The organism is Streptomyces triticisoli (assembly GCF_003270085.1).
GTDB classification, from domain to species: Bacteria; Actinomycetota; Actinomycetes; order Streptomycetales; family Streptomycetaceae; genus Streptomyces; species Streptomyces triticisoli.
In genome coordinates, this window is sequence record NZ_QFDQ01000023.1 from 1 (window position 1) to 41,110 (window position 41,110).

Consider the following 41,110-nt stretch of genomic DNA (forward strand, 5'->3'; position numbering starts at 1 on the left):
CTCACAAGCTCGTTGACATCACGCACACCAGAACAACGACGGCCGTCACCCTTCGTCACCACCGATTACGGGACAGAGCCGTTGACCGTACAGACCCGGGGGTAGCTCCTATGGCCGGACGACGACTACCCCGAGCGCATCGGCATCGACGTTCTTGGGACTGCTGACCTGCTGCAATGCTGGCTGCGACTGCCGGGCGCCAGGAAGCGCGGTTCTGGCCCGCAGCCAGTGGGCAAGCGGGAGGCGTCAAGCCCGCTGGGTCCTATGGGACAAACCGCGTCAGAAGGGTTCCGTCATCTCCTCCATGAGTTCCGGCAGTCTGCGCAGCTTGGACAGCGTCTGGTTGAGTAGGCGCACGGTCGCATCGGCCCGCTGTCGGCTGATGGGGTGGTCGACGGACGCCGCGCGGCTCTGTTCCGCGAGGTGTCCGAGGAGTTCGCCGATCTCGGCGGAGGCCGCATGCAGGCCACGGATCTGTTCCTCGACTCGGGCCATCAGAGCCTCGAGGGTGAGAGGTTCCTCGGGGGAGGGGGCTGAACTGTCGGCCTCGTCGGGCTCATCGGTGGCTGGCACCTTGGACTGGACCGGGACCGCAGGGGTGAGCGCCGGCGCGGGAGGACGTGCGGGCGTTGATGTCACGAGTGAGGGCGTTGGTGGCATGGGTGAGAGCGCAGGTAGCGTAGGCGAAGGAAGGGGGGCGGATACCGCCACTGTCGTGGGCAACGCTGGTGCAGAGGCCACGGTCTTGCGGGGCCGGGTCCCTGTGTCCTTCGGGAATGCGCTGTCGAACCAGAGCGGTGTCATCTCCCGTCCCGGCATCTCCTTGCCGGAGCCGCTAACGCGCCAAGGCCGCCGATCCCCGTCGTCCATGGCCGCGGCCAGCGACTTCAGTACGCCGACTGCCATCATCCGGCTCTTCTCGTACCGCAGAGCCTGCAGGCAGTTCATGACGGTCCTGCGGGATCGGCGAACCCGTTCCCCCGCGTCGCCGATTGCTTCCTGGCCGTCGAGCGAGCCCCGATCTGCCTCGATGATGCAGAAGGAGGCGAGCCAGTGCGCCGCCCGATAGGACACCAGTTCGTCGAAGGCGTCGTCATCGGTGTCCGCGGCGGCGAGCAAGTCAGGCAGCCTGCGCCCGGAAAGGACGATGCCTTCCCGGGCCCGGGTGGAGAAGACCTGGCCCACGCGCGGGTTCCACGGTGCCGGGTAGCTCTCGGAGGTTAGCGCGGACCACGTGCGCGCCCGCTGGTTGATCTCCCCCGACTTGAGCTGGGACGGTGGGTTCTCGCTGAGCGCGCGCCGCAGTAGGTGACGCTTGCGTGGATCCACCGGAAACAGTTCCTGCAACAGTCGCATGGAGCGCAGGTCGCGCAATTCTGAGACCGTCATGTCCGCCGACGCATCCGGGAGTTCACGGATCGGCGCGAGCCCGGAAAGGACCTCCGCTGTCTTCTCGTCCATGACTTGTTGTGCCACGTACATCCCGAGAACGCTCCGCCCCAGCGCGCGTGAGCGGTCGAGGGCGTCGAACTCCAGCGGCGGGTGGACGTGATCGCGCCGGTTGTTCATCTGCACGATGCGGTAGAGCCGCTGCGGAGTGGGGGTTCCGATCACCAGATGCGCGTCCACCACAGCGATGGCGGCGGCGCGTCGCGCTCGTGAGCCGCTCGTGGGGTCCAGTTCACCGTCGCCCGCCTCCGCGAACTCCCTGTTGAGTACGGCAGAGAATTCAGGGAGCCAGTCACGGGGGTCACAGATGATCTCGTCCCCCTCTCGCTCTAGTTTCTCTGCCGGGACACCGGACAGCACTTCACTGGAGGTCAAACGAAAGATCGATTGCCGTTTTTGGGTTCGATTATTTCCTCGAACTGCCATCCAACCCCAATAGGCGTCCGGATAAAGGGGATTGCCGTCAGAGTCCCTCTCCGAGTTCTCCTCGATCCTCACTTGCTGGGCAACGTACATTCCGGGGTCCTGTTGCCCGTTGAGGACGAGGTCTTCCTCAAGATCGTATGGGCGGACACGGTCCCGCCTCTTCAGCTCGTCCGCCGCGTCCTCAGCGTTCATGATCAACGTGTGTCGGTTCGTCACGACGCTTTCTAGCGCGGCGAAACACGTCTCGCGTCCATCGTCGTCGACGCTCATCCACGGCCGGACCGAGGTCAGGGTGCGCTCGGTCCCCCGGCCGACCGTCGGGTCCGCGACGGAGCGCCAGATCGAGCTGATCCGCTCGTTATGTCCCCACAGCACACCACCGACGCCGTGCATTCGGACAACGGCAACGACCATGTCACCAGCGTCTGTGCGGATGCGCCGGACCGCGCTCGCCTTGAGCGTGCGTACGCCGTGTGCATCGGGCTCGCTCAGAGTTTCATCGGGATCAACGATGAAGGGGGCGATGTTCTCCACCGCGCCACGGGGTAGATTCACCCCCTCGGTCGCCAGCACGGCCTCGATCCACGCCTCTTGATCCTCCCGGGAAACCGGAATCGGAAACGGCCCATTGACGTTGCCCTCGCTCATGCCCTACCTCACATCATTCGGATTCCCGGAGATGTTCCATAACCCACTCGATTCCCCTGTCTGCCCACCGGTAGACCGGATTGCCCGTCACCAGTGCGACCAGCGCGAAGACGATCCGCAGGATCATTAGCCGGTCCGCCATCCACTCACGGCGCGCCAACTTGACCTCGGTTTCAGCCAGCTCCCGCTCCTTGCGCCGGATCTTCTCGGCAGATTCGTCGAAAGGATGGTCGTCATCTGGAGATGAAGGCATGGCTGAGACCCTTCGGGAAGGAGCGGCCGTACGTCGACCCGTCGGCCAACATTCGCCCCGCATGGGTGCGTTAGGAACAAGAAGGATACTGGCATCGGAAAGCAGAGGATCACCATGCTTATGCGATCGGTTCACCATATTGAGTGGAGGATCGAACTTCTGTACCTATCAGAGAGGAAGGGCTCGTGCTCCAATCTCGAGGTTAGTAAAAATAAGTCAACGGATGGCGTCCCCGCGTAGGGGTGTCGACCTTGCGCGTGAGGAAGGTTTCGAACGACTGACGGGATTGACGAATCGACGAACTAGTGGTAGGTCCCCCGGTTGTTGTAAACAATTCAGATGGGTCGCCGCCGGGCGGGATTCCACACCGTGCACGTGCGGGTATGGCGCCAGAGCGGCGTCGTTCAGGCGATGTGTCCGTTTGATCGCGTGATGCCGAGGGTGGCGAGCGGGCGGGTGCTGCCACTCGTACGAGCCATTGCGGACCGGTGGGGTGCGGTGTGGGCTGGGGCCCATGCATCGGTGGTCCCCTTTGAACGAGCGGCAGCAGGCACTCCTCGGTCGTCTCGCGGCCGGCGAGGCGCTCGATACGCACGGCGCGGGTGCGTGGCGTTCGGTATACGCATTGCGGGACCGCGGGTTGGTGACGGTCAAGCGTGGAGGCGGTGTCGTCGAGGTACAGGTCACGCAGGCCGGGAGCTTCTATCTTGAACACGGCCGCCATCCGGATCACCCGGTGCAGGCCGATGGTGCAGCGGAGGGTGCTCCGGGCTCGGGAGAGCCGGGCGCTGCCTCACCAGGTGGTGACGGGATCCGGCCTGCGGCCCGCAGACGGAGTTCCGTGCCGTATAGCGAGAGACCCGTGGCTCGGGCACGGCGTGCCAAGGCGACTGATCTCGTTGAGCGGCTCATCGCTGAGGGGAGTGTCATTGTCCTCGATCCCGACGAGGCAGAGGTGACGGAGTGGCGGCGCGCCATCAACTACGCGAAACGGCATGGCCTTGAGCCTCCCGGTAAGCGCATCGAGAAGCGGAGTCACGGCAGTCGTGGACTGGAGTTGTACTTGGCGACGGGCCCGCACCCGAACTCGCGGGGGCAGGCACCGGACGAGGCGCCGCGCGTCAGGGTTCCCGCGCAACTGCGCTCGGCGCACCCGGTCGTGGCGGCGCTGAAGGACGACGAGAGACGGCTGATGATGCCGACGGCGCTCCGTCGCCGGGCGCTCCTACTGTTTCAGGGCCTGGCCGCCGAAGCGGTACGGCGGGGATACGAGGTACGGGACCGGCCAGGCTGCTCGTGGCGCGTCGGCGAGGCCGACGTGGTCGTCGACGGTTACGCCTGTGCGGTCACGATTCAGCAGGAGTTCCCCCAGTCCACTGATCCGGAACGGTCTCGGAAACTCGTCATCGAACTCGGCTATCCGCGCTCGGCCCGGCAGAGCAGGTGGGGCGATCGCAAGCGGTGGGTGCTGGAGGACGTCCTGGGCGCGGTGTTGAAGGAGATCGAAACCCGGGCTGTGGAGGAGGTCCGGCGAAAGGAGACTGAGGCGCGGGCCAGGATGGACCGAGAGGTCCGCTGGCGAGCGGCCATGGAGAAGGCGAAGGAGCAGGCAGTACAGGCCCAGTTCGCTGAGACACTCCTCGAACAGACCGGCAGATGGCAGGAGGCAACAGCGCTGCGCGCGTACTGCGATGCCTTGGAACGCCGAATCGCGGAGGAGGCCGGCGGGGAGGAGCCCCAAGTCGCCTCAGCGCGCCGATGGCTGGCCTGGGCGCGCCGGTACGCGCAGTCCGTGGACCCGTTGCATCAACTGCCCACCATGCCGACGCCGAGGGAGCCGCAACCGGAGGACCTCAAGCCGTATCTGAAGGGCTGGAGTCCGTACGGAGCCGAAGAGAAACGCTATGGGTGGGGCGGCGTGCGTTGACGCCGTGCGCGCCGAACCCTCGGCTGAGGGCGGTATTCGGTCAAATCTCCACTCATCCAGATCGGTTGAGCGCATTGTCGTGTTTGCGGTCTGGTGGTTCCGAGATTTCACCGTGAGGATGCCCGCCGTGTCGGCGAACGGGGGCGGGAATGGGGTTCGGTCGGGGGCTGCGGGTACGAGATGGGCGCGCCCTGGAAGGAATGGTCGACGGGCCCGCGGTGCCGGTTCAAACCGGGCCTGTCGCCTCTGACAGAGGTCGCCCCCGTGAGGTGGACCCGACCTCGTCGGAGGTGACCAGGCTGCTGTGCCAGGCTGTCTACACCCGTCCCGATCGGGTCAAAGCCGTCAAGGTGTGGTGGCGCAAGATCCGGGGCAAGGAGCAGAAACCGAACAAGCCCCGGCGCAGCACTCGCAGACGCATCTACCTGGAGGGCAGTGACGACTGCCCACCCCTGGGTGAGCACATGGCCCAGTGGGTGCGGGATCACGTCCTCCACGGACCGCCGCTGCCTGTCCCGTCGTACGGATTCGACCTTGTGCCCGTCATCGCGCACAGTCTGCGTGCACGGCGACGCCGATGGCTGCGGCGAGCGCTTGTACTGCTTCTGGCCGCCGCTGTCGCGTACGCGGTCCCACGGGCCGCCCTCGTGTGGGGCGGGGCTGTCCTGCTGGCTTGCCTCATGTGGTGGGCCGGGCTACGGGCAGCCCGTAAGGGCAAGAAGTCGAGGCTGGCGCCCTCGCCCCGTCTGGCGTATCTCGTTCTGTGCGTGCCCTGGATACTCGCGGTGGTGCCCTACGAGCCGATACGCGGCGAGGCAGTCGCCCTGCGGACCGGGTTGCTCCTGCTGCCGTTCGTCCTGCTGGCCGGAGCCGTGCTCGTCTGTGTGGGAGATCGCCTCATGACGCGGGCGGCGTTGTCCGGGATCGTCCGGGACGGCATCGCGTCCGACCGTCTGCCGTGGGCATCGGCGAAGGCTACGCGCCGGATGGCTCTCATCAGCAACGAACAGACGCGGCCCGAACTGCCCTACGATCACCCGGAAACCTTCGTCGGAGCCGGACGCTATGTATGGGGCGTGGCTGACATCGGCATCCCGCTCAAGCCCAAGGACCCGGAGGTATCGGTCAAGCCCTTCGGCGAGCGTGAACTGCTGCGGAGGATGGGCGACGCCCTCAGGGAACTGGGCCGTGGCGCACGGGAGATCACCGATCCCTTGCCCGGCTGCTCCGTCACGGAGGTCCTCGGGCTCCCGTCCGATCTGTGGCTGCGACGGACCCGCGCCGCGAAGCTGGAACTGCCGGACCTGCGCGGCCTGGGCCGCCGGTCGCCATCCAGCGTGCCGGATCGGCTGTATCTGCGGGCACAGTGCGTCAGTTGGGACGGCCAGGTTGTAGTCAGCGTGTTCACGCACGCCGCGCTGGAGGCCGGCGAACTACGGCTGACCTTGCGCCCCCACGTGATGACGCCCCTCTACAACGAACTGAGTGTGGCGGACGCACTCGTGGCCAAGCGGGGGATGAGGTTGTGCGGCTGGCTGGCGGTGCAGGCTCTCTTGGATGCCTTCGACGGGCCGCTCGCACTGTGGCGGCTGGTGACCCGGCTTGGGCTCGGGGTGCAGTCGGAGGACGGCCGGGCTGAGGAAAAGGATCCGGTCAGTCTCCGTGACCGGTATTCCACCGAAGAAGTCACCGACATGCACCAGGCCGACGACGCCAAACGACACGTCGTCCTCATGCAGACCTGCATCTTCCGCACGGTCTCCGAATACCTCGAAGAGCTGGGCGTCGACACCGCTCCGTACGAGCGCCAGGTGGCCGCGGTCATCACCAACATCCAGGTCTACGGCGACAACAACGCGCCCATCCAGAACGTGGCCGGCAGCGGCATCAGCAATGTCGGCCAGGACAACAAGGCTCAAAGAGGAGGAAGTTGATGGTCGTGGGACGACGCCGTTCCGAACCGGAACAGGGACACGGCTCGGGCATCAGCATCGGCGGCAACAACACCGCTCCGCTCCAGAACGTGGTGGGGCAGAACATCTCGAACGTCCACCAGTCCGCGTCCGTCGAGGGTGCCACCGTCGACGTGGAAACCGTGCGCGATCTCCTTGCCACGTTCCGCACCGAGGTGGATCGGAACGGAGCGGCCTTGCCGAACGCACAGGTGCTCCGCGCCATGGTGGACTCCATCGACACCTCGCTGGCGGCACCGGACGCGCAGGCAGTGGGGGCACTGCGCGGGGCCGTGCAGGCGTTGCCGGCCCTGGTGGCGGGGACCGTGGTGCAGCAAGGAGGTGAGGCGCTCGCTCATGCGATTGCCGGGTGGCTGGGCTGAGGCGTCGACCTTTGTCCCCTCGACTGGCCCCGCGACACGGGTACAACGGCTCAGCGTAGCGCTGCCCTGGAGAGACAGGTGGGCATTCCTGCCCTTGGCGCCTCTCGCGGACGGACGCTTACGTCACGAGAGGGCGCCGTGGAAGGACCCCACCTGGCGATGACGTGTTTTGTGCAGGTCGGCACCTATCGCCGGTCACTCGTCCTTGGGCGATCTCAACCATGTTTCGAAGTCGCTCAGAAACTCGCCCATGGCGCCGAGGGACATCGGCGACGACTCGTACTGCGCTGAGAGGTTGACCTCGTACAGCTTGTAGGCGGGTTCGGTCTCTCGTGCTGCCGCGCACGCTTCCGCCAGCGCCCGGGCCGCGAGTCCCCGATCGCCGGCTTCCACCGCCTCCACGAGGTCGGGCCACAGCGTGTCACCGATGTACTCGACGAGCTTCCTGATATGAGCCCCTGCCTGGTGGGCGCGGTCCTTGATCGCTTCCCGCTCGGCTTCGGCACGGTCCTCGGCCCGTTGGGAGTCCCGTTCGTCGGGGTCCGCCCAGGCATGGTCGCCCCAAATCTCTTCCCAGCGCTGATCCGCCTGTGCCAGGTCGGCCTCGAACTCGCGGTCCAGATCCTCCTGCGAGAGGCGAGGATGTTCCCAGGAGTCGTCATTCTCGAACGACGACAGCGGCAGAGTGAGATCAGGTACGGGTTCGTCATCGCGCAGTGCGGTAAGCAGCAGTACGGCGTCGATCGCGGGAAGGACCTCCTCCATGTCCACCAGTCCTCGCAGGGATGCGACGGACTGCTCGACGGCCGTGTAGTCGTACTCGGCGGTCTGGTTGTCGAGATCGCCATGAAGATCGAGGACGGCGCTGCCGATCGTCTCGATCTCCTCCATGCGCGCGGCTATTTCCGTGTCGAGACGCTCCACGATCTTCCGCAGCTCGCGGACGTCCTCGACCTCTTCCTCAAGTTCGGCCACTGCTTTGGCCAGATCACCCATCTGTGTCCCCCTGTCTCGGCAGTCGCCACATTCCTCCGGAGGCAGAGTAATGGCGAAGGCTGCCCGGTCCGCTGCCATCTGGCCATGGAGACGGGCTGCCTCTGGATTGCGTCGTCAGCCATTGTCATGGGCCGGTGACCAGGGGTCCGCGGTTCGACTGATAACCCTGCTTATCAAGCGCTCGCAGACAAGGGGATCCAGATCGTCGTATCGTTCTGTGGCGCCGGGTGAGGGACCGCAGAAGGCGGAGCCGTGACCTGCGGCAAAGTCCGGCCTACGGTCGGATCGGCTGATGCGACGAGAGGTGGGCGGGGAGGGGTGCATATCGTGGTCATTGGCTCGCCGGACACGACACTACGCGCCCAGGCACCCCTCCTGGTATCGATGTCCGAGATCGCCGCTTTCGCCCGGGTGAAGCGTCCCGTCGTGTCCACTTGGCGTCGCCGTCACCCGGACTTCCCTGCAGCCATGTCCGAGAGCTCGGGAAGGCCGCTGTTCGACGGTGCCCAGGTGGCCGAGTGGTTGATCGCGTCCGGCCTGGGCAACGCCGCCCCGACGGAGCTCCGCTCCGAGCTAGCCCTCTTCGGCATCATCGCGCTGCGGGACCGGTTCACGCCGTGGCAGCTGGTCGAGACATTGGGAAGCCTCCTGTGCCTGCGCCGGCTCGACGGCCGGCCGCTGACCGAGGGCACGGACGGTTCCCTGAGCGACGCCGAAGCGGACGAAATCCTGTGGTCCGCCGTGCTGCGCCGCGCTGAACGGATCGACGAGGAGGACGATTTCGTCCTCCGGGAGCTGCGTTCCCTCGACGCCGCCGCGGCCCCGCTCGTCCGCCTCGCCGAGGACCTGGTCGAGGCCGCCTACGACGAGCGCGGCGCGTACGAGTGGCTGCTCGCCGCCCGCTCCCGGCTTGGCCTGGGCTCCCTCGCCGCCGACTCCGTCGCCCCCGAGCTGAGCCGCTTGCTCACCCAGCTCACCGACCTCCGCATCCGGCTGGAGCACGGCGAGTCCCTCGTCCTCGCCGACCCGCACGCTCGTGCCGGCGACCTGCTCGCCGCGCTCCTCGACGACACGGACGACCGCGAGCGCGTCACCGTCCTCGCCGCCGACCCCGATGACCGGCTGGCCCGCATCACGCGCCGCCGCCTTCTCCTCGCGGGCGTCAGCGAACTTGACCTCGACGTCCAGACCGGCCCCGATCTGGAGGAGCACCTCGCGGACCCGGACCTCGTCGTCACCCAGCTCCCCTACCGCCCCGGCGAGAACCGTTCCGTACTCACCGCCCTGGCGGAGGTCGAGTACGTCGCCGACCTCCTGCGCCCCGGCTGTACGGCTCTCGTCCTGGGTCCGGCCGACGCGCTCGTGGACGAACTCAAGGACACCGAGGCGTCCCAGCTCCGCTCAGCCCTCCTGCGCGGCAACGTCGTCGAGTCCGTCATTGCGCTCCCCGGCGGCGTCCTGCCCTTCCGCCCCGGCTACCGCCCCGCGCTGTGGACGCTCACCCGCGGTCCCGTCCCCGAGGCGGAGGGCAAGGTTTTACTGGCCGACATCAGCTCCGATCAGCTCACGGCGGATGTGCGCATGCGACTCGCCGAGGACGTCCTCCTCTGGCGTGCGGAAGGCTTCCGGGCGCTCGACGGCCACGACCCGCGCTACGGCCGCGTGATCTCCATCGCCGACCTGGACCGAGCCTTCGGCGGCCCGCTGACCCCGCCCGCGCCGCCGGCCTCCGCGATCTGGTCCGACAAGGTCATCGAACGCCCGGCCCTGATCGCCGAGGCCGAGGCGCGCCTGGAGCGCGCGACGGCGGATGCCCGCGCGTACGAGGACGAGCAGGGTCCCTACCGAGGAGGCGTACTGCGTCGGGTCGACCGGCTGCCCCGGCGCACCACCCTCGGCGGGCTGATCGCCGACCGCAGGGTGACCAGGCTCCCCGGCCACCGCGTTGACGACCGGCACCTCACGGCGGACGGCCACCACGCCGTCCTGGGCCCCGAGGAGATCACGGGCGAACGGCCCGTCGGCGCGCGCCGCATCGACCGGCTGGTCCTGGCCGCCGAGTACAACCGGGTGGCGCTCACCGAACCCGGTGACGTCGTCTACACCCTCACGCCCCGCCTCGGCCTGTACGTTGACCACGACGGGTTCTCGGTGGTCGCCTTCCCGGCCCGAGTCCTGCGCGTCGACCCCGGCGCCCTCCGCCCGCTGACCCCGCGAGTCCTGGCGGTCCTGCTGGGTGCGGCCCGGGGCACCGCCCGTATCATTAAAAAACCTGCGCGTCGACCCCGGCGCCCTCCGCCCGCTGACCCCGCGAGTCCTGGCGGTCCTGCTGGGTGCGGCCCGGGGCACCGCCCGCAGTCCCAGCGCGGTGCGCCCCGCCCGCCGCATCGAGGACTACCAGCTCCCCGACCTCGAACCGGACGAGGTGCTGTGCTTCGACGCCCTGCTGACCGAGGCCGAACACCGGGAACGCTTGCTGCTCGCCCAGGCCGACGCCCTCGCCGAGGCCCGCGACCTGACGATCGCCGGCCTGGCGGACGGCACGCTCACTCTCGCTGATCCGTACGCCTGACCCGGCCACCATACAAAGCCATCCACGCCCACCCATCGACCACTCGGAAGAAGGAACGATGCCTCCCCGCAAGCGAGCCGCAGCAGCCGCCGGACAGGGCGAACTGCTCAGTGTCTCCAGCACCAAGGAGATCCAGGACATCCTGTGGAAGGCCGCGGACAAGCTCCGCGGCTCCATGGACGCCGCCCAGTACAAGGAGTTCGTGCTCGGCCTGGTCTTCCTGAAGTACGTCTCCGACGCCTTCGCCGAGCGCCGCGAGGAACTGGCCGCCGACCCTGAGCTGGCTCAGATCCCCGAGCACCGCCGGGCGGCCTTCCTGGAGGAGAAGGACGAGTACACCGAGAAGAACGTCTTCTGGGTGCCCCCGACCGCCCGCTGGGACTACATTTCGGAGAACGCGGCCAGCGCAGAGGGCGGCGTCGGCGCACTCCTCGACGCGGCCATGGACGAGGTGATGAAGGCCAACAAGGCCCTCACCGGTGTCCTTCCGAAGATCTTCAACCGCGACAACGTCGACCAGAACCGTCTGAAGGAACTCGTCGACCTCATCAGCGACGCCCGCTTCACGGGGCACGGCGACCGTCCGGCACAGGACGTGCTGGGCGAGACGTACGAGTACTTCCTAGAGCGCTTCGCCCGCGCCGAGGGCAAGCGGGCTGGCGAGTTCTACACCCCGTCGAGCGTGGTCCGCCTGATCGTCGAGGTGCTGGAGCCGTACGAGGGGCGGGTGTACGACCCGGCGTGCGGCTCGGGCGGCATGTTCGTGCAGAGCGGCAAGTTCGTCGAGCGGCGGAAAGGCAAGGACCACACGCACGACCTGGCGATCTACGGCCAGGAGGCCAACGAGCGCACCTGGCGCCTGGCGAAGATGAACCTCGCCATCCACGGCATGGACCCCAAGGGCATCGGCGACCGCTGGGCGGACACGTTCGCGGACGACAAGCTGCCGGACCTCAAGGCAGACTTCGTGATGGCCAACCCGCCGTTCAACATGTCCGACTGGGCGAGGAAGTCGGACGACCGGCGCTGGCGTTACGGCACCCCGCCCCAGTCGAACGCCAACTACGCGTGGCTCCAGCACATCGTCTCCAAGTTGGGCGACCGGGGCAGCGCGGGCGTGGTCCTGTCCAACGGCTCGATGTCGTCCAAGCAGTCGGGCGAGGGCGAGATCCGCGCGGCGATGGTCGAGGCGGACCTGGTCTCCTGCATGATCGCCCTGCCGGGCAACCTGTTCCGCACGACGGCGATCCCGGCGTGCCTGTGGTTCCTGACGAAGGACAAGTCACCGCAGGGCGCGAAGGCGCTGGAGGACCGGCGGAGCCGGGTCCTGTTCATCGACGCCCGCTCCATGGGCACGATGGTCGACCGCACGGAGCGGATCCTCACGGCCGAGGACCTGGAGAAGATCTCCGACACGTACCACGCGTGGCGGGGCACGAAGTCGGCGAAGGACAAGGGCCTTACGTACGAGGACGTTCCGGGTTACTGCTACAGCGCCACGCTGGAGGAGATCGAGAAGCACGACTATGTGCTGACGCCGGGGCGGTACGTGGGGGCGGCGGAAGTCGAGGAGGACCCCGACGCGGAGCCGGTGGGGGAGCGGATCGCCCGGCTGACCAAGGAGTTGTTCGAGCAGATGGACGAGTCGGCTCGGCTGGATGCGGTGGTGCGGGAGCAGTTGGGGAGGATCGATGGCTGAGTGGCGTGAGCGCAAGCTGGGCGAACTCATCAAAATTAAGCATGGGTTTGCCTTCAAAGGTGAGCACTTCAGTGATCGGCCAGGTTCTGGCCCAGTACTGGTAACTCCTGGAAATTTTGCTGTGGGTGGGGGATTTAAGAAAGCGAAGCCGAAGTTCTATACCGGTGAATTTCCCCAAGAATACGTGCTCGGTGAAGGTGATTTGATTGTCACGATGACCGACCTAAGTAAAACGGTCGATACGCTAGGTTATGGTGCGCTCGTCCCTGGTGATGCGGTGTACCTGCATAATCAGCGTATTGGTCTGGTGCAGTTTTTGGAGCCGTCTGGCGTGAATAAAAGATTCCTGTGCTACGCCATGCGTACCTCTGCTTATCGGCACCATGTCATTGCCGGAGCGACTGGCAGTACGGTGAAGCATACGAGTCCCAGTAGAATCTGTGAGTACTCGATAACTTTGCCGCCTCTTCAGGAGCAAGAGGGAATCGCTGGTGTCCTCGGGGCGCTGGACGACAAGATCGCGGTCAACGAGCGCATTGCGACTCTTGCCCTTGAGCTTGCAGACGCACAGTACGCCCGCGCTGTTCGAGAGTTGGATTTCGGGCCCGAGACGTTTGGTTCGGCAGCTGCTGTTGTCGGCGGAGGGACACCCAGTACGAAGAAAGAGGGTTATTGGGGTGGGGGGATTGCTTGGACCACTCCAACGGATGTAACCGCGCTGTCTGCGCCATACCTCTTTGAAACCAGCCGGACCATCACGGACAAGGGGTTGGAGAATTGTGCATCGCAGCTCTACCCGGCGCAGTCCATCTTCATGACCTCTCGTGCAACCATTGGGGCTTTTGCTCTGCCGCAGATGCCCGCTGCGGTAAACCAGGGGTTCATCGTTGTTCTGCCGCCAACCGAGGAGCTTCGATGGTGGCTGCTTCATGAAATGCGCTCTCGCGTGGATGAAATGATCAGCCTGGCTAATGGATCGACTTTCCTAGAGCTGAGTCGCAAGAATTTCAAGGGCATGCCGATCCGGTTGGCGAGTGACCAGAGTACCGCCGAGTTCGCGCAGGCTGTTTCACCACTGCATGGCAAGGCTGCTCAAGCAACGGCCGAATCGCGCACCCTGGTCACCCTCCGAGACACCCTCCTCCCTCAACTAATGTCCGGCAAGCTCCGCGTCCGTGACGCTGAGAAGATCGTGGAGGACGCCGTATGACCACCGAGAGCGGCAGCGAGCACACCCCCGCCCACCTCGACGCCAAGATGACCGAGGCCACCTGGGAGCGCCTCGCCTTAGAGGAGCTTCGCGAGCTGGAGTGGGAGGTCAAGGCTGGCAAGGATCTCGCCCCCGGCACCGGGCACCGCCGGGACTGGGACGATCTGATCCTGCACGACGAGCTTCAGCTGGCCGTCGAGAAGCTGAACCCGGAGCTGTCCGCAGCTGCAGTCCAGGAAGCCCTCCGTATCGCCACCGATCCTGCCTCCCGCGAGGCGTACCCGGAGAACCGGCAGGCGCACGAGTACCTGACCGCTGGCATCCGGCTGACCTACGTCGATGAGTTTGGCGCCGAGCAGGCCCCGACCGTCCGCCTCGTCGACTTCACGGACCCCGACGCGAACAGCTACTTCGCCGTCAACCAGGTCACCGTCCGGGAAACTGACGGCAGCCACCGCCGCTTCGACATCGTCCTGTACGTCAACGGCCTTCCCCTCGCCGTCGTCGAGCTGAAGAGCGCATCCGACAAGAACACGACCCTCAAGTCCGCACATGCCCAGCTCCAGACCTACGTCTCGGAGTTCCCGATCGCGTTCCGCTACAACGTGCTCTGTCTCGTCTCGGACGGCATAACCGCCAAGTACGGCACGGTCTTCACGCCGTACGAGCACTTCGCGCCCTGGAACGTCGACCACGAGGGCGAGCGCGTCGACACCAACGCGCCCGGCTACGACGGTGTGGACGCGCTGAACCTGGCTCTGCACGGCCTGTTCACCCAGGACCGGTTCCTCTCCCTCACCCGCAACTTCGTCAACTTCCCCCCGCCCAAGCCGGGCGAGCCCCTCTCGGGCAAGCGCATCGCGAAGCCGCACCAGTACTTCGCGGTCAAGAAGGCGGTGGACGCGGTCGTCGCGGCGTCCCGCTCGACCGGGCAGGCCGGTGTCGTCTGGCACACGCAGGGTGCGGGAAAGTCCGAGGAGATGGTGGAGACAGCCGCGCTGGTCTCCCGCCACCCGGCCCTGAACAACCCCACCATCGTCGTCATCACCGACCGCACCGACCTCGACGACCAGCTGTACGACACCTTCCTGGACAGTGAGACTCTCCTCCAGCAGAAGGCCCACCAGTTCAACACGCGTGAAGAGCTGCGCACCGCGCTGAAGGAGCGCACCGTCGGCGGGATTCTCTTCACCACCCTCCAGAAGTTCGGCCTGAGCAAGGAGGAGAAAGACGCCGGCAAGTCCCACCCTCTCCTCTCCGAGCGCCGCAACATCCTGGTGATCGTCGACGAGGCGCACCGCTCGCACTATGACAGCCTCGACGGATACGCCCGCCACCTGCGCGACGCCCTCCCTTACGCCACCCTGCTCGCCTTCACCGGCACGCCGATCTCGAAGGCGGAGGCCGACACCCGCGCCGTCTTCGGCGAGTACATCGACGTGTACGACCTGAAGCGGGCCGTCGACGACGGGGCCACGGTCCGCGTGTTCCACGAGCCGCGCGTCATCGAGGTCGACCTGCCCAAGGGCGTGGACCCGGGCAAGATCGACGAGCAGGCCAACAGCCTGACCGAGGGCATGGACGACGCCGAGCGCCGTCGCGTCATCAAATACGCCACGACGATGAATACTGTCTACGGCGCCCCCGACCGGATAGCGAAGCTCGCCGACGACCTGATCGCCCACTGGGAAACGCGCCGGGAACTGGTCAAGCCGGACCTCGGTGGTCCCGGCAAGGCGATGGTGGTGTGTATGACGCGCGACATCTGCGTGTCCCTCTTCGACGCGCTGGCCGAGCGGCGGCCGGAATGGGTTGGCAAGGAAGCCGACCAGGGTGTCATGAAGATCGTCTTCCACAGTGACCCCTCCGACGAGAAACACCTACGCAAGCACGCTTTGCGGCCGTCGCAACAGAAGGTCGTCCAGGCCCGCGCCAAGGACCCGGACGACGAGCTGGAACTGCTGATCGTCCACTCCATGCTGCTCACCGGCTACGACGCGCCGCCCATTCACACCCTGTACATGGACCGCCCCATGCAGGGCGCCAACCTGATGCAGGCCCTGGCCCGCGTTAATCGCCGCTTCCGGGGCAAGCAGGACGGCCTCCTGGTTGGTTACGCGCCACTCACCGACAACCTCGCCAAGGCCCTGCGCGAGTACTCGGACCAGGACCGCAAGGACCAGACGCTCGGCGCGGACATCGAGCGGGCCATCACCGAGGTCAAGAACGAGCTGTCCACCATTAAGGGGCTGCTGGCCGGGTGCCATTGGAGGGAGTGGCTGGCCGACACCGGCCGTCCCGACTCCCGCAAGCGCGCTCTGCGGCTGACCGCCGACTTCCTGCGTGCCCCGAAGAACCCGGGCAACCAGGTCGAGCCCGGCGCCAAGCCGCTCTCCGCCCGCTTCAAGGACAGCGCCGCCCGGCTCGACCGCTTCTACCGCGTCTGTGCGATGAGCCGCGAGATCGCCGAGCGCTGCGAGGACCTGGACGACTGGCGCCGTGACATCGCCTTCTTCAGCGAGGTTCGGGCCTGGATGATCAAGCTCGACGCCGCCCAGCGCGAGGCGAGTGGGCAGCCGCTCAGCGCCGAGGTCCAGCGCTACCTCCAGGCCCTGGCGGCTTCGGTCGTCGACGCCGACGAGATCACCGACCTGTACGCGGAGGCCGGGATCGGCCGGCTGGACATCACCCGCATCAACGAGGCGCAGCTGCGCAAGCTGGAGAACTCCGAGACCCCGCACCTGGTCACCGAGGCGCTACGCCGCATGATCCAGCAGAAGATGCGCGAAGTGACCAAGCACAACGTCGTTCGGAACGAGAGCTTCTCCAAGCGCCTCGACGACCTGATGAAGCGGTACATGCTTCAGCAGCTCACCAGCGCACAGGTCATCGCCGAACTCGCCGCCTTGGCGAGGGAGGTATCGGCGGAGGCCCGCCGCGGCGAGCAGTTCGACCCGCCGCTCAGCCACGCCGAGTTGGCCTTCTATGACGCGGTCGCCCACCGCGACATGGCCGAGCTGATGGAAGGCGGCCAAGACACCCTCGCCGACATTGCCCGAGCCTTGGTGAAGGACATTAGGAAGAACCTCTCCGTCGACTGGCTCTCCCGCGAGCCCGTCCGGGCCAAGCTGCGCACTCGCATCCGCCGCGTGCTGGCGATGTTCGACTACCCGCCAGAGGAGGAGCGCGAGGCGGTCGACCTCGTCCTCAAGCAGATGGAGATCGTGGCCGCCCTGTGGGCGCCTGCCGCGAAGTAGACGCGAACGCGACGGGTGGACCAAATGTGGCGGTCCGCCCGTTACGGGTAGTGTGCTCGATTTATGGTGCAAACTGTCGCGCGATAGTTCGTCTCCTCACCACGAAGCGCGCGGCTCGCCCGATGTCTCGCCGCCCGATGTATGGAGGAGCGGAGCTCCCTGCTGGCGCCGGACGTGTCGTGCACGGTCGCCCTCGCCGTCGGCGAACTTGCCGCGAGCGCCGTACAGCAGGGTCGAGTTCCCGGGTGTGACTTCGGTCTTCGGCTCGCCCTCGACGCGGCTGCGGGCCTGGTTCGTATCGAGGCCGCGGACGCCACCACCGCGAAGCGGTCGTCCGCGGCTCCGCCCTGCTCATACCCCGAGTGGGCCTGGTCGAGGACTGCTCCTGTGGGCGCCCTGACCGTGCGGTGGGGGTCGGAGCCACGTCGACCCGTGAGTGAGATGGCATGGGTGGGGGCGTCTGTCCGGCGTCAAGTTGCCTAATAAAGCTGGAAGTTGCGATAACCCTCGTTATCGCTGAACCAGTGGAGTGCAACACCTCTCTGTCTCTAACTTCTGTTCCGTCACACCGGGCTCGCGCAGAGCCGGAGGATCATCCCTCACCGCGCCCCGCCCGGCCGACTCCTTGGAACGGACCACGGAAGGGCGGAGAGCACCATGGCGGAACACCCCGAGCAGAACCAGCCCCCGGAGAGCGTCGAGCAGACCGGGCAGACACCCGGCAGTGGCGGCTCCTCGACGCTCTCCCGGCTGGCCAGCCGCCTCGAAGTGTCCGCTCTAGCCGAGGCGGCCAAGGAAATCATTCGCGAGGCGCTGGGCGAGGCGGGAGCCGACTCGGGTGCCTCCGTCGGTCCGCACCCTGACCACCAGGTGTTCCTCGAATCCATCAGCGTCAGCGGCTTTCGTGGCATCGGACGCAAGGCACGTCTGCCCCTGAGCGCGAAGCCCGGTGTCACCCTCGTGGTGGGACGCAACGGTTCGGGGAAGTCCAGCTTCGCCGAGGGCGCCGAGACGGCGTTCACCGGCCGGACCGCCCGCCTCGACAGGCAGCGCGGCGAGGTGTGGCGTCGGCACTGGCGCAACCTGCACGACGGGGCCGATCCGAAGGTCGAGGTCCGGCTCGCCATCGCGGGAGACCCCCGGTCGTCCACGCTGACGTGCACCTGGCCGGGCGACGACGTCACGACCCCCGAGGTCGAGTTCAAGCGTCCGGGCCACGGCCGGCGGCCCTTCGAGGACGTCGGCTGGAAGCAGGCGCTGAACAACTACCGGCCCTTCCTGTCGTACTCCGATCTCGACAAGGTCATCAGCGGCAGGCCCTGTGACCTGTACGACTCGGTCGCCACCATTCTCGGGCTCGGCGAGCTGACGGCCGCGGACGAGCGGCTCCAGGTCGTCGAGAAGGCGCTCAACTCCGCGGTGAGGACGGCCGAGGCCGAACTACCCGCACTCATCGAGGCGCTGTCCGCGCTGGACGATCCCCGGGCGGAACGCGCGCTCGAGGCCATCAGCGGGGCGGGCACTCCCGACTTCGACGGGCTGAACGCCCTCGTGACCGGACTGCCCGATGCGGACGACGACCGTCTCCGGGAGCTGCGTGCGACCGTCGAGCTGGCCGGTCCCGACCTCGCCGCGGTCGGCACGGCCGTGGACCGGCTGCGCGAGGCCGTGGCCGTACTCGACGACGTACGCGCCTCGGGTGCCGAGGACGCCCACCAACGCGCCGAACTGCTGGCCAAGGCCCTGGAGCACAGCCGTCGGCACACGGACGAGGGCACTTGCCCGGTGTGCGGGTCCGACCGGCCGCTCGATGAGGAATGGGCCGAACGGGCCGCCGAACAGGTGGCGGCCTTGCGGCAGGAGGCCGCCACCGCGCAGCAGGCCCGCACCAGGCTGCGGGACGCGAGGGATGCCGTCCGTTACCTCGTCACGAGGGTCCCCGCGGGGCTGCCCGACCCGCTCGTCGACCCGTGGGAGGAGTGGACGGCCTGCCGGACGATCGACGACGCCGAGCGGCTCGCCGCCCGCGCCGAGACTGCCGCGCTGGTCCTCGCCGACGCCTGCGCGGCCCTGCGGGAGGAGGCCGCCCGGGAGCTGGAGAAGCTCGACGAGGAGTGGCGGCGCTGTGTCACCCGCCTCGCCGCCTGGCTCGGCCAGGCGCGCGCCGCTGACGCCGGCAAGCCGCGGCTGCGCCAGGTCAGGGCGGCCCGCAAGTGGCTCAAGGAGGCGTGCGCCGAGCTGCGCGAGGAACGGCTGCGGCCCTTCGAAGACCACTCGCAGCGGATCTGGGAGGAACTGCGCCAGCAGAGCAATGTCGACCTGCGTTCCGTACGCCTGACCGGCAGCGAGAAGGCCGCCGTGCGCAAGCTCGTAATGGATGTGTCCGTGGACGGTACGGAGGCGGCGGCCCTCGGCGTCATGAGCCAGGGCGAACTGCACTCCCTCGCGCTCTCGCTCTTCCTGCCGCGTGCCGCCGCACCGGACAGCCCCTTCGGGTTCATCGTCATCGACGACCCCGTGCAGTCCATGGACCCCGCGAAGGTCCACGGCCTCGCGAAGGTCCTGCACGACCTCGGCGAAACCCGGCAGATCGTGGTCTTCACCCACGACACGCGGCTCCAGCGGGCCTTCACCAACCAGGAGCTGCCGGTGACCGTACTGGAGGTGGAGCGGGAGGGGAGTTCGGCGGTGACCGTGCGCCGGGTGACCGATCCGGTCAGCCAGGCGCTGGCCGACGCCCGCGCCCTTGCCCGTACGCCGAACCTCCCGCCGGTTGCCATGACTCACGTTCTACCCGGCCTCTGCCGCACTGTCCTGGAACGCGCCTTCTCCGAGGCTGCGTGGCTGCGCCTGCACCGCGCCGGACTGACCGAGCACGAGGCGGAGAAGACCATCACGGTCGCCGTCAGGTTGATGGACATCGCCGCCCTGGGGCTCTTCGGGGACCCGTCCAGGACGGGTGACGTCTACCGCGAGCTGCGCAGACGGTGTGGCCCCGGGGCGGTGGACCTCATCCGGCGGTGTCAGGAGGGGGTGCACCCGTCCGGCACCCCGATGCCGGATCCCCTCCGGTTCGTGGGGGACATCGCGGCCGTCGCCCAGACGGTGCGCAAGCCGGAGGAGACCACGCCGTGACCCCGACGATCCGCCAGCTGATGGACACCGCCGACCTGCTCATCGAGAACAACGGCGGACCCGTGGACGCCGCGGCCACACCCGCCCAGCCCGCCGTGCTCACCGCCACCGCGGCGAGTCGGTGCCGGGGTGCCGCCTTCGCTCTCCGGGCCGCGCTGGAGAGCGCGGTCGCCGCCTGCCTCACGGCGCACGGTGCGCCGCGCACGATCCGTGAGGGCTCCATGCGGGGAGCGCTCCTCTGGCTCCGCTGCTGTGCCGAAGCCGGGACCGCTCGCCGGGCGAAGGCCGCGTGGAGCCGGCTCTGCCTGGGATGCCACTACCACCAGTACGAGATCGGTCCCACGGAGGACCAGGTGCGTGCCTGGCGGACCGAAGTCGCGGCGGTCATCGCGCTGTTGGCCCACTGACCACCTTCGGCCACCGCCTTCCGCCGGTTCGGTGACCAGGAAGGCGGAGCCTGCCCGCTGCGGCGCGAAGAGCGCCGCCGCAAGGAGACACACGTGAGAACGACGCCACGGGGACGGTTATCGTCCCCGCGCACAAGGAGCGACCCCATGGCAACCCGCACGTCCAAGCGAACCCTGTACCGGCTCAGGGGCGTCACTCCCACCGTCGAGGCGATGTTCGACGCTCTGGACACGGATCAGCTGGAACGGGTCCACGCGGACTTCGACATCCCTGAGCGCCTCGACGTACCGGCGGTCCTGGTCACCGGCAGCTTCGAGCAGCCCGTCGCGAGCTGGTGCAACGAGGTCTTCCGTACGACGGGTGTCGAAGTGTCGCTGCCGGTCAACCGCTCGGCCGGACTACTGATGCTCGCCGTCGACGGGGAGGTGTACGCCATCGGCTACGACCAGGGCTTCCGCTTGGTGCCCGACAGGCTGAAGGACCACCGCTTCGGACTGAGCTTCGCGTCCCGCCGGGTGGACCCTGGGAGGATCCGGGACCTGGTGTCGCACACCCCAGGTGGAGGGCGCACCGACATCACCCTGATCCCGGGCGGCGCCTCGGTGTGGAGCCTGGGCATCGTGGAGCACGCGCAGATTGTGCGTCGCCTCGGCGGCCACCTGGACGACATCCCGCTCACCATCTCCCGGGACAACCCGGCGCGGATCTCCAGCGCCGAGGGCGGTGCCGGTCTGCGTCTGCGGCTCGGTATGGAGGGCACCGACCTGATCTCCGACATCCGTGCGATCGCCCGTGTGCTGCGCGAGGAGAAGCCGAGCCCGGAACTGGAGTTCGTCGAGCACGTCGTGCCCGTCAGTGATCCCCTCCTTCTCACCCGCCTGGAGGCCGTCCTCGACGACCTCCTGGGCCAGGAGCCCGACGGGAGGATCAGCGTCGCCGTCCCCGCCGACCACTGGGACGACTACGAGGCCGCCCGGGCGTTCAGGGCCAGGATCAAGAGCGACGAGGCCGGCCGGTCGACCGACGACTTCGACCTCGAGTACGTCCTCTGCCGGGCGCGTGTCCAGCGTGCGGGCAGCCGCGTGACCGCGCTCCGGGAAGGGACCGTTACCCTCTACCGGCACAGCCGCGCTGATCGGGCCGACGAGATCTGGACGTCCAGCGCGCTCCGGTGGATCGAGGCGGAAGTGTTCCTCGACTCCCGCCGGTTCTTCCTGATGGACGAGCACTGGTACGAGATCGACCAGGAGTACCTGAAGGCGATTCGCTCGCATGCCGAGCGGCTGATCACCGATTCCCCATCCGTCGACCTGCCCCCGTGGGTCCTCGGAGACAAGGAGCGCACGTACAACGAGTCCGTGCCGGACCAGCGGCCCGGGTACGTCTGCTTCGACCGCGACAACGTTCAGACCGCGCTGCACCGCGGGAACGGCGTGGAGATCTGCGATCTGCTGAGCCCGGACAACGTCTTGGTCATGGTGAAGCGCGCCAAGGGCTCCGACGCGCTGAGCCACCTCTTCAGCCAAGCGCTTGTCGCTGTACAGACTCTGCGGAACTCCCCGGAGGGGAGGGAGCGGTTCGCCGAGAAGGTGGCCGCGGCCCGGAAGGGAAGCGGCCTGCCGGAAGGCTTCCGGCCTTCGAAGGTCGTCTTCGCGATCCTGCTGAAGGACGGCACCGATCTGACCGCCGACACTTTGTTCCCGTTCTCGCAGGTCACCCTGGTACAGACGGCCAGGACGCTCGAAGCGTGGGGTGTTCAGGTCGAGGTCGTCGGTATCGCTTCCACTCCGCCGCCCGGCACCTCGACTGGGATCCGGCGGTTGGCGGCGTAGCCGTCGCGCACCGCAACACCGTACGCCGACGTTGCCGACGAGCCGTTCCGGACCTCGGGTTGGCTGTGACGGCGGACCAGGGCCACCACGATGCCAGCTGTTACATCAGTGACCTTCGCACCGCGTCGACCAGCGACGCCGCACGCACATCGTCGGGACCCCCGATGATGTGGTTCATCACGTAACCGAAAGCGATGCCGTGCTCGGGTTCGGCGAAGCCGAGTGAGCCGCCTCGGCCGGTGTGGCCGAAGGCGTTCGGGCCGGTCATGGGGTTGGTATCGGTGGGCAGCATGTATCCGGCGCTGAAGCGGCTCGGGATCAGCATCACCTGATCTTTCCCGCCGGCCTGCTCACTGGTCGCCGACGCCAGGGTTTCCTGGGTGAGCAGGCGTACGCCGTCCACCTCGCCGATCAGCGCAGCGTACATGCGCGCCAGTCCACGTGCGGTGCCAATGCCGTTGGAGGCCGGGAGCTCCGCGGCCTGCACCTCCGGTGAATCGAAATCGATCTCGGCGGGGTCGGTGACCGCGTACGCCCTGTTGCTGAATGAGTTCGGGTCGCGCCAGGCGGCGACCTGTTCGCGGAGTTCCTCGGGAAGCGACTCGGCGGGCACGGTGGTGAAGTCGACGTCCGGCCGCCGGTACACCATGCGGCTGACCCGGTCGCGCTCACCCGCCGGCAATCCGATGAAGAAGTCCAGCCCGAGAGGGGCCGCGATCTCGTCGGCGAAGAAGCGGCCCGGCGAGCGGCCGGATACTCGGCGGATCACCTCGCCGACCAGCCAGCCCCAGGTCCGGCCGTGGTACCCGTGAGCCGTGCCCGGAGTCCACAGGGGGCGTTGATCGGCCAGTGCCGCCGCAATTGGATGCCAGGCCAACGCCTGGTTCAGCGGGACCGGTTGGTCTAGCGCGATCAGGCCGGCCTGGTGGGACAACAGCCAGCGCACCGGGATGTCCGCCTTGCCGTTCGCGGCGAACTCCGGCCAGTACTTCGCCACCGGCGCGTCCAGGTCCAGCGCGCCGCGCTCGGCCAGCATGTGTGCCGCGGTCGCGGTCGCCCCCTTGGTCGCCGAGTAGACCAGTTGCAGCGTGTCCCGCGTCCACGGACGACCGGTTTCCGGGTCGGCGACGCCGCCCCACAGGTCCACCACCGGCCGGCCGTATCGGTACACGCACACCGCCGCGCCGATGTCCCCGTGCCGGGCGAAGTTCGCCGTAAATGCTTCACGCACCGGTTCGAATCCGGGTGCCACCTCACCGTCGATCGTCGTCATGCCGTTCATCCTGGCAGTTCGGCCGCTCTCCCCGGCGAGGCGGGCTCGCCCCCGGTGTCCAGACGATGGTTGTCAGATGACGACGGGTAGTTCCTGCAGGCGCTCGCGGAACTCGCGGACAGAAGGCACGTACTTGTGCGGTTCGAGCCGCGCGGAGAACTCCTTCAGGCGGTCCAGAGCCCGTACGGAACTGACGCTGTCCTCCAGGAGCCCGACGCCGTGGTTCGCGGCGTCCAGCGCTCCCTCCAGGTCACCGCCGGCGAGTCGCGCCTCGGCCAAGCGGCTGGACCGTACGGCCTTGTCCCGGGGAGCCGCGCTCGCCACGGAGGTCTCCAGGGAACTCGTCGCGCGCTCCACCTGCCCGGAGCGCAACAGGACCTTGCCCTCGGTCGATCTCAACTGCGCCTCGCCGAACCAGTCGAGCCAGTCCGGGTTCTCCTCCGTCGCATCACGCTCCCAGAGGGAAGTGGCGCGGTTCAGTGCCGTTCCGGCCTTGCGGTGGTAGCCGTCGCGTGACAGCGCCTCGGCCTTGTGCAGGTAGAGGAAGGACTGGGTGCAGGGCGACAGCGAGTGGGGAGCGTTGTCGATGGCGGTCGAGATGAGGTCGACCCGCTCGGCGGTGCGTCCGGCCTCGGAGACGTGCACTCCCATCTCCGCGAGGATGAAGGCGCCGAAGGCGTCGTCCCCGGCGGTACGGGCGCTGCGCAGGGCGCCGACGTAGTAGCGCTGGCCGGCGGATCGCAGGCCGGCGTCGTAGGCCATCCAGCCGGTCAGGTGCGACACTCGGGCCGCCAGCGCGTACAGGCGGAGGCGGACCCTGTCGGTGTACCGCCCACCGCTGAGGAGACCGGTGACCAGGGCGAGATCACCGCGTGCCTGCTCCAGAAGCCGGGCGCCTCCGAGTTGGTCGTCGAGCGTGCGGAGGGTGCAGATGCGCTGCTCGATCGTCGAGACCATCGTGTCCGTGACCCGGTCACCGCCCAGCGCCGAGGCGAAGGCGGAGGGTGCGTCCACCCAGCTCGCCGCGAGCCCCGTCAAGGCGGCGCCGGTGATGGTGAGAAAGCCCCGGCGATCCATGCGGCCACTCCCCACCAGATCGGACAGCGCCTCGACCGTGCCGGCCTCGGTCCACGGAGCGGTGAGCCCCGTCACCTCCCAAACGGGGAGCCACCGGGGCCATCCTTCCGCGCGCACCTGTTCGTCCGGGACACGCAGCAGGTCGGCGAGGACACGCTGGGCATCCGCGTCCGGCTCCTGTCCTTGCTCCCACTTCCATACGGTCGTCCGGTTGGTCGCCAGGGGGATCCCGAGCGTCCTCCCGTGCTTCTGCATGAGCCGGGCGAATTCGGCCTTCCCCCACCCGCGCGTCTGGAGGACGAAGCTCAGCGGATGAACTGCTAACGGCTCACCAGGCACGTCATCACTCCCGTCATCCCCTCACGGCGTAGTTGGGAGGCTACTTCCCGTGTCCGTGAACGGGGAGGGCGTCCCCAGGAGAAACCCCCTAGAAACGTTCCGACGTGCGAGCTGGCGCCGTTGACTGAGTATCAGCCGTCCATGAGGCACGCCCAGGGCGCTCGCTCTCGGAACGGCTCCTCAGATCGGCGGCTCCATTCCCGTATCACCGTCGGAGATGGAGCCGCTCTCCAGCTCTTCGGAGGCGTCCGTCATGCCCACGTTCGTCCATCGGTTCGTCCTTGCGGGTACGGAAAGGGAAGTGCCCCTCGCCCGGCGCATAGTCGTCGACAAGGTGCGTACGTGGGGTGTGCCGCTGGACGAGGAGACAGTCGACGCCATCCGTCTCGTCGCCTCCGAGCTCATCACCAACGCCGTGGTCCACGGGGAGGGGCCGGTCACCATTGCGCTGTACCACCGGCCCGGTCGCTTGGTGATCGACGTCCTGGACGGCAATCCATCGGCTCCGCAGATGGGTTGTGCCCAAGCCGACGACGAGAGCGGGCGCGGCCTGGCGCTGGTCGGCCTTCTTGCGGCGCGGTGTGCCTGGGAACCCTCCGGTCACGGGAAGCGCGTATGGGCGGAGATCGTACTTCCCACGGCGGCGCCTGCCATCCGTGCTGCCGTTCTGCGCAGATTATTCGCGCTGAGGCCGAAGCGTGGAGTCGTAGCCGAGTTGAAGTCGCTCACCCTGGCAGTCGCGTGATGGGGCGGTACGTAGTACGAGCGGCTCCGCCTCCTGATCCCGATGTGGTGTTCCGGCCCACCCGCCGCGACATCGACCCCGTCACAGGGGAGCCCACCGCCTACGCCCTGTGGGACCGCCATGAATGGCAGGCGCGTGGTGAGTGCTGGTTGTGGTGTGGACGTGACGGCGTCGAGGTGACGTGGATCGGTCCCGTCCGGTCGAGCGGTATGCACGCGGCCCTCTACGCCTGCCGCGCGTGTCTGTACGAACTGGACCAGCGGGTCCTAGAGACCAACATGCGCCAGGACGCGGACGTCCTGCCGATGAACGGCCGGGTTGCTCGGCCGCCGGTGTAGCGCTGCGGCTCATCGCGTCGCCCGATGACCGCCGCCCCACGGAAATCCGCTTCTCCCACGGCCGTGGGGCGGCCACTACCTCCCGCCGGAGCCCTGGCGGGAGAACCGAAGAGGAAGGAGTACGAGGTGGCAGAGCGCACGACACCGCCTCCGGCCCAAAGCGGCCTCCTGGTGGCAGTGGAAGAGCTGACCGCCGTCCACGACCGGTACGACAGCCTCCGGTCCGACAACGCCGGAAGTTCCGGCGACGCGCCGTGGCCGGGCGGCGACGGCAACCTGCACGACAGCGAGTAGGCACCAAGCGGTGGGGCCGGCACGACTGGCCGTGCCGGCCCCACCGTGTCCGCATCACGTGGTCGAACCCATGGAGGACGCAACGATGGAACATCGATTGATCGGCGCCATCGAGACAGCGCTCGGATGGAGCGGAGCGGAGGAGCTGGGTAAGGGCTTCGTGCGGGGGAGTATGGACGATCCCGCACTCGTCTCCCGCCTTCTGACTCCGAACCGCCTGCTCGACATCGCGATGCGCAGGAGCCTCAACCGCCCGCAGTTCCGGTGCTTCCAGAAGGGCGAGGAGGTGCACCCGGCCGTCTACTACACCGACAGCGTCAGCCCCCGGGGCCAGGGCATCCCCATGGTCAACATGCGCAGCCTCGGAAGGCTCCTGCGGGAAGGTGCGACGCTCATCCTCGACCAGGCCAACGTCTTCGATCCGACGATGGAGGTCGCGTGCCGGGCGTTGCAGTGGTGGTCCCACGAGCGCGTGCAGGTCAACGCATACCTGACGACGAACGACGCCGACGGCTTCCCCCTGCACTGGGACGATCACGACGTCGTGATCGTGCAGCTCGCGGGCGAGAAGGAGTGGGAGGTGCGCTCGACCTCGCGCAAGGTCCCCATGTACCGGGACTCCGACCCCAACAACACCCCGAGCGACGAGATCATCTGGTACGGCCTCCTGAAGGCCGGCGACGTCATGCACATCCCCCGAGGACACTGGCATCAGGCGACCCGGACCGGCAGCGGCTCGGGAAAGAGCCTTCACGTCACGTTCGGCATCACCAAACGCACCGGAGCGAGCTGGCTCGCCTGGCTGGCCGACTGGTGCCGCGAACACGAGATCTTTCGGCACGACCTGGACCGCCGGCACGGACCCGACAGCGAGGCCCTGACCGAGGCCGCCACCACGCTGGTCGGCGAACGCTCCCCGGCCGACTTCCTGACCGCGTACGAGCAGGAGACGGCGCTGCCGCGCCACGTGCCGTTCCTCGACATCCTCGGGCCGCTCGACGGCGTGGTGTGCACCACCCACTTCCCTCCCCGGGTCCTGGAGAACGGGGAGACCGTCGACGTGGTGGCCGCAGGGAAGAAGCTCACCCTCACGGTCAAGGCCCTGCCCGCGCTGCGGATGCTGCTGAGCGGCAGGCCGGTCCCGCTGGAGCGGGCCGCGGCCGTCGTCGGGGCCGAAGTGACGGAGCTGGCCGAGATCCTGGTGAAGGAGGAGCTGTGCGCGGTGCTGACACCCGAGTTGTCCTCGGGCTACACCGGTCTCGTCACGAGCGCCGTCTCCTGACCGGAGCGCTCGATCTCGGTGTCACCGCGCTCGACACCAGCACCAACTACCTCGGCTTCCGCTCGCATCGGATCCTGGCGCGGACGGCCGGTGATCTGCTGCCGCAGTTCACGGTCTCCACGAAGGTCGGATACTTCCCGTGGCGGAACGGCGGGGAGCACTGCCTGGATCCCGTACGACTGCGCGCAGCTGTGGAACAGGCGGCCGGGGACCTCGGACGGGAGCCCGACCTGGTGTTCCTGCACAACCCGGAACACTCGCTCCGTGAGGGCGTTCCACATGGCCGGGACGTGCTGGCGCAGGCGTGCACCGCCCTCGACGACGCTGCGGCGAAAGGGCTGTGCACCGCCTGGGGCGTCGCTTCCTGGAACCCGTCACCGCTGCTGAACCTGATCGACCCGACCGCACCGAGGCCGTCGGTGCTCATGGTCCGCGCCGGCCTGCTGGTCGGAGCCAGAACGCTCGATGCCGCTGATGTCCTCATCAAGGCATGGGACCTGGGCGACGGTGCGGTGTGGGGGATGAGCCCCTTCGGAGGCAGCACCAGCGCCCCGGTGTGGGCCAGGATCGACCCGCGCGTCTTCCTACGGGACAGCAGTCGGCTCTCCCGCGTGCAGGCAGCTTTTCGGGCCGCCTATCACCTCCCGCGGGTCAGCTCTGTCGCCGTGGGCACCGACGAACCCGCCCATCTGGGCGAACTCGTCGGCGCCCTGACCGGCGAGGTCGAGGAGCGGACCATCCAGGAGTATTGGAGACTCCTTCGTGACCGCTTGCAGGGTCAGCCCGCCTGAAGCTCCTCGATGACCTGCTCGGCCATGCGTCGCGCGGGTTCCAGCCGAGGGTCCTCCGGATGTGCGTACGGCCCGAGGATCTTCGAGCAGACGAACAGCGTCATCAGCTTGCCGTCCCGGCTCTCGAAGTCGCGTCGGCGCTCCTGCCGTACGCGATCGGCCAGAGCGGGGACGGCAAGCGAACTCGCCCACAGTGAGGCGGAGTCCAGCCCCTGCGGTGCGTTCCCCCAGTCCTCCCAGTCGAAGAGGCTGAACACCGGAGCGGTCACGTTGGCCCAGTTCAGGTCCGCGTGGGCCGGCACCCATCGCTGGACGGTCGTATCGAAGCCGCCGGAGAAGGCACCTCGGATGGACTCGGTGACCAGTTCCTGGGTGATGGTGTCGGTGTCCGGTGTGGCGACCCGCCTCGTCCTGTGAGCCGCCAGCGCGTCCAGCGAGGCGTTCAACGCCTCCCACCACTCATTCGGCAGTTCCGGGGCTTTGCTCAAGACGGCGCTTCCGACGGGAGCGGCCGGCAGGAGGCCGGTTTCGTCGGCCCGCCACATCACCGGTCCGTCCGCGTCCCGCCAGACCACACATCCTTGCCATGTCGGTTGGGCGACGCCTTCCAGACGGGCGGCACACTCGGTGCCGTTCCACCCTTGATCGGCGATCTTGTCGGGCGAGCGCCGCTCGACCCGGACCCAGGTATCGCGGTCTGTCCGGGCTCCCACAGACCGGCGTTTGCGCACTACCGTACCCGGGAGCAGGCGCACCTGGAGAGACCGCGCGACGCGATCAAGAACCTCGTCAACCGGCTGCACCCGTAGGTCAACAGCCTGCCCCGTGGAGACCGAGAGCGTCATACACGCGACCGTAGCAGCGGGGCGGCGGGAGACAGTCCGACACGAGGAACCGGCGGCAACCGTCAGCTGCATCCATCCAGCACCTCACAGGACGGCGGCCCACATGAGCCTGTTCACCGGAACCACCAGGTAATACCGCCAGTTCCGCTCCGGCATCCCCGAAGACGTCGGCGCGGTCATCGACAGGCCGGGCCCAGACCGACGCACGCCGAGGCGAGTTCGTCGATCCACGCGACGGAGCCTTCTCCCTCAAGGACTACGGCTCGGCCCACTGGTGGCCCACCCAGAGCGGTGACCCGTCCACCCTGGAGCGCATCGAACAGCGGGTACGTCGGCACATCGTCCCCCACCTTGGCGCGCTGCCGCTCAACAGCGTCGGAACGGAAGCGCTGCGGAGCTGGAAGAAGCGGTTGGAGAAGGACCTCGGTCCCACCTCCATCCGGCTCGTCTGGGCAACGCTGTCCGGCATCCTGCAGGCGGCCGTCGAAGACCGCCGGCTCGCACGCAACCCCTGCCGCGCCAGTACGGTTCGACCTCCGGCAGCCGCTCCCGGTCGGGTCGAAGCGTGGCCGCCGGAGCGAGTGCTCGCGGTGCGTGCCGCTCTGCCGGAGCGCTACTGAGTCCTCATCGAGATCGGTGCGGGACTCGGGCTTTGGCCCGGAACTACTTCAACTCCTACGTCTGGAAGCCCGCTCTGGCCGAGGCCGGCGTGATCGCCCCGCTGGAAGAGAGCGCTCCGGACGGAGCCCGCGTGCGGGAGCCCTCGCGAGAGCACGGCTACCACGCCCTGCGGCACTTCTACGCCTCCGAGCAGTTGGAGGCCGGCGAGTCGGTCGTCTCCCTGGCTCGGTGGCTCGGCCACTCGGACCCCGGGTTCACGCTCCGGAAGTACGCCCACTTCCTGCCCCGCGCGGGCGCACGTGGCAGCGCCGCCATAGACGCCGTCTTCGGGTAGCTCCCGGGCGACCGGGAACAGCCCGGCCCCGACCCAAAGTCCCAGAGAAGTCCCAGAGGCGCCGCCGCACCCCTTCCAGACCCGCATTCGTGCAGGTCACATAGGGTGCGGCGGCAGCCGTCGGTCAGATGTCCCGGAAGATCTCGATCTGCGCCCCGATCAAGTTCAGCCGTTCCGCGAGGTCCTCGTAACCCCGGTTGATGACGTACACGTTGCGCAGCACCGACGTGCCCTCCGCGGCCATCATGGCCAGCAGGACGACCACGGCGGGGCGCAGGGCCGGCGGGCACATCATCTCGGCGGCGCGCCAGCGGGTGGGGCCCTCGACCAACACCCGGTGGGGGTCGAGGAGTTGCAGGCGACCGCCCAGGCGGTTGAGGTCGGTCAGGTAGATCGCGCGGTTGTCGTAGACCCAGTCGTGGATCAGCGTCTTGCCCTGCGCGGAGGCCGCGATCGCCGCGAAGAAGGGGACGTTGTCGATGTTCAGGCCGGGGAACGGCATCGGGTGGATCTTGTCGATGGGCGCCTCCAGCTTGGAGGGGCGCACGGTGAGGTCCACCAGGCGGGTGCGGCCGTTGTCCGCGACGTACTCGGGCGTACGGTCGTGGTCGAGGCCCATCTCCTCCAGGACCGCCAGCTCGATCTCTAGGAACTCGATCGGCACCCGGCGGACCGTCAGCTCGGACTCGGTGACGACCGCGGCGGCCAGCAGGCTCATCGCCTCCACCGGGTCCTCGGAGGGGGAGTAGTCCACGTCGGTGTCGATGACCGGCACGCCGTGCACGGTGAGCGTGGTGGTGCCGATGCCCTCGACCCGCACGCCGAGCGCCTCCAGGAAGAAGCACAGGTCCTGGACCATGTAGTTGGAGGAGGCGTTGCGGATGACGGTCACCCCGTCGTGGCGGGCCGCCGCCAGCAGCGCGTTCTCGGTCACCGTGTCGCCGCGCTCGGTCAGGACGATCGGGCGGTCCGGGCGGACGGCGCGGTCCACCACGGCGTGGTACTGGCCCTCGGTGGCGGTGATGTCCAGCCCGAACCGGCGCAGCGCGATCATGTGCGGCTCGATGGAGCGCGTGCCGAGGTCGCAGCCGCCCGCGTACGGCAGCTTGAAGTGGTCCATGAGGTGCAGCAGCGGCCCGAAGAACATGATGATGGACCGGGTGCGCACGGCGGCCTCGGCGTCGATCGCGCCCATGTCGAGGTCGGCCGGCGGCACGATCTCCAGGTCGGTGCCGTCGTTGATCCAGCGGGTGCGCACGCCGATGGAGTTCAGCACCTCCAGCAGGCGGTACACCTCCTCGATCCGGGCCACCCGGCGCAGCACCGTGCGCCCCTGGTTGAGCAGTGAGGCGCACAGCAGGGCCACGCACGCGTTCTTGCTCGTCTTCACATCGATGGCACCGGACAGGCGGCGTCCGCCCACCACCCGCAGGTGCATCGGGCCCGCGTAGCCCAGGGATACGATCTCACTGTCCAGGGCTTCACCGATTCGGGCGATCATCTCAAGGCTGATGTTCTGGTTGCCGCGCTCGATGCGGTTGACGGCGCTCTGGCTGGTGCCGAGCGCTTCGGCCAGCTGCGCCTGTGTCCAGCCTCTGTGCTGCCGGGCGTCGCGGATGAGCTGGCCGATGCGTACGAGGTAGTCGTCTGCCATGGGGTTGAGGTTATCTCAGATATGAGATGGCGCCTCTTGGGGGGTCCATTCGGGTGATGCACTGTCAGTGACGCTTGCCCCTACGGGTTCGACGCCACCCGAAAGGTCCGGGCAAATCCATCGATGTCGTACGGCGTCCCGTGCTGCTGTGGGTGTACCGCGGCCCGTGCTTTCCGCCGGTGGTGAACGACCAGGAGCGCTTGTTGATGTTCAGGCGCACTCCCGGAAGGATCCGGAAGCTCTTGCGGAACGTGAGCGGCATGGGGTCCTCCTCCCGAAGTCGGTCCAGCAGTACCCGTCGCGTTCACTGCCAGTTCCCCTCCGGATACCCCGACTTGGCGTACTGATGGGTGAGGGTGCCGAGTTGAGCCGGGCCGGGCGCGGCGCCCCGTCCTCCGCGCGGCGTGGCATCGCCGTACGGTCCCGGCCCTCCCGTCGGCGCACCGCGCCCAATCCGCGCCCGCACATGACCATTGCGCCCCCATGTACTAGGGTTATCTCGACATCGAGATATCTGCCAGGAGCACCGCAGCCGCCCTCCAAGTAAGGCACACCTAACTTAGCCTCACCTTACTGGACTGGCCGAGACGCCGTGGCGGCAGGATCGTGGTGGTACGCGCACAAGAGTGAAGGAGAGTGTCGTGTCGGCGAACAGCTTCGACGCCCGCAGCACGCTGCAGGTGGGCGACGAGTCGTACGAGATCTTCCGGCTTGACAAGGTCGAGGGCTCGGCCCGACTGCCTTACAGCCTGAAGGTGCTGCTGGAGAACCTGCTCCGCACCGAGGACGGCGCGAACATCACCGCCGACCACATCCGCGCCCTCGGCAACTGGGACTCCCAGGCCCATCCGTCGGAGGAGATCCAGTTCACGCCCGCCCGCGTGATCATGCAGGACTTCACCGGCGTGCCCTGCGTCGTGGACCTCGCCACCATGCGCGAGGCCGTCAAGGAGCTCGGCGGCGACCCGGCGAAGATCAACCCGCTGGCCCCGGCCGAGCTGGTCATCGACCACTCCGTCATCGCCGACAAGTTCGGCACCCAGGACGCCTTCAAGGTGAACGTCGACCTGGAGTACGACCGCAACCGGGAGCGCTACCAGTTCCTGCGCTGGGGCCAGACCGCCTTCGACGAGTTCAAGGTCGTCCCGCCCGGCACCGGCATCGTCCACCAGGTCAACATCGAGCACCTGGCCCGTGTCGTCATGGTCCGCGACGGCAAGGCCTACCCGGACACCCTGGTCGGCACCGACTCGCACACCACCATGGTCAACGGCCTCGGCGTCCTCGGCTGGGGCGTCGGCGGCATCGAGGCCGAGGCCGCCATGCTCGGCCAGCCGGTCTCCATGCTGATCCCGCGGGTCGTCGGCTTCAAGCTGACCGGCGAGCTCCAGCCCGGCACCACCGCCACCGACCTCGTGCTGACCATCACCGAGATGCTCCGCCACCACGGTGTCGTCGGCAAGTTCGTGGAGTTCTACGGCGAGGGCGTCGCCGCGACGAGCCTGGCCAACCGCGCCACCATCGGCAACATGTCCCCGGAGTTCGGCTCCACCGCCGCGATCTTCCCGATCGACGACGAGACGCTGAGCTACCTGCGCCTGACCGGCCGCTCCGAGCAGCAGGTCGCGCTCGTCGAGGCGTACGCCAAGGAGCAGGGCCTCTGGCTGGACCCGGCCGCCGAGCCCGACTTCTCCGAGAAGCTGGAGCTCGACCTCTCCACGGTCGTTCCCTCGCTGGCCGGCCCCAAGCGCCCGCAGGACCGCATCCCGCTCACCCGGGCCGCCGAGCAGTTCACCCTCGACGTGCGCAACTACGTCACGGACGTCGACCAGGCGGGCATCGAGTCCTTCCCGGCCTCCGACTCCCCGGCCGAGAGCGAGCACGTCGTGCCGTCGAACCCGTCGACGGTGGTCGCCCCCGACGGTTCGGAGTACGAGATCGACCACGGCGCCGTCACGGTCGCCGCGATCACCTCCTGCACCAACACCTCGAACCCGACGGTCATGGTCGCCGCCGCGCTGGTGGCGAAGAAGGCCGTGGAGAAGGGGCTGACCCGCAAGCCATGGGTCAAGACCACCCTCGCCCCGGGCTCCAAGGTCGTCACCGACTACTTCGACAAGGCGGGCCTGACCCCGTACCTCGACAAGCTGGGCTTCAACCTCGTCGGCTACGGCTGCACCACCTGCATCGGCAACTCCGGGCCGCTGCCGGACGAGGTCTCCAGGGTCGTCCACAAGCACGACCTCGCGGTGACCTCGGTGCTCTCCGGCAACCGTAACTTCGAGGGCCGGATCAACCCCGACGTCAAGATGAACTACCTGGCGTCCCCGCCGCTGGTCGTCGCGTACGCCATCGCCGGCTCGATGCAGGTGGACATCACCACCGAGGCGCTGGGCGTCGACCAGGAGGGCAAGCCCGTCTACCTCCGCGACATCTGGCCCTCCGAGGCCGAGGTGAACGACGTCATCGCCAACACCATCGGCGAGGACATGTTCAGCAAGTCCTACGAGGACGTCTTCGCGGGCGACGCGCAGTGGCAGGCGCTGCCCATCCCGACCGGCGACACCTTCGAGTGGGACCCGGAGTCGACCTACGTCCGCAAGCCCCCGTACTTCGAGGGCATGGGCATGGAGCCGGAGCCGGTCGAGGACATCACCGGCGCCCGGGTGCTCGCCAAGCTGGGCGACTCGGTCACCACCGACCACATCTCCCCGGCCGGCGCCATCAAGGCCGACACCCCGGCGGGCAGGTACCTGATCGAGCACGGCGTCCAGCGCCGCGACTTCAACAGCTACGGCTCGCGCCGCGGCAACCACGAGGTCATGATCCGCGGTACGTTCGCCAACATCCGCCTGCGCAACCGGATCGCCCCGGGCACCGAGGGCGGCTACACCCGGGACTTCACCCGCGAGGGCGGCCCGGTGTCGTTCATCTACGACGCCTCGCGGAACTACCAGGCCGCCGGCGTCCCGCTGGTGATCCTGGCGGGCACCGAGTACGGCTCCGGCTCGTCCCGCGACTGGGCGGCCAAGGGCACCGCGCTGCTCGGCGTCAAGGCCGTGATCGCCGAGTCCTACGAGCGCATCCACCGCTCCAACCTCATCGGCATGGGCGTCCTGCCGCTCCAGTTCCCGGAGGGCCGCACCGCCGAGAGCCTCGAGCTGACCGGCGAGGAGACCTACTCCATCACCGGCGTCACCGAGCTCAACGAGGGCCGCACGCCGAGCACGGTGAAGGTCACCACCGACACGGGCATCGAGTTCGACGCGATCGTCCGCATCGACACCCCCGGTGAGGCCGACTACTACCGCAACGGCGGCATCATGCAGTACGTGCTGCGCAGCCTGATCCGCAAGTAACGGATCCCCTACGGCACTTGGGCCGCATCCCCGGCAACGGTGGTGCGGCCCAAGTGCTTCGGCACCAGGCGTTTACAGCCGCCGCCGCCCGCGCTACGTTCACTGCCAAGTGAGGTGGGAGCGCTCCCATTCGGCGGACCGGAACCCGCCGGGTGCGGGTGGCTCCTGCCTCGCCCAGCCCGCACGACCCGGAGGGGCGGACCCTTCGCGGTCCGCCCCCCGTCATGCGTGGTGCATGCGTGGTGCATGCGTCAGGCGAGCAGCTCCACCTCCGCCAGGGTCGAGGCGCCGTCCAGGACCAGGCGGTACTTCCGGTACGTGCCCGGCGAGGCGATCGTGAAGGGGCGGGTCTGCCGGTCCCAGGCGAAGGACTCGCCGGAGCGCCGGTCCACCGTCTTCCAGGTCCTGCCGTCGGCGGAGGCCTCGAGGGTCCAGCCGGCTGGGGCCCTGGTGCGGTCGGCGGACGAGGTCAGGGTGTACTGGACCGCCCCGGCGGCCTCGGCCACCGGCAGGTCCACCGTCGTCACGGTCGCGTCCGTCGACGAGGTGTCGTCGAACAGCGCGCCGTCACCCTCCAGCACGTCCGACCGCGGGGCCGGCGCCCTGTCACCGGTCGTGATCGACACGGGCGCCGCGCCCTCGCCCGTGCCCCACGACGACGGCCGCGGACCCATGTCGAACTGCAGGACCCCGCCCTTCGACAGCAGCGAGTGGGGGAGGGACGTGGAGTTCCACGCCTTGCCGTTGAACCGCACGCCCTGCACGTAGACGTTCTCCGCGCTGTTCCTCGGCGCCTCGACGACGAGGTCCCGGCCGTTCTCCAGGTGGACCGTCGCCTTGGTGAACAGCGGGGAGCCGATGGTGTACTCGCCGCTGCCCATCACCAGCGGGTAGAAGCCGAGCGCGGAGAAGAGGTACCAGGCCGACTGCTCGCCGTTGTCCTCGTCGCCGTGGTAGCCCTGACCGATCTCGCTGCCGACGTACAGCCGGGACAGCACCTCACGGACCTTCTCCTGCGCCTTCCACGGCTGTCCCGCCGCGGCGTACATGTAGATGACGTGGTGCGCGACCTGGTTGGAGTGGCCGTACTGGCCCATCCGCACGTCCCGCGCCTCGGTCATCTCGTGGATGACACCGCCGTAGGAGCCGACGAACTCCGGGGAGGCCGTCTCCGGCGTGGCGAAGTAGGTGTCGAGCTTGTCCGCGAGGCCCTTGCGCCCGCCGTACAGGTTCGCCAGGCCCCGGCTGTCCTGCGGGGCGGTGAAGGCGTAGCCCCAGCCATTGGTCTCCGTGTAGTCGTACCCCCACACGCGCGGGTCGTACTTCGAGGAGTCCACACGCCAGTCGCCCCTGGCGTCACGGCCCTGGAAGAAGCCCGCCTCGGAGTCGAAGAGCCTGACGTAGTCCTGGGCCCGGTCGAGGAAGTACTCCGCCTCCTCCTTGTAGCGCTTCCGGCCCGTCTTCTTGTACAGGGCCTCGCCCATCCTCGCGATGCCGTAGTCGTTGACGTAGCCCTCCATCGCCCAGGACAGGCCCTCGTGCGTGGCCGTGGTGGTGTAGCCGAGGAAGGGGGAGGTGGTCATGCCCTTGCGGCCCACGCCCGAGGACGGGGGCACGACCGTCGCGTTCTTCACCGCCGCCTCGTACGCCGCCTTCGCGTCCATCGGCACGCCCTTGACGTACGCGTCCGCGAACGCCACGTCCGAGGAGGTGCCCGTCATCAGGTCGGCGTAGCCGGGGGAGGACCAGCGGGAGGTCCAGCCGCCGTCCTTGTACTGCTGCACGAAGCCGTCGGCCATCTCGCCCGCCCGACCCGGCGTCAGCAGGGAGTACGCCGGCCAGGTGGTCCGGTAGGTGTCCCAGAAGCCGTTGTTGACGTACACCTTGCCGTCGACGATCTTCGCGCCGGTGTGCGTCGGGGTGTCCTCGCCGCGCATCGGCGAGAACGGGGAGGCGTACCGGTACGTCCCGCCCACCTTCTCGAAGCCCGAGTTCGGGTACAGGTACAGCCGGTACAGGCCGGAGTAGAGCGTGGTCAGCTGGTCCGGCGTGGCGCCCCGGACCTCGACCCTGCCGAGCACCTTGTCCCAGGCGCGCTGGGCGCGCGCCCTGACGGTGTCGAAGGAGGTGCCGTCCGGGATCTCCTGGCGCAGGTTGTCCTTCGCCTGGTCGATGCTGATCAGGGAGGTGGCAAGGCGCAGGGTGACGGTGCGGTCCTTGCCGGCGTCGAAGCGCAGGTGGCCCTTGACGCCGCTCGCCGAGCCGTCCTTCACCGGCTTGTCGAAGACGCCGTGCACGAAGAGCCGGGTGGCGCCGGTGGACAGCCCGGACCTCACGTCCGAGTAGCCGGTGACGATGCCGTGCTCCTTGTCCAGGGTCAGGCCCGCCTGCTCGGTGACGTTGTCGAACAGGACGCTCGCGTCGTCGCCCGGGTAGGTGAAGCGCAGTACGGCCGCGTGGTCGGTCGGCGTCATCTCGGCCTTGAGGCCGTTCTCGAACCGCACCCCGTAGTAGTACGGCCGTGCGGTCTCGTTCTCGTGCCGGAAGGCCAGGGCACGGGCGGTGCGGCCGGTGTCCGGGGTGCCGGAGGCGGCGGACGGCATCACCTGGAAGGTCTGCCGGTCACCCATCCAGGGGCTGGGCTCGTGGCTCGCGCTGAACGCCTGGACGGTGGGCAGGTTGTCGTCGTTGTTCGCGCGCGCGTACTCGTACAGCCAGCTCAGCGAGGACGCGTTGGTCACCGGCGTCCAGAAGTTGAAGCCGTGCGGGACGGCGGTCGCGGGGAAGTTGTTGCCGCGCGAGAAGCTGCCGCTGGAGTGGGTGCCGCGGGTGGTCAGGACGTAGTCCGACAGGTGTGCCCTGGGTTTCTCCGGCGCGGCCCGCTCGATGACCACGTCGTCCAGCCAGCCGCGGAACTTCGCCGGGCCGGCGGGGGAGTCGTAGGCCAGGAGTATCCGGTCGACCGTCTTGCCGGCCGCGACCGAGCCGATCCGCGACACGACGTTGTTCCACTGGTTGACGTACAGCGTCCTGGCCGCGCCCTGCCCCCGCGGGCTCAGGGGGAAGCCGTGCTGGTCGGTGGCGCCCAGCCGGCTGAGGTACGTGCCGTCGGTGAAGGCGAGGTCCACGGCGACGTTGGTGGCGTCGTAGTCGCGGTCGCCGTCGGCCATCGACGGGTAGAGGCGGTACGACAGCCGGGTGTCGCGGGCGACCTCGACGTCGACGTCGAAGACCTTGTTGTACGAGTACGCCCGGCCCTTCGCGGTGTGCCGGCCGGCGTACCGCAGCGCGCGCCTGCCCGTGTAGCCGGCGCCCGACTTGGCGGTCGGGGAGCCGCTCGGGCCGCGGTCGACGAGGGAGAGCATGTCCTGCGGGACGGGGCCGCCGCCGTCGCCGGTGGAGAACTGCACGTCGGCCAGCTGGAGTATGCCCGAGGCGCCGTTGTTCTTCGTGATGTCGAGCCGGAAGTGCCGGTACTCGGCCGGCTCGGCCAGGTCGTACGTCCTGGTCTGGAACCGTTCGGAGAAGTTCTCGCCCGAACGGGTGTCGAGGGTCTTCCAGTCCTTGCCGTCGGCGGAGCCCTTCAGGGTCCAGTCCTTCGGGTCGCGCCCGGCGGAGTCGTTGGCCGAGGTGAGGGCGTACCGGGTGATTTTCCGCGGCTCGTCGAAGTCGAACTCGACCCAGCCGGTGGGCTCGAAGGTCAGCCACTTGGTGCCGGACTCGCCGTCGACGAGGTTCTCCTTCACCTCGCCGGCGCCCGCGTTCTCCCCGCTCGCCCGGACATCGGTGACGTGGTCGCTCACATTGCCCGGGATGCCGGTGCTGTAGCCGCCGTCCACGCCCGAGGCGCGCTTGCTGCCGTCCCCGGCGGTGTCGACCGTGTTCAGCCAGTCCGGTGACGGCTCGCCGGCCTCGAACGAGGAGGCGAACTCCCGGTCGGCGGCCGGGGGCTTGCCGGGCAGGGCGACCGCCGCTCCCGGTGAGCCGGCCGCCATGACGAAGGCGGTCGTGATGACGACCGCCGGACCCCATCTGTGCCGTAATCTGCGCTGCATGCGCGACGACCCTCCCTGCGGTACCTGTGCTTCGGACAACGTTGTCAGCTCGGTGCGCAGAGACCAGTAGGGAGTCAAGTAGCCAGTGTTGTCAAGGGTGTTGTGTGTGGCGTTCGGGCGCAAAGCCGTGAATATTTCCGTCGAGGAGGCCTGCCGGAGGCTTATGTTTCGGCCGAGGTCTCAACTCGGAAAAGACCGACGGGGAACCATGTATTCGATCTTGCTCAGGTGGCGGGAAGTGGACTATACCTGTCGGCGTCCGCGTGGCCGTTCGAACGACCGTCAAGCGGGCCCGGGAAGAGCCGGAAAGGTGGTTTGACGTGCGAAACGCGCCGGCCTCCTTGTTTTCCTACCGGTCCCGGTAGAAGACGCACGAAGTAACTCCTGCACGACCCAGCTTGACCCGACCGCGGTGCCGGGGAGGATCCGGTTCACCGCCTGAGTCCTGGAGAAAGCGAGGACTTGAGCATGGGATCCACTTCCGCCGAGAACCCCACAGGCGTCGGCCGCCGGGATCTGATCAAGCGGTCCGCCGCACTCGGTCTGATCGGCGTCCCCACGATGAGTTTCCTGTCCGCGTGCGCCAGCGGTGGCGGTGGCGGCCAGGACAAGACCAAGGCCGGCAAGAAGACCGAGAAGAACCCGCTCGGCGTCAACGACACCGCGCAGATGGAATTCGTACTGTTCGACGGAGGCTTCGGCAAGGAGTACGCCGAGGACGCTGTGAAGCTCTACGAGAAGGCCTTCCCCGGGGCGAAGGTGAAGTTCTCCGCCACGCAGAAGATCCAGTCCACGCTCCAGCCACGCTTCAACCAGGGCACCCCGCCGGACCTCATCGACAACTCCGGCGCCGAGCAGATGGACATGGGCGTCCTCGTCGGCAAGAACCAGCTCGCGGACCTCACCCCGCTGCTGGACGCGCCGTCCTACGACGACCCGGGCAAGAAGGTCCGCGACACGCTGCGCCCGGGCATCGTGGAGATGGGCCAGTTCGACGGCCGGCCGGTGTGGATCCTGTACTACGCCTACACGGTGTACGGCGTGTGGTACTCGCAGAAGGCCCTGGACTCGCTCGACGAGCAGTACCCGGAGACCTGGGACGAGATGCTCAGGGTCTGCGAGAAGGCCAAGAAGAAGGGCATGGCCGGCTGGACGTACGCCGGCAAGTACCCGTACTACCTCCCCTTCTCGCTCTACCCGATGATCGGCAAGGTCGGCGGCCGGGAGGTCCTCGACGCCATCGACAACCTCGAGCCGGGCGCCTGGAAGCACCCGGCGGTCAAGGCCTGCTTCGAGGCCTACTACGAGCTCTACAAGAAGGGCTACGTCCTCAAGGGCACCCCGGGCCTGGACCACGTCCAGTCGCAGACCGCCTGGGCCCAGGGCAAGGCGCTGTTCATCCCGAACGGCTCCTGGGTGGAGAACGAGTCCGCCAGCGTCATCCCGCAGGACTTCGACCTCGCCGTGTCCGCGCCCACCGGTCTGGACAGCTCCGACAAGATGCCGTTCGGCACCATCTGGGCCTCCGGCGGCGAGCCGTTCATCGTCCCGGCCAAGGCCAGGAACACCGAGGGCGGAATGGAGCAGCTGCGCATCATGCTCAGCGAGGCGTCCTCGAAGAACTTCACCGCCAAGGTGAAGTCGCTGACCGCGTACAACGGGGGCACCGACGGCATCGAGCTCACCCCGGGCCTGAAGTCCGGTGTCGCCGCGCTCGACAAGGCCGGCGAGAACGTGGTGAACCCGCGCATCCAGGACTGGTACGTGCAGCTCCAGAAGGAGAAGATCGGCGTGTCCGGTCTCGGCGAGATGATGGCCGGCCGCCTCACCCCGGCCGAGGCCATCAAGAAGATCCAGGGCTTCGCCGACGAGACCGCCAAGGATTCGTCGATCAAGCACTACAAGCACCAGTGAGGATCCGCCGCCACCAGGGCCCGCCCGGCGCCTTCGCGCCGG

27 protein-coding genes are annotated in these 41,110 nt (G+C 68.1%); 18 read left to right on the forward strand and 9 right to left on the reverse strand.

Annotation, left to right across the window (positions count from 1 at the left end):
* Window positions 1–279: 279 nt before the first annotated feature.
* Both DEP02_RS04650 and DEP02_RS04655 read right to left on the reverse strand, forming a co-directional pair.
* Window positions 280–2,523 carry a hypothetical protein gene (locus tag DEP02_RS04650; RefSeq protein ID WP_112466044.1) on the reverse strand — a complete coding sequence of 748 codons (2,244 nt, stop codon included), beginning with the start codon at window positions 2,521–2,523 and terminating at the stop codon, window positions 280–282.
* Window positions 2,524–2,536: 13 nt separating this feature from the next.
* Window positions 2,537–2,776, reverse strand: coding sequence for a hypothetical protein (locus DEP02_RS04655; protein WP_112466045.1), 240 nt, complete (start codon window positions 2,774–2,776; stop codon window positions 2,537–2,539).
* Window positions 2,777–3,308: 532 nt separating this feature from the next.
* Between DEP02_RS04655 and DEP02_RS04660 the strand changes: the two genes are divergently transcribed.
* From DEP02_RS04660 to DEP02_RS04670, 3 genes are all read left to right on the forward strand, one after another.
* Window positions 3,309–4,703: a hypothetical protein gene (locus DEP02_RS04660; RefSeq protein ID WP_232838958.1), complete on the forward strand. Its 1,395-nt coding sequence runs from the start codon at window positions 3,309–3,311 to the stop codon at window positions 4,701–4,703.
* A gap of 290 nt (window positions 4,704–4,993) precedes the next feature.
* The gene (locus DEP02_RS34350) at window positions 4,994–6,637 is read left to right on the forward strand and encodes an AbeC-like domain-containing protein (protein WP_232838959.1); all 1,644 of its coding nucleotides are present in this window, start codon (window positions 4,994–4,996) and stop codon (window positions 6,635–6,637) included.
* Window positions 6,637–7,038 (forward strand): hypothetical protein, encoded by a 402-nt coding sequence (locus DEP02_RS04670; protein WP_112466047.1) that lies wholly within the window; start codon window positions 6,637–6,639, stop codon window positions 7,036–7,038. Before DEP02_RS34350 ends, DEP02_RS04670 begins: the two co-directional genes overlap by 1 nt.
* 195 nt (window positions 7,039–7,233) lie before the next feature.
* On the opposite strand, the gene DEP02_RS04675 is transcribed toward DEP02_RS04670, so the two are convergent.
* Window positions 7,234–8,034, reverse strand: a complete 801-nt coding sequence (locus DEP02_RS04675) for a hypothetical protein (protein ID WP_112466048.1) — start codon at window positions 8,032–8,034, stop codon at window positions 7,234–7,236.
* 468 nt (window positions 8,035–8,502) lie between these two features.
* Between DEP02_RS04675 and DEP02_RS04680 the strand changes: the two genes are divergently transcribed.
* From DEP02_RS04680 to DEP02_RS04715, 7 genes are all read left to right on the forward strand, one after another.
* Window positions 8,503–10,593, forward strand: coding sequence for an N-6 DNA methylase family protein (locus DEP02_RS04680; RefSeq protein WP_198668280.1), 2,091 nt, complete (start codon window positions 8,503–8,505; stop codon window positions 10,591–10,593).
* Window positions 10,594–10,664: 71 nt separating this feature from the next.
* Window positions 10,665–12,305 carry a class I SAM-dependent DNA methyltransferase gene (locus DEP02_RS04685; protein ID WP_112466049.1) on the forward strand — a complete coding sequence of 547 codons (1,641 nt, stop codon included), beginning with the start codon at window positions 10,665–10,667 and terminating at the stop codon, window positions 12,303–12,305.
* A complete protein-coding gene (locus DEP02_RS33260; RefSeq protein WP_157977367.1) occupies window positions 12,298–13,515 on the forward strand; it encodes a restriction endonuclease subunit S in 1,218 nt (405 codons plus the stop codon). The genes DEP02_RS04685 and DEP02_RS33260 overlap by 8 nt, the downstream gene beginning before the upstream one ends.
* Window positions 13,512–16,772 carry a type I restriction endonuclease subunit R gene (locus tag DEP02_RS04695; protein WP_112466050.1) on the forward strand — a complete coding sequence of 1,087 codons (3,261 nt, stop codon included), beginning with the start codon at window positions 13,512–13,514 and terminating at the stop codon, window positions 16,770–16,772. The genes DEP02_RS33260 and DEP02_RS04695 overlap by 4 nt, the downstream gene beginning before the upstream one ends.
* Before the next feature lie 657 nt (window positions 16,773–17,429).
* Window positions 17,430–19,907 (forward strand): AAA family ATPase, encoded by a 2,478-nt coding sequence (locus DEP02_RS04705; RefSeq protein ID WP_112466052.1) that lies wholly within the window; start codon window positions 17,430–17,432, stop codon window positions 19,905–19,907.
* Entirely contained in the window at window positions 19,904–20,314 is a 411-nt protein-coding gene (locus DEP02_RS04710; RefSeq protein ID WP_232838960.1) for a hypothetical protein, read from the forward strand. The genes DEP02_RS04705 and DEP02_RS04710 overlap by 4 nt, the downstream gene beginning before the upstream one ends.
* 147 nt (window positions 20,315–20,461) lie before the next feature.
* Window positions 20,462–22,147, forward strand: coding sequence for a TIGR04141 family sporadically distributed protein (locus DEP02_RS04715; protein WP_112466053.1), 1,686 nt, complete (start codon window positions 20,462–20,464; stop codon window positions 22,145–22,147).
* 100 nt (window positions 22,148–22,247) lie between these two features.
* On the opposite strand, the gene DEP02_RS04720 is transcribed toward DEP02_RS04715, so the two are convergent.
* Both DEP02_RS04720 and DEP02_RS04725 read right to left on the reverse strand, forming a co-directional pair.
* A complete protein-coding gene (locus tag DEP02_RS04720) occupies window positions 22,248–23,420 on the reverse strand; it encodes a serine hydrolase domain-containing protein (RefSeq protein ID WP_112466065.1) in 1,173 nt (390 codons plus the stop codon).
* Between the two features lie 72 nt (window positions 23,421–23,492).
* Complete coding sequence (locus tag DEP02_RS04725) at window positions 23,493–24,836, reverse strand: NsdA family TPR-like regulatory protein (protein WP_112466054.1); 1,344 nt, start codon at window positions 24,834–24,836, stop codon at window positions 23,493–23,495.
* Between the two features lie 253 nt (window positions 24,837–25,089).
* On the opposite strand from DEP02_RS04725, the gene DEP02_RS34360 reads away from it, so the two are divergent.
* The 5 genes from DEP02_RS34360 (at window position 25,090) to DEP02_RS04745 (ending at window position 28,286) form a co-directional block, all read left to right on the forward strand.
* Window positions 25,090–25,581, forward strand: a complete 492-nt coding sequence (locus DEP02_RS34360) for an ATP-binding protein (protein WP_232838961.1) — start codon at window positions 25,090–25,092, stop codon at window positions 25,579–25,581.
* Window positions 25,582–25,625: 44 nt separating this feature from the next.
* On the forward strand, window positions 25,626–25,919 hold the full coding sequence (locus DEP02_RS34365) for a hypothetical protein (protein ID WP_232838962.1): 294 nt from the start codon (window positions 25,626–25,628) through the stop codon (window positions 25,917–25,919).
* Window positions 25,920–26,045: 126 nt separating this feature from the next.
* Window positions 26,046–26,213, forward strand: coding sequence for a hypothetical protein (locus tag DEP02_RS33855; protein ID WP_198668281.1), 168 nt, complete (start codon window positions 26,046–26,048; stop codon window positions 26,211–26,213).
* An 85-nt stretch (window positions 26,214–26,298) separates the two neighbouring features.
* Window positions 26,299–27,495 carry a JmjC domain-containing protein gene (locus tag DEP02_RS04740; RefSeq protein ID WP_112466056.1) on the forward strand — a complete coding sequence of 399 codons (1,197 nt, stop codon included), beginning with the start codon at window positions 26,299–26,301 and terminating at the stop codon, window positions 27,493–27,495.
* Complete coding sequence (locus DEP02_RS04745; RefSeq protein WP_112466057.1) at window positions 27,429–28,286, forward strand: aldo/keto reductase; 858 nt, start codon at window positions 27,429–27,431, stop codon at window positions 28,284–28,286. Before DEP02_RS04740 ends, DEP02_RS04745 begins: the two co-directional genes overlap by 67 nt.
* Here the strand turns inward: DEP02_RS04745 and DEP02_RS04750 are convergent.
* The gene (locus DEP02_RS04750) at window positions 28,274–29,131 is read right to left on the reverse strand and encodes a hypothetical protein (RefSeq protein ID WP_112466058.1); all 858 of its coding nucleotides are present in this window, start codon (window positions 29,129–29,131) and stop codon (window positions 28,274–28,276) included. The genes DEP02_RS04745 and DEP02_RS04750 overlap by 13 nt on opposite strands.
* Before the next feature lie 652 nt (window positions 29,132–29,783).
* On the opposite strand from DEP02_RS04750, the gene DEP02_RS33860 reads away from it, so the two are divergent.
* Window positions 29,784–30,086 (forward strand): site-specific integrase, encoded by a 303-nt coding sequence (locus DEP02_RS33860; protein ID WP_232838963.1) that lies wholly within the window; start codon window positions 29,784–29,786, stop codon window positions 30,084–30,086.
* A gap of 124 nt (window positions 30,087–30,210) precedes the next feature.
* Here DEP02_RS33860 and DEP02_RS04760 read toward each other — a convergent pair whose 3' ends face one another.
* Together DEP02_RS04760 and DEP02_RS04765 are read right to left on the reverse strand one after the other, a co-directional pair.
* Window positions 30,211–31,740 (reverse strand): helix-turn-helix domain-containing protein, encoded by a 1,530-nt coding sequence (locus DEP02_RS04760; RefSeq protein WP_112466059.1) that lies wholly within the window; start codon window positions 31,738–31,740, stop codon window positions 30,211–30,213.
* Window positions 31,741–31,804: 64 nt separating this feature from the next.
* Window positions 31,805–32,002: a DUF4236 domain-containing protein gene (locus tag DEP02_RS04765; protein ID WP_112466060.1), complete on the reverse strand. Its 198-nt coding sequence runs from the start codon at window positions 32,000–32,002 to the stop codon at window positions 31,805–31,807.
* 379 nt (window positions 32,003–32,381) lie between these two features.
* Here DEP02_RS04765 and acnA point away from each other — a divergent pair, with 379 nt between their 5' ends.
* Entirely contained in the window at window positions 32,382–35,099 is a 2,718-nt protein-coding gene (acnA, locus tag DEP02_RS04770) for an aconitate hydratase AcnA (protein WP_112466061.1), read from the forward strand.
* A 251-nt stretch (window positions 35,100–35,350) separates the two neighbouring features.
* Here acnA and DEP02_RS04775 read toward each other — a convergent pair whose 3' ends face one another.
* Window positions 35,351–39,154, reverse strand: a complete 3,804-nt coding sequence (locus tag DEP02_RS04775) for a GH92 family glycosyl hydrolase (RefSeq protein ID WP_198668282.1) — start codon at window positions 39,152–39,154, stop codon at window positions 35,351–35,353.
* Between the two features lie 468 nt (window positions 39,155–39,622).
* Between DEP02_RS04775 and ngcE the strand changes: the two genes are divergently transcribed.
* Entirely contained in the window at window positions 39,623–41,068 is a 1,446-nt protein-coding gene (ngcE, locus tag DEP02_RS04780; protein WP_112466062.1) for an N-acetylglucosamine/diacetylchitobiose ABC transporter substrate-binding protein, read from the forward strand.
* Window positions 41,069–41,110: the final 42 nt, after the last annotated feature.

Coding starts and splice junctions, on each gene's coding strand:
- DEP02_RS33260 (WP_157977367.1), top strand. CDS start 12,298: ATGGCTGAGTGGCGTGAGCGCAAGCTGGGCGAACTCATCAAAATTAAG.
- DEP02_RS04705 (WP_112466052.1), top strand. CDS start 17,430: ATGGCGGAACACCCCGAGCAGAACCAGCCCCCGGAGAGCGTCGAGCAG.
- ngcE (WP_112466062.1), top strand. CDS start 39,623: ATGGGATCCACTTCCGCCGAGAACCCCACAGGCGTCGGCCGCCGGGAT.
- DEP02_RS04760 (WP_112466059.1), bottom strand. CDS start 31,740: ATGGCAGACGACTACCTCGTACGCATCGGCCAGCTCATCCGCGACGCC.
- DEP02_RS04670 (WP_112466047.1), top strand. CDS start 6,637: ATGGTCGTGGGACGACGCCGTTCCGAACCGGAACAGGGACACGGCTCG.
- DEP02_RS04740 (WP_112466056.1), top strand. CDS start 26,299: ATGGAACATCGATTGATCGGCGCCATCGAGACAGCGCTCGGATGGAGC.
- DEP02_RS04765 (WP_112466060.1), bottom strand. CDS start 32,002: ATGCCGCTCACGTTCCGCAAGAGCTTCCGGATCCTTCCGGGAGTGCGC.
- DEP02_RS04720 (WP_112466065.1), bottom strand. CDS start 23,420: ATGACGACGATCGACGGTGAGGTGGCACCCGGATTCGAACCGGTGCGT.
- DEP02_RS04675 (WP_112466048.1), bottom strand. CDS start 8,034: ATGGGTGATCTGGCCAAAGCAGTGGCCGAACTTGAGGAAGAGGTCGAG.
- DEP02_RS34360 (WP_232838961.1), top strand. CDS start 25,090: ATGCCCACGTTCGTCCATCGGTTCGTCCTTGCGGGTACGGAAAGGGAA.
- DEP02_RS04775 (WP_198668282.1), bottom strand. CDS start 39,154: ATGCAGCGCAGATTACGGCACAGATGGGGTCCGGCGGTCGTCATCACG.
- DEP02_RS04695 (WP_112466050.1), top strand. CDS start 13,512: ATGACCACCGAGAGCGGCAGCGAGCACACCCCCGCCCACCTCGACGCC.
- DEP02_RS04685 (WP_112466049.1), top strand. CDS start 10,665: ATGCCTCCCCGCAAGCGAGCCGCAGCAGCCGCCGGACAGGGCGAACTG.
- DEP02_RS04715 (WP_112466053.1), top strand. CDS start 20,462: ATGGCAACCCGCACGTCCAAGCGAACCCTGTACCGGCTCAGGGGCGTC.
- DEP02_RS04750 (WP_112466058.1), bottom strand. CDS start 29,131: ATGACGCTCTCGGTCTCCACGGGGCAGGCTGTTGACCTACGGGTGCAG.
- DEP02_RS04655 (WP_112466045.1), bottom strand. CDS start 2,776: ATGCCTTCATCTCCAGATGACGACCATCCTTTCGACGAATCTGCCGAG.
- DEP02_RS04650 (WP_112466044.1), bottom strand. CDS start 2,523: ATGAGCGAGGGCAACGTCAATGGGCCGTTTCCGATTCCGGTTTCCCGG.
- DEP02_RS04680 (WP_198668280.1), top strand. CDS start 8,503: ATGTCCGAGAGCTCGGGAAGGCCGCTGTTCGACGGTGCCCAGGTGGCC.